Raw genomic sequence first — 55,893 nt, forward strand, 5'->3', positions numbered from 1 at the left:
GCGCCCCGCGCCCCGCCGCTCACGCGGGCACCCCCGCGCTGAGCAGCTCCACGAAGCCCACGTCCTCCCGCGCGACGCCGAAGACCTCGGCGCGGCGCAGGGTCCGCTCCGCCCAGGCGCGGTGCGGCTTCACCTCGTTCATCTTGTTCGTGTACGCGGAGCGCAGCACACCGCCCCCGTCCTGCTCGGGGCGGAGGATGTCCTGGGCGTCGCCGAACTCCTCGTGACTGACGACCGACAGGGCGTGCACGGGCAGGACGTGCGAGGGGTGGATGCAGGTCTTGCCGAGCAGGCCGTTGGCCCGGTCCAGCTCGATCTCGCGCAGCAGGCCGTCCAGGTCGTGCTCGATGAGGGCCTGGCGCAGCTCCTCGGCGCGCACCTGGAGGAAGGGGCTCTGCCGCAGCTGCGGCTTGAACATCCGCTCCTGGACGCGGAAGTACTCCCACACGGGCCCGGTCACGGTGAAGCCGGTGCCGTCGGCCCGGCCGAGGTGGTTGACGACGTCGGCGATGACGGACGCCACGATCTGCACGTCGTAGGCCGTCATGTGCGGCGGCCTGCGCAGCCCGTACGCGGAGCAGAAGTCGGTGACGCCGAGCCGCAGCGCGAGCACCCGGTCGCGGTACTTGTCGACGGTGCGGGCGATCCCCGCGAGCGTCTCCGCGCGGCTCTCCAGATACAGGAGCTGCGGCGACTCCAGGACCGGCATCGCGAAGAGCCGCCGCCCACTGGCCGCCTCGGCCGCCGCGAGGGACTCCAGGAACGGAACGCCCCGCTCCTCGGTGAACTTCGGCAGTACGAATCCGGACAGCAGCCGGATCGCGGGGCCGAGCCTGCGCACCAGGTCAGGGATCTGCTCGGGGTTCCGGACCCGGATGAAGAGCAGCGGCGGATCGGCGTCGGGGCGCCCGGCGAGTTCGATGAAGTGCCGGACGAGGTTCTCCTCGGCGGCCACGACGTCCTCGTCGCCGATCGAGTCCTCCAGGCAGACGACCATCGAGATCACGCCACGGCCGGACTGCTTGAGGATGTCGTCGGCGAGGCGCGGGCGGGTGGCCGGGCTGTAGAGCGTGGCACCGAGAGCCGCCGCGAGGAGCTGCGGCGGGGAGTCCGCGGTGAAGGCACACGGCTCCCGGTGGAAGAGGCGCTGACGCACCTCTGGGGCTATGTGCCCGAAATGACGCATGGGTTTCCTCTGAGATTCTCCTGATATCGCCTGTATCGCCCGTACCGTCGTCGCGATCCGAATGATGTGGCCGGTAATAGTACGTAGGAGCGGGTGTCCGGGGTTCCCTCCGGGCATGAAATTCAGGTAACCCGGCCAAGTCGCACACGTCGGCCCCACAGCGGCACGGGCAGGTGTCATAGGCCGGTGGAGGGGCAGGACGGGGACAAGACGGGCACGTGTCCGAAAGTTGTCGTCCGGGTGCGGGGCCCGTGCCCGGACGCCCGGGACACGGGCCGCCGACCGGTGGGAGGTGCGGCCCCCGCGTTGTCGGGGTCCGCACAAGGAAGGCAGGATGACCGCATGACGCACGCGATGTTGAAGGGGTCGAACGTCCCGCTCGAAGCCGCCACCGTCCGCGCGGTCCTGCGCTGGGCGCCGCGCCAGGACTCCCCCGACGTCGACGCCTCGGCGCTGCTGCTCGGCACCGACGGCCGGGTGCGCTACGACGAGGACTTCGTCTTCTACAACCAGCCGCGCCACCCCTCCGGGAAGGTCTGGCGGCTCGGCAAGAAGCGGGTCGCCGAGGGCCTGACGGACACCGTGCAGGCCGACCTCGCGGGCCTGGACCCGGCGGTCGGCCGCGTCCTGCTCGTGGCCTCCGCGGACGGCAAGCCGTTCAAGCAGGTCGACGCGTTGCGGATTCTGCTGTACGACGCCTCGCCGAGCGTGCCCGCGGGGGCCGAGCCGTTCGCCTACTTCGACATCACTCCCGAGACCGGTGACGAGACCGCGCTGATCTGCGGGGAGCTGTACCGCCGCGGCGAGGGCTGGAAGTTCCGGGCGCTCGGCGAGGGGTACTCCAACGGCCTGGTGGGCCTCGCCACGGACTTCGGGATCAGAGTCGACGAGTCGGAGTCGGTGACCGAGCCGACCGCCGACGCCTCGCTGCCGCAGACGCAGCACCTGGGGACGACGGGCGGCTCCGCCCCGCTGCCGCCGGCCCAGCCGCCGGCGCCCGCACCGGCGCACACCCAGCCGCCCGCGCCCTACCCCGCCGCTCCGCCGTCCGCGCCGCAGCCGATGCCGCAGCCCGCGTACGGCTACCCGCCCGAGCCGCCGCGCTATCCGGCACCGCAGCCGTCCTACGGCTACCCGCAGCCGGCGCCCACGCAGCCGCCCGTCCCCGCCTACGGCTACCCGCACCCGGTGGCACCGCCGCCCGTGCCCGACCCGAACTTCCGGCTGCCTCCGCAGGGACCGCAGTTCCTGCCGCGCTGACCGGACCGGCTGGAATGGCCGGACCGAACGGACCGAACGGACCGGCCAGACCGAACGGACCGGCCAGAATGACCGGAATGGGCGGAATGGCCTGGCCGACCGATCCGTGCGGGAGTCGGACGCGGGAGTCGGACACCCGCCCGCGTCCGGCGCCCACGCGGGGCCGCGGTTCAGCCGCCGCCCACCTTGCTCTTGTAGCCCCTGCCCCACTGCAGGCCCCAGCCGTACAGCCGGTCCAGCTCGGCCTGAAAGCCGTACACGTACCGGACCTCGCGGCGCACGATCAGTTCGTCCTTGACGTTCTCCAGCGACAGGACGGCGCAGGAGCGGGCCTGCGGGGCGCGCTCCTCCAGGTCGATCTCGATCCGGGGGCCGTTGCTCGGATAGAGCGTCACCTTCGCGTGGGTGCGGTCGAAGGCCGGTGTCTGGTCGTAGATGTAGACGAACACCAGGAGCCGTTTGATCGACTCGCGCTGGTCGAGATTGACGTAGATCGTCTCGCCGGAGCCCGAGCCGAACCGGTCGTCGCCGCTGCCCTTGACGTACGGCGGCGAGTTGAGGCTGCCGAAGAAGTGCCCGAGGGGCTGCACCACGCCCTTGCTGCCGTCGGTCAGCTCGTACAGGCAGCCCAGGTCGAGGTCGACGTTGACCATGCTCTGCGTGTGCGCCTGCACCGGTTCGGGCTGGAACAGCTTCAGCGGATGCCGCAGCAGGCTGCCGCCCCCGCGCTTCTTGCCGATGAGGTCGGACGTGCGCATCTGCCACGTCAGCGTGACGCGCAGATTGCCGGTGGCCGCTCCCTGCTTGGTGAGCGAGACCGCCGGATTGCGCTTGGTCAGTTCGATGGAGTTGGTCGCGGCGCTGCCCGACGCGAATTCCATCGCACGCCTCGGCCGCAGACCGTCCCAGAAGGACATGCCACCCCCAGAGTGAAGCCCCGTGTCAGTTGTGCGTACGCCGCGGGGCGGCCCGAGGTCAGGTCCTCAACTGCCGCCCCGCACAGAAGCGTTCCTCGCCCGAGCCGGTGCCACACGTCCGGACGGCGAAGTCGGCTCACCGTATGCCAGGGCGTGGACGCCGACGGCGGCACCCCCGGGGTGGGGGACGCCGCCGTCGTACTGCTCCAGGGCCGGTGGTGACGGCCGGCTAGACGCCGGACGAGACCTCCGCCTTCTCGTCCGAGCCCGCGCCCTCCTCGGCCGCGAGCCGCTTGTTGCGGCGCACGGACGACCAGAAGGAGAAGCCGATGAGGAGGACACCGATCGAGCCGGTGATGAACTCGTTGATCTCGTACTGGATGGTGACGAGCAGGATCGCGGCGAGCGCGCCGATGGCGTAGTGCGCGCCGTGCTCCAGGTAGACGTAGTCGTCGAGGGTGCCCTCGCGGACCAGATAGACCGTGAGGGACCGGACGTACATGGCGCCGATGCCGAGGCCGAGCGCCATCAGGACGATGTCGTTGGTGATGGCGAAGGCGCCGATGACACCGTCGAAGGAGAAGGACGCGTCCAGGACCTCCAGGTAGAGGAACATGAAGAACGCGGCCTTGCCGGAGAGCGCGATGGCCGAGACGGACTTGCCCTCCTTCTTGGCCTTCTCCTCCTCCTCGTGCTCGCGCTCCTCCTCTTCCTCCAGCTTGTCCTCGAAGAAGCCGGAGAGGCCACCCACGATGAGATAGGTGACCAGGCCCGCGAGTCCTGAGATGAGGACCGTCTCCGCCTTGTCGGCATGGGTGCCGCCGTGCTGATGCGCGTGCTTGGCGAACGTCATCGAGGAGACGAGCAGCACGATGAGCGCGATGCACACCGAGAGCATGTCGACCTTGCCGAGCTTGGCGAGGGGACGCTCCAGCCAGCCGAGCCACTTGATGTCCCGGTCCTCGAAGATGAAGTCCAGGAAGATCATCAGCAGGAACATGCCACCGAAGGCGGCGATGGACGGGTGCGCGTCGGTGACCAGCTGCTGGTACTTGTCCTTGTCGTTGAGCGCGAGCCGGACCGCTTCGATCGGGCCCATCTTGGCGCTGACAGCGACGATCACGACCGGGAAGACCAGGCGCATGCCGAAGACGGCGATGAGGATGCCGATGGTGAGGAAGATCTTCTGCCAGAAGGCATTCATCTTCTTCAGGATTCCGGCGTTGACCACCGCGTTGTCGAAGGACAGCGAGATCTCCATGATGGACAGGATCGCCACGAGTCCGAGCGCCGCCCACCCCCCGAAGAGCACCGCTGCGACCAGGCCGAGCGCAGTGACTGCGAACGACCAGCCGAAGGTTTTCAGTACCACTGGCTACCCAATCGTATGTGTACGGGTCTCCCCCGCGCCGTCCCCGGTGCTACGTCCTCCGGGGGACGCCCCCGGCCTTCCCAGTCGGCTGTCGGGCAAAACCGTCAGCCGTTTGGGGAAGCCGGGGAGAGTCCTTTAAGAAACATTGACTCCGAAGTCTAGAGCGATGCCGCGCAGGCCGGACGCGTACCCCTGCCCGACGGCGCGGAACTTCCATTCGCCGCCGTAGCGATACACCTCTCCGAAGATCATCGCGGTCTCCGTGGACGCGTCCTCGCTGAGGTCGTAGCGGGCGAGTTCCTGGCCGTCCGCCTGGTTCACCACGCGGATGAAGGCATTGCTGACCTGGCCGAACGTCTGTCCGCGGTTGTCCGCCTCATGGATGGAGACCGGGAAGACGATCTTGTCGCAGTGGGCCGGGACCTTGGTGAGGTCGAGGATCAGCGACTCGTCGTCGCCGTCACCCTCACCGGTGAGGTTGTCGCCGGTGTGCTCCACGGAGCCGTCCGGGCTCGTCAGGTTGTTGTAGAACACGAACCACTCGTCCCCGAGGACCCGGCCCGACTGGCACAGCAGGGCACTGGCGTCGAGGTCGAACGGGGCTCCGGTGGTGGAGCGAGCGTCCCAGCCGAGGCCGACCGTCACCTTCGTGAGATCGGGTGCGGCCTTGGACAGGGAGACGTTGCCCCCCTTGGCGAGCGTCACGCCCATGATGCTGGTCCTCCCCGAGGTGCTGGCGTTTGCCGCGCCGTGCCCCGGCGGTGCGCCGGGGCACGGCGGTCGTGCGGTGCCGAGCGCGTCCGGCGCCGCACTTGACGTGTGCGGCGCCGGACGGCACGGATGCTGCGGTCGTGGAGCTGAACGGCTCAGACGTTGACGCCGAAGTCCTGCGCGATGCCGCGCAGACCCGAGGCATACCCCTGGCCGACGGCGCGGAACTTCCACTCCGCGCCGTGGCGGTACAGCTCGCCGAAGACCATGGCCGTCTCCGTGGACGCGTCCTCGGAGAGGTCGTACCGGGCGAGCTCGGCCTCGCCTGCCTGGTTCACCACGCGGATGAAGGCGTTGCGGACCTGGCCGAAGGACTGCTGGCGGTTCTCGGCGTCATAGATCGAGACCGGGAAGACGATCTTCTCGATGTCCGCGGGGACCGCCGCGAGGTTGACCTTGATCTGCTCGTCGTCGCCCTCGCCCTCACCGGTGATGTTGTCGCCGGTGTGCTCCACGGAGCCGTCGGGGCTCTTCAGGTTGTTGAAGAACACGAAGTTGGCGTCACTGCTGACCTTGCCCTCCGCGTTCGTCAGGATGGCGCTGGCGTCAAGGTCGAAGTCCGTGCCGGTGGTCGTACGGACGTCCCAGCCGAGGCCGACCGTGACGGCGGTCAGGCCGGGCGCTTCCTTGCTCAGCGATACGTTGCCGCCCTTGCTGAGGCTGACTCCCACGAGTCCTCCCAAATAGTGTCCAGGGGCGGGGAGCCCCAGTCGTGCTTGCCATCGGATCAACGTGTGGATCCTAGTGACCGGTTCCCGGCACCCACAGGCTCCGCACCTGAAGAATCACCGGGTGTCGCCCCTAAGGGGCCGTCCCGGCCGTCACAGGGTCCCGAGCGCCTTCACGTACTCGTCGAGGTCACGCGCGTCGGGGAGGCCGTTGACGACGCTCCAGCGGACGACGCCGTCCTTGTCGATGATGAAGGTGCCGCGCACCGCGCAGCCCTTCTCCTCGTCGAAGACGCCGTACGCCCGGGAGGTCTCGCCGTGCGGCCAGAAGTCGGACAGGAGCGGGTACTCGAGGCCCTCCTGCTCGGCGAAGACGCGCAGCGTGTGGATGGAGTCGTTCGAGACGGCGAGCAGCTGGGTGTCGTCGTTCACGAACTTCGGCAGTTCGTCGCGCAGGGCGCACAGCTCGCCCGTGCAGACACCGGTGAACGCGAACGGGTAGAAGAGCAGCACCACGTTCTTCTGCCCGTGGAAGTCCGCCAGCCGCACCGTGCGGCCGTGGTTGTCCTTCAGCTCGAACTCCGGAGCCTTGACGCCGACCTCGATCGCCACGAGGACCCACATCCCTTCGCATAGGCCATTGGGGTGCCCAGCGTACGGGGGCTGCGGGTGGCCTCGCGGGGCGCCCCGGTCCTGTCGGCGCTCCGCGCCTCGTCCTCGATCGCCGGACGGGCTGGATACCCACCGGCGCGGCCGGATCTCAGCCCGTCCGGCGTTTGAGGACGAGCGCGCAAGCGCGACAGAACGCCAGCCCCCACGCACGTGAGGCCCCCGACGGGCAGAACCGTCAGAGGCCTCAGGGAAAGCGGCAGCGGGCCTACGGCCAGCTACCGCTTCTTGGCGGCGCCCTTGGGCGTGCTCAGCCGCGAGCCGTTCCAGTCCTTGCCCGCGTTGATGCTCTTGGTCTGGGACAGACCGGCCGTGGTGGAGGCCTCACCGATCTCGCTGGGCTCGACGTAGCCGTCGCGCCCGGTCTTCGGTGTGAGGAGGAGGATCGAGCCGCCTTCTTCCATGTACGCGATGGCATCCACCAGCGCATCAGTCAGGTCCCCGTCGTCCTCACGGAACCAGAGCACCACGGCATCAGCCACGTCGTCGTATTCCTCGTCGACGAGCTCCGTGCCGGTGGCCTGCTCGATGGCCTCGCGGAGCTCCTGGTCGACGTCGTCGTCGTAGCCGATCTCCTGGACCACCATGTCGGGCTGGAAACCCAGCCTTACGGCAAGGTTCGTCTCCGCGTGGTCCGCGGTCGCGCTCACGGATTGCCTCCTGATCGTGTTCTTGGGAATGCCTGGCAGCCTCGCGCGTACGCGGGGCATGGGTCGTAGTCCACACGGGCGGGACGGATCGCGCAAGTACCCGGCCGTCGAGACCGCCGAAACGGTGACGTTCCCAACCGTGTCACCGCAACTGTCGCCGCTTCCGGAGCGGTGTCCTGCACGGGCCGGGCGGCTCCGCCGGGCCGCTGGGCGGGATGGGCGTATCGTTGCGATTTGGTCGAGCGTACCCCAGGGACGGCCGCCGGTGTCCCTGTTACCCCGGGGTAGAGATGACGTATCCATCAGTGGGGTAGACGATGGTGAACGTCCGTACGGACCGGTACGTACCGGCACCGTACGGACCGCACACGCACCCGACAGAGTTCAGAGCAGAGTCCAGGCAGAGCACGAATCCGATCGCGTGCACCGCGCGACAACACAGCGAAGGAACAGCGTGGCTTCCGGATCCGATCGCAACCCGATCATCATTGGCGGCCTTCCCAGCCAGGTCCCGGATTTCGATCCAGAAGAGACCCAGGAATGGCTCGACTCCCTCGACGCCGCCGTCGACGAGCGCGGCCGCGAGCGGGCCCGCTATCTGATGCTCCGACTGATCGAGCGCGCCCGCGAGAAGCGCGTCGCCGTGCCCGAGATGCGCAGCACGGACTACGTCAACACCATCGCCACCAAGGACGAGCCGTTCTTCCCCGGCAACGAGGAGATCGAGCGCAAGGTCCTGAACGCGACCCGCTGGAACGCCGCGGTGATGGTCTCCCGCGCCCAGCGTCCGGGCATCGGCGTGGGCGGCCACATCGCCACCTTCGCCTCCTCGGCGTCGCTGTACGACGTGGGGTTCAACCATTTCTTCCGCGGCAAGGACGAGGGCGACGGCGGCGACCAGATCTTCTTCCAGGGCCACGCGTCGCCCGGCATCTACGCCCGCGCCTTCCTCCTGGACCGGCTCTCGGAGCGGCAGCTCGACGGCTTCCGGCAGGAGAAGTCCAAGCAGCCGTACGCCCTGTCCTCGTACCCGCACCCGCGCAGCATGCCGGACTTCTGGGAGTTCCCGACGGTCTCCATGGGCCTCGGCCCGCTCGGGGCGATCTTCCAGGCGCGGATGAACCGGTACATGGAGGCGCGCGGCATCGCCGACACCTCCAAGTCGCACGTGTGGGCGTTCCTCGGCGACGGCGAGATGGACGAGCCGGAGTCGCTCGGCCAGCTGTCCATCGCCGCCCGTGAGGGCCTGGACAACCTCACCTTCGTCGTCAACTGCAACCTCCAGCGCCTGGACGGCCCCGTCCGCGGCAACGGCAAGATCATCCAGGAGCTGGAGTCGCAGTTCCGGGGCGCCGGCTGGAACGTGATCAAGCTGGTGTGGGACCGCAGCTGGGACCCGCTGCTCGCGCAGGACCGGGACGGCGTCCTGGTCAACCGGATGAACACGACGCCCGACGGCCAGTACCAGACGTACGCCACCGAGACCGGCGCCTACATCCGCGACCACTTCTTCGGTGACGACCAGCGGCTGCGCGCGATGGTCGAGAACATGACCGACGACCAGATCCTGCACCTGGGCCGCGGCGGCCACGACCACCGGAAGATCTTCGCGGCGTTCTCGGCGGCCAAGGCGCACAAGGGCCAGCCGACGGTCATCCTGGCCAAGACGATCAAGGGCTGGACGCTGGGGCCCAACTTCGAGGGCCGCAACGCCACGCACCAGATGAAGAAGCTGACGGTCGCCGACCTCAAGGGCTTCCGGGACCGGCTGCACCTGCCGATCACGGACAAGCAGCTGGAGGACGGCGCGCCGCCGTACTACCACCCGGGGCGCGACTCCGAGGAGATCCAGTACATGCACGACCGCAGGCAGGGTCTCGGGGGCTATGTCCCGACCCGTGTCGTGCGGTCGAAGCCGCTGCCACTGCCCGAGGACAAGACGTACGCGTCCGTGAAGAAGGGTTCCGGTCAGCAGTCCATCGCCACCACCATGGCGTTTGTGCGACTGCTCAAGGACCTCATGCGGGACAAGGAGATCGGCAAGCGCTTCGTGCTGATCGCACCCGATGAGTACCGCACCTTCGGCATGGACTCGTTCTTCCCGAGTGCGAAGATTTACAACCCGCTCGGGCAGCAGTACGAGTCCGTGGACCGTGAGCTGCTGCTCGCGTACAAGGAGTCGCCGACCGGGCAGATGCTGCACGACGGCATCTCCGAGGCGGGCTGCACGGCGTCCCTGATCGCCGCGGGCTCGGCCTACGCCACCCACGGCGAGCCGCTGATCCCGGTGTACGTCTTCTACTCGATGTTCGGGTTCCAGCGCACCGGCGATCAGTTCTGGCAGATGGCCGACCAGCTCGCGCGCGGTTTCGTTCTGGGCGCGACCGCCGGGCGCACGACCCTGACCGGTGAGGGCCTCCAGCACGCCGACGGCCACTCCCAGCTGCTCGCGTCCACCAACCCGGGCTGTGTCGCCTACGACCCCGCCTTCGGCTTCGAGATCGCCCACATCGTCAAGGACGGTCTGCGGCGGATGTACGGCGGTGCCGCCGACGGCACCGGCAAGCAGGGCGAGGACGTCTTCTACTACCTCACCGTCTACAACGAGCCGATCCAGCACCCCGCCGAGCCGGACGACGTGGACGTCGAGGGCATCCTCCAGGGCATCCACCGCTTCAAGCCCGGCACGCACGGCGACATCCCGGCCCAGATCATGGCGTCCGGCGTCGCCGTGCCCTGGGCCGTGGAGGCCCAGCGGATCCTCGCGTCGGAGTGGAACGTCAGGGCGGACGTCTGGTCGGCGACCTCCTGGAACGAGCTGCGCCGCGAGGCCGTCGAGACGGAGCGGCACAACTTCCTGCACCCGGAGGAGGAGCAGCGCGTGCCGTATGTGACGCGCAAGCTCTCCGGCGCCGAGGGCCCGTTCGTGGCCGTCTCGGACTGGATGCGGAGCGTGCCCGACCAGATCGCCCGCTGGGTGCCCGGCACCTATCAGTCGCTCGGCGCGGACGGCTTCGGCTTCGCGGACACCCGGGGCGCGGCCCGCCGGTTCTTCCACATCGACGCCGAGTCGATCGTGGTCGCGGTTCTCACCGAGCTGTCCCGCGAGGGCAAGGTCGACCGTTCCGTCCTGAAGCAGGCGATCGACCGCTACCAGCTCCTGGACGTCGCGGCGGCCGACCCGGGCCCCGAGGGGGGCGACGCCTGACCGCGGTGTCACGACACCTCCGTCCGGTGCGGGCGGCGGCCCTCGCGGGGGCCGCCGCCCGCACCGCTGTTTTCCTACGATGCGCTCATGAAGCATGAGACGGCACCACCGCCCGCGCCCCGGGAGCCGGTACAGATCCGCTGGGAGCGCCGCACCCAGCGCCCGCTGCTCGCCCTGGCCGTGGCGTTCGCCGTCGCCTATGCCGTGCCCATCGTCAGGCCCGGGGCGAGCGCGACCACGACGGGTGCCTGCACCGCCGTCGAGTGGTTCGTGTGGGGCGCCTTCGCCGTCGACTACGGGGTGCGGCTCGCGCTGGCCGAGCACCGCGGGCCGTTCGTGCGCACGCACTGGCTCGACCTGTGCGCCGTGGTCCTGCCGATGATCCAGCCGCTGCGGCTGCTGCGGCTCGTCTCCACGCTGCTGCTCGTGGGGCGGCGGGCCCGGATGGCGTCGCAGATCAAGCTGACGACGTATGTGGTGGGGGCCGTGGTGGGCCTGCTGATGTTCGGCTCGCTCGCGGTGCTCTCGGTGGAGCGGGAGTCGCCCGACGGGAACATCAAGACGCTGGGCGACGCCGTGTGGTGGTCCTTCACCACCATGACGACCGTGGGTTACGGCGATCACGCCCCGACGACCGGGCTCGGCCGGATCCTCGCCGTCGGTCTGATGCTGTCGGGCATCGCCCTTCTCGGTGTGGTCACGGCGAACATCGCCGCGTGGTTCATAGCCCGCTTCGAGAAGGACGACGCCGAGGAGCGCCGCCAGACCGCCGCGATCGAGGCCCTCACGGCGGAGGTGGTGGCCCTGCGCGCGCAGGTGGACACCTTGTCGGGGGCGCTCGCGGGCGCCGCCGTGCCGCGTCGGGCGAAGGCCGCGGAGGGCGACCGGCCCGGCGGCGAGCCGCCGGTCAGCGCTCCCAGAGTTTGATCGCCCGCACCCGGTAGGGCGACTCGGGCGCCCAGGTGCCGCTGCCCGGATAGGTGTTGAACTCCGCCGTCTCCGCGCACTCGGCCGACTGGTACGTCGTGACGGGCCGGCCGGTGCGGTTGGCGAGGGACTGGGCGCCGCTTCCCGGGGGCAGCGGCACACAGCTCTCGATGTCCGTGCCCGCAAGCTCGTACAGCCGGCGCTCGCCCTTGAAGTGCGCCTTCTCCCAGAGGCAGAGCTCGCCGGGGCCGCAGCCGCCGAGCCGTGGCGGTGCGGCGGCGCCCGGTCCCGTGGCGCCCGCGTGCGTGGGCGCCGTGAGTGCCGCCGCCAGGGCCGCGATCGTCAGTGCCAGGACGGCCGCCCCCGCGGGCCAGGCGGAACGCATGGTCGTACGCATGTGCATCAACCCCCGTGTCAGGTAGACACCCGTGTCGTGCCGACACCCTTGTCGTGCCGACACCCGTGTCGTCTCGCTCACTTGTCGCCACTGTCGACCGTGCGGGACGGCGGCGAAAAGGGGTTTCCACCAGGCTCACCCTGATAGGCGAAAGCCCCCCGAGCGGCCCCGGAGGGCTCTTCCCTGAGATGCGGGCCTCTGGGCGCGGGCCGCCGGGCGCGGGGTGCCGGGCGCGGGCCGCCGGGCGCGCGGCGTCAGATGTGCGCCGCCCCCGCTCCCGCCTCCGCGTTCGCCCCGCGCTTCGTCAGCGTCGCGACCACCGCCGCGATCACGCCGACGACGCCCGCGACGGTGAAGGCCACGCCCATGCCCGACATGAAGGTGTCGTGCACGACGTCCGTGATCCTGCCGAAGACGTGTCGGTCGACCCCCGGGGCCTGCGCGAGCCGCTCCGGGACCGAGCCGGTGGCGGTGGCCTTGTCGAGGCCGGGCGGCGGCTCGCCGGGCAGGCCCGCGTCCTGCCACTTGCCCTTCAGGTCGGAGTCGACGGTGTTGGACATCACGGCGCCGAGGACCGCCGTGCCGAGGCTGCCGCCGACCTGCATGCCCGCCTGCTGGAGTCCGCCCGCGACACCGGAGAGCTCCAACGGGGCGTTGCCCACGATGACTTCGGTGGCGCCGACCATGACCGGGGCGAGGCCGAGGCCGAGCAGCGCGAACCAGACGGACATCACCAGGGTGCCGGTCCCCGTCGTCATGGCCGTCATGCCGAACATGGCGACCGCCGTGCACACCATGCCGCCCACCAGCGGGACGCGCGGCCCGAACCGGGTGATCAGCGCCCCTGCCAGCGGCGAGGAGACGATCATCATGGCCGTCAGCGGGAGCAGGTGCAGGCCGCTGTCGACGGGGCTCATGCCGCGCACGTTCTGAAGGTAGAAGGTGACGAAGAACAGGCCGCCCATGAAGGCGAAGGCCATCAGGACCATCAGGGCGGTGCCCGCGGACAGCGGGACGGAGCGAAACAGGCCGAGCGGGATCAGCGGTTCCGCGACCCTGGTCTCCCACCACGCGAACAGCGCGAAGCAGACGACGGCCGCGCCGAGGAACGCCCAGGTCCTGCCGCTGCCCCAGCCCCAGGGGTCGCCCGCCTTGATGAGCGCCCAGATCAGGGCGAACATCGCGGCCGAGAGCAGCACGATGCCGGGCATGTCGAAGGACCGGGGGGCGTTCCGCGCGCGATGGTCCTTGAGGATCAGCACGCCGAGCACCAGCGCGACGACGCCGACGGGCACGTTGATGAAGAACACCGACTGCCAGTTGACGTGTTCGACCAGGACGCCGCCGAGGATCGGGCCGCCCGCGGTCGAGGCGCCGATGACCATGCCCCAGATGCCGATGGCCATGTTCAGCTTCTCGGCCGGGAAGGTGGACCGCAGCAGGCCGAGCGCGGCCGGCATCAGGAGCGCGCCGAACAGGCCCTGGAGCACGCGGAAGGCGATGACCAGGGAGACGCTGCCGGACATGCCGATGGCGCCGGAGGCGAGGCCGAAGCCGACCACGCCGATGAGGAAGGTCTGCCGGTGGCCGAAGCGGTCACCGAGCTTGCCCGCGGTGATGAGGGCGACGGCGAGCGCGAGGAGGTAGCCGTTGGTGATCCACTGCACGTCCGCGAGGGACGCGTCGAGGTCCTTGGTGATGGCGGGGTTGGCGACCGCGACGATCGTGCCGTCCAGGGCCACCATCATCACGCCGATCGCGACGGAGAACAGGGTGAGCCACGGATGGCCGCGCAGGCCGCCCCGGACGTCTTCGCCGGGCCCCGGCTCCGGTGCCCTGTCCGTGCGGTCGACGGTGGTCTGACGAGTCATGCGCCGAGATTAGAGTCAGTCGCTGACACTTGACAGAGCGTTCCACAAGTCGGTCGCTGTCATATAGCTCACATCGACACCGATAGGGTGAGCCGGTCAAAGGCACGAGCATCCCGAGACGACCCGCGGCGGCCCGAGGCGCCCCGAGGCGACCCAGGGCAACCGACACGAAAGGAGTGCGCGGCGTGACCGTTCCGGGCTTGCGCGAACGCAAGAAGCAGCACACGCGTGACGCGCTGCTGCGCGCGGCGCTCGAACTGTTCACCACCAAGGGCTACGAGGAGACGACGGTCGACGAGATCGTCGAGGCCGTGGACGTCTCCCAGCGCACGTTCTTCCGGCACTTCGCGGGCAAGCAGGAGGCCGCCTTCGCCGTCCAGGAGATGGTGGAGACGCGCTTCATGCGGGCCTTGTGCGAACGGCCCGCCGGGGAGGCCCCGTTCGCGGCCCTGCGCGGGGCCGTGCTCGGCTCCTGGGACGCGGTGGGCGAGTCCATCGAGGCCGTCGTCCCCGTCGAACTCCACATGCGCACCTACCGCATGATCGAATCGACGCCCTCCCTGCTCGCGGTGCACCTGCGCCGCTCCATCGAGATGGAGGAGCAGATCGCGGGCGTGATCGCCGAGCGCGAGGGCGTCGACCTCGCCACCGACCCGCGCCCGCGCGTGGCCGTAGCCGCGTTCAGCGGGGTGATGCGGGTCACGGGACGGATGTGGGGCGCGGGCGAGGAGATCAGCGTCGACTCGATCCGCGCGATCACGGAGTCCTACCTCGACCACCTGGGCCCCGCCCTCGCGGAGGACTGGCGCAAGGCCTGACGGACGGAGACCGACAGCCACCGCGAGGCACCCCCGGGCGACCGCGCGCCCTCCGCACGCCCCGCCCGTACGCCGCCCACAGAGCGTGACGAGGGCGCGCAAGAAGTGTCCGCTTCACCACAATTACCCCTCAGGAAACGTGATCTGTCTCACCCCGTGCACGGGGAGCATCACGCTTCTCCTAGGGTGTCCCGCAGTGACTTCCTTCGACTCGTCCCCCCAACTCGGCGTCTGGCGCGCTCTGCTCGCGCTCACCGTGGTGTTCGTCATGCTCGCGACCACCGGATGGACCGCCGTACGCCAGCACAGAGGCGCCGCCTCACCGCTCGAAGCCACGCTCTCCGCCTGGGAGCGCGGCCGCATCGACGGGCGCGACCTGCCCGACGCCGACGCCCCCGCGGCCCGGCTCGCGCAGTTCTTCGCCTCCCTCACCGCGCACCAGAGCGCCCGCCTCGCCGCCCGCTATCCCCTCGCGGTCGGCAACATGAACGGCGCCCCCGTGGAACTGCGGTACACCGCGAACCGCATCGCCCTGCAACAGGCGCGCAGGATCGAACGCGAACGCATGCACGACGACCGGCTCTCCCCGGTGGGCAAACAGACGGCGGAGCGCCGGATGAAACGCTTCGGAGTGATGAGCCGCCCGCACCGGCAGGTCCTCGCCTTCGATCCGATGGGGTCGGGGCGCATGGCGGAGGTCTTCGGCGACCTTCCCCGGGCCGAGCGGGTCTCGGTCGTGGTGCCCGGTGTCGACACCAACGTCCTCACCTTCGAACGCACCCAGCGCAAGTACGCGGCGCCCGTCGGCATGGCCCAGGCCCTGTACGGCGCGGAGCGCAAGGCGCGGCCGGGCGCCCGTACCGCCGTGATCGCCTGGGCCGACTACACGACGCCCGTCGGCCTCGGTGTGGACGCCGCCACGTCCATGCGCGCCGACGACGGGGCGATCCGCCTCGACTCCCTGGTGCGCGCGCTGCCCGGCCGGACCCCGGTGGCGCTGTACTGCCACAGCTACGGCTCCGTGGTGTGCGGAGTCGCGGCCCACCGACTGCCGCCGCGGGTCACGGACATCGCGGTCGCGGGCAGCCCCGGTATGCGCTCGGACAGCGCGGCGGGGCTCGGCAGCCGGGCGCGGATCTGGGCCGCACGGGACAGCGACGACTGGATCCAGGATGTGCCGCACATGGAAGTCGGAGGGCTCGGCCACGGCGCCGACCCCGTCTCCGCGGGCTTCGGCGCGCGGGTGGTGTCCGCCGACCGGGCGCGGGGCCACACCGGTTACTTCGAGCCGGGCACGGACAGCCTCAGCAACTTCGCCGAGATCGGCGTGGGCGGCTACGACGGCGTGCGCTGTGCCGGTGGAGATCCGGGCTGCCGCGAAGGTATTTCCGGTACGGCAGCGGCCTGACGCGCGTAGAAATCGACGAAACAGCGGCCCGCCGCAGGAGAGACGGAGAAGCTCGTGCCGCATACGATGAGCCGCATGGGTGATGTACTGGCCGGATTTCACGCCGCCTGGGAGTTCGATTCAGACTCCGTGCTCATCCGCTTCGAACGGGGGATCCGTACGCCGAAGCTGTTCCACGCTCTCGGCGAGCGCCGCATCCCCCACGAGGCGATCGCGGGAGTGACGCTCACGCCCGGCAAGCGCGGGACGACCGTTCTGCACGCCGTGCCGAGGGAGGGCGCCGACCCGCTGATGGAGGCGGCGGCGGGACAGCTCAAGGACGGCTCCGATCCGTACCGCCTGGTGCTTCCCGCGGAGCGCGAGACGCTCGCCGAGTACTACGCGGACGAACTGCGCGCGGCGCTCCCCGGCAACGGCCAGGGGCCCGCGGAGCGCCATCTGGTGGCCCCGCCCGAGGCGCCGCTCCAGTTCAAGGCGTACGACGGGAAGGCGTCCTTCGACGGCAAGTCGGTGGCCTTCCGCTGGTTCTGGACGGGGGCCTCGTCGGCGAAGTGGAAGGCCGGCGACCAGAGTTTCCCGCTCAGCGACCTGAGCGGGGTCGAGTGGCGCTCCCCCGAGGTCTTCGAGGGCCATCTGCGGCTACTGCGCCGCGAGTCGCCGATGGACCGGCCCGCGCAGGCCGACCAGGACCCGGCGGCCGTGGTCTTCGGCCTCGGCTACGGCCCGGTGCACGAGTCGCTGCCGTTCGCCGCGTCCGTCCTGGCCGCGGTGCGCGCCTGCGGCCCCGCCCCCGCCGTGATCCCGGCCGCCGCCCCGGCCGTGCGGCGCGATCCCGCCGACATCGCCGACCGCATCCGGCACCTCGGCGAACTGCACCAGGCGGGCCTGCTCACCGACGACGAGTTCACGACGAAGAAGGCGGAGCTGCTCGCCGAGCTGTGACCTCGGCCGCGGGACCGGAGTAGTAGTCGATCTTGTGGTCGAGGACGGCGAGCGTCTCCTGGAGCTCGGCGATCCGGGCCCGTACGTCCTGCCGGGTCCGCTCCAGGAGTTCGCACCGCAGGGCGAAGGTGTGATCGCCCGCGCGCACCATCTCCGCGTAGCGCACCATGTCGGCGACCGGCATGCCGGTGCGGCGCAGCTTGCCGACCAGGTCCAGCCAGTCGAGATCGCCGTTGCGGTAGCGGCGCTGGCCCGTGTGCGAGCGGTCGACGTGCGGCATCAGGCCGATCCGCTCGTACCAGCGCAGGGTGTGCGCGGTGAGCCCGGTCAGCGCGACCACCTCACTGATCGTGTAGTGGTCCCGTCCGTCGGGGCGCGGGTGGGCGGGCGCGGGCGTGGCGCAGATGTGCGTGTCCCGGTCGGGGGCGGGTGCGGTTGTGGTCTCCATCACCGTCATGGCCCCACGCTAAATCCCTGGAGTGCACTCCAAGCAAGGAAAAATATGCGGGACGGCACCCGGGCCCGCTGACTAGCGTGCGCCCCATGAGTCTCGTACGCCGTGCCGTGTCCCAGGACGCCGAGGAAGTCATCCGGCTCCGCCAAGTAATGATCGACTCCGTGCGCACCCTCGACGGTACGCCGCCTTCGGCGTCCGTCACCGACTGGCAGGAGGCCTCCCTGCCCACGCTGCGCCGCCGGCTCGCCGACCCCGAGGGCGACTTCGCGGTGTTCGCCGTCGACCACCCCGAGCGGCCCGGCGGGCTCGCGGCGATAGCCGTGGGCACCCTGGAGTACCGCATCGGCCGCTCCGGCAACCCGCACGGCGTCGCCGGGTACGTCTTCAGCGTCGCCACGGACCCCGGGACGCGCCGCCGCGGCTTCTCCCGCGCCTGCGTGGCGGAGCTGATCGCCTGGTTCCGGGAGCGGGGCGCGGGCCAGGTGGACCTCACGACGTCGGCCGACGCCGAGGGCCTGTACGCCTCGCTCGGCTTCGTCCGCAAGCCCGACCCCTCGATGCAGCTCAAGCTGTAGGGCGCTTAGGCTCGTGCCCATGCAGAGCCTGGCGTTGATCGAGAACTGGCCGGTACCCACCGCTGCCGCCGCCGTAGTCCGCGCGGACGGCACCGTCGCCGGGACGCGCGGCCCCACCGGGCACCGCTTCGCGCTCGCCTCGGTGACCAAGCTGCTGGCGGCGTACGCGGCCCTCGTCGCCTACGAGGAGGGGGCGGTGGAGCTCGACGAGCCCGCGGGGCCCCCGGGCGCCACCGTGCGGCACCTGCTCGCGCACACCGGCGGCTACGCCTTCGACGAGCACCAGGTGAGCGCGGAGCCGGGGACGCGGCGGCTGTACTCCAACGCCGGTTTCGAGGTGCTCGGCGACCACATCGCGAAGGCGACCGACATCCCCTTCGCCGACTATCTGCGCCAGGCCGTGCTCGAACCGCTCGGGATGGCCTCGACGTTCCTCGCGGACGCCGGGTCGCCCGCGAAGGACGGGGTGTCGACCGTGGACGACCTCGCGCGGTTCGCCGCAGAGGTGCAGCAGCCGCGGCTCCTCGACGCGCGGACCGTGGCGGAGGCGATGTCGGTGGCGTATCCCGGGCTCAAGGGAGTCCTGCCGGGGTACGGGCACCAGAACCCCAACGACTGGGGCCTCGGGTTCGAGATCCGGGACGGCAAGTCGCCGCACTGGACGGGGAGTTCCTCCTCCCCGCGCACGTTCGGGCACTTCGGGCAGGCGGGCACGTTCCTGTGGGTCGACCCCGACGCGGGCGCCGCGTGCGTGGCCCTGACGGACCGGGCCTTCGGGCCGTGGGCGATCGAGGCGTGGCCGGCCTTCACGGACGCGGTGCTGGCCGAGCTCTGACCCTTTCGGGGCGGGGCCGGGCCGGGCCGGGCCGAGGTACGGGAAGGCGGGTTGCCCGGCAGCGGGGGTCCGCCCTGTGCCCGCCCGGTCCGCCCCCTGGGCGGACCAGCCGCCCACAGGGCGGGACGGCTAGGCCATCTCCCACAGGAGCAGTTCCGCCCGGTCCTCGTACGAGACCGCGTCCAGGGGCTGCTCCCCGGTGACGCGGGCCGAGTCGCCCCGGGTCAGGTCGTGCTCGCCGAGGGACACCGCGCCGCGGATCACATGCACGTACACGGCCGGGGCCTGCGGGATCGCCGTGCGTTCGCCCGGGGCCAGGCGGCGTACGTGCAGCAGGGCACCGGCCGCCGGGACGGCGTAGGGGGTGGAGTCGGCGATGCCGCGGACGATGTCGTACGCCGGGTCGCCGCCGGGTTCGAGCGGGGCCAGCCACATCTGGAGGAAGGCCAACGGCTCGGGGCCCGCGTTGCGTTCGACGTGCCGGACCCCGGAGCCCGCGCTGAGGTGCTGGACGTCGCCGGGGCGCACGACGGACTCGTGGCCCGCCGAGTCGCGGTGGGTCAGCTCGCCGGAGACGACCCAGGTGACGATCTCGGTGTGGCTGTGCGGGTGTTCGTCGAAGCCCGCGCCCGCCGCGAGGTGCTCCTCGTTGCAGGCGAGCAGCGCGCCGAAGCGCAGGTTGTCGGGCTCGTAGTAGGGCCCGAAGGAAAAGGCGTGGAAGGAGTCGATCCCCGCCATGGGGTCGCCTCCCGGGTACCGCTCACCGGAGCGCCTGACATCAATCACGCCATCCACGGTAGACCCGGCCCCGCACACCGCCGTCCCGATAAGGCAGTCTTGTCCCCGTGCCCGAACCCTCAGCGAACGAAGCCCACCTGGCCGTCGGCGCCGACTCCCCGCGCGGCGGCCGCGCCCACGCGCACGCCGCCACGCTCCGCCGTCTGGAGAAGTCGTCCGGCAGCCTGGCCGCGCAGGCGATCGCGCGCATGGACGAGACGCTGTCCTGGTACCGGGCCATGCCACCGGAGAACCGCTCGTGGATCGGCCTGGTCGCCCAGGCCGGTATCGCCGCCTTCACCGAGTGGTTCCGGCACCCCGACGCCCCGCAGGCCATCTCCACGGACGTCTTCGGCACCGCGCCGCGCGAGCTGACCCGGGCCATCACCCTGCGGCAGACCGTCGAGATGGTGCGCACCACCATCGAGGTCATGGAGTCGGCCATCGACGAGGTGGCCGCGCCCGGCGACGAGTCGGTGCTCCGCGAGGCACTGCTCGTCTACGCCCGCGAGATCGCCTTCGCCACCGCCCAGGTGTACGCGCAGGCCGCGGAGGCACGCGGTGCCTGGGACGCGCGCCTGGAGTCGCTCGTGGTGAACGCCGTGCTCTCCGGGGAGGCCGATGAGGGCGCCGTCTCCCGTGCCGCGGCCCTTGGCTGGAACTCGCCGGACCATGTCTGCGTGGTCCTCGGCACCGCGCCGGACGGCGACAGCGAACTCACCGTCGAGGCCATCCGCCGGGCCGCCCGGCACGCCAAGCTCCAGGTCCTCACGGGGGTGCTCGGCACCCGGCTCGTCGTCATCGCGGGCGGCGACGACAACCCCCTTGCCGTGGCGAAAGCCCTGATCGGACCGTATGCGACCGGTCCGGTGGTGGCCGGGCCCATCGTGCCCGACCTGCTGGCGGCCACCCGTTCCGCGCAAGCCGCAGCCGCGGGTCTGAAGGCGTGCGGCGCCTGGCAGGACGCACCGCGTCCGGTGCTCGCGGACGATCTTCTTCCGGAGCGTGCCATCGCGGGCGACCCGGCGGCCCGCGAACAACTGGTGGAGGAGATCTACAGACCGCTGGAGGAGGCCGGGTCCGCGCTCCTGGAGACCCTCAGTGTCTACCTCGAACAGGCGAGCAGCCTGGAGGGTGCCGCCCGGATGCTGTTTGTTCATCCCAACACCGTGCGCTACCGGCTTCGACGTGTGACTGACGTCACCGGATGGTCACCTTCGGATGTGCGGTCCGCCTTCACCCTGCGGATCGCGCTGATCCTGGGACGTCTCGCCGACAGTGATCACCAAGCCTGACAATTTGTCGGGGACCTACAATTCCCCCAGCTGTTCTTCGTCCCTGTCCCCACGGGCGGTTCGTACTGTCCACAAGAGAGAGTGTGAGAGTGCTCGTACTCGTCGCTCCCGGCCAAGGCGCTCAGACGCCCGGCTTCCTGACTCCCTGGCTCGACCTCCCCGGCGCAGCCGACCGGCTCGCCGCCTGGTCGGACGCCATCGGGCTCGACCTCGCCCACTACGGCACCCAGGCCGACGCGGACGCGATCCGCGACACCTCGGTGGCGCAGCCGCTCCTGGTCGCGGCCGGACTGCTGTCCTCCGCGGCACTCGGTGACATCCGGCCGGGCGCCGTGGCGGGGCACAGCGTCGGCGAGATCACGGCGGCCGCGTACGCGGGAGTCCTCTCCGAGGACACCGCCATGGGCTTCGTCCGCAAGCGCGGTCTGGCCATGGCGGACGCCGCTGCCGTCACCGAGACCGGCATGGCGGCGCTGCTCGGCGGCGACCCCGAGGTCACCCTGGCGCACCTGGAGAAGCTCGGCCTGACCCCGGCGAACGTGAACGGCGCGGGTCAGATCGTGGCCGCGGGCACCGCCGAGCAGCTCGCCGCGCTCGCCGAGGACAAGCCCGAGGGCGTGCGCAAGGTCGTGCCCCTGAAGGTCGCGGGCGCGTTCCACACGCACCACATGGCTCCCGCGGTCGCGGCCCTGGAAGAGGCCGCCGAGGGCCTCGACGTCGCCGACCCGCGGCTGACGTACCTCTCCAACAGGGACGGCAAGGCCGTCACGAAGGGCTCCGACGTCGTGGCCCGCCTGGTCGGCCAGGTCGCCAACCCGGTCCGCTGGGACCTGTGCATGGACACGTTCCAGGAGCTCGGCGTGACGGCGCTCGTCGAGGTGTGCCCCGGCGGCACCCTCACCGGCCTCGCCAAGCGCGCCCTCAAGGGCGTCAGGACCCTGGCCGTGAAGACGCCCGACGACCTCGACGCCGCCCGCGCGCTCATCGCCGAGACGGCCGCCGCGGAAGCCGCCGGCACCGCCGACGCGGCGGATGTCTGAGAAGGAGCTGGAGAGCATGGCGAAGATCAAGCCGAGCCAGGGCGCCGCGTACGCGCGCATCCTGGGAGTCGGTGGCTACCGCCCGACGCGCGTGGTGCCCAACGAGGTCATCCTGGAGAAGATCGACTCGTCCGACGAGTGGATCCGCTCCCGCTCCGGCATCGCGACCCGCCACTGGGCCTCCCCCGAGGAGACCGTGGCCGCGATGTCCGTCGAGGCCGGCGGCAAGGCGATCGCCGACGCGGGCATCACGCCCGAGCAGATCGGCGCCGTGATCGTCTCCACCGTCTCGCACTTCAAGCAGACCCCGGCCGTGGCGACCGAGATCGCGGACAAGCTCGGCGCGGGCAAGCCCGCCGCGTTCGACATCTCCGCGGGCTGCGCGGGCTTCGGTTACGGCCTCACCCTCGCCAAGGGCATGGTCACCGACGGCTCCGCCGAGTACGCCCTGGTGATCGGCGTGGAGCGGCTCAGCGACCTGACCGACCTGGAGGACCGCGCGACGGCCTTCCTGTTCGGTGACGGCGCGGGCGCCGTCGTCGTCGGCCCCGCCAAGGAGCCGGCCATCGGCCCGACGGTCTGGGGCTCGGAGGGCGACAAGTCCGAGACCATCAAGCAGACCGAGTCCTGGGAGGCGTACCGCGAGGGCGGCGTCGCCCCGGCGAAGTTCCCCGCCATCACGCAGGAGGGCCAGGCGGTGTTCCGCTGGGCCGTCTTCGAGATGGCGAAGGTCGCCCAGCAGGCCCTGGACGCCGCCGGAATCACCGCGGACGACCTGGACGTCTTCATCCCGCACCAGGCCAACATGCGGATCATCGACTCGATGGTGAAGACTCTGAAACTGCCGGAGCACGTCACGGTCGCCCGTGACGTGGAGACCACCGGCAACACCTCGGCCGCCTCGATCCCGCTCGCGATGGAGCGGCTCCTGGCGACCGGTGAGGCGAAGAGCGGCGACACCGCGCTCGTCATCGGCTTCGGGGCGGGTCTCGTGTACGCCGCCACGGTCGTTACCCTCCCCTAGGCACCCGTGCGGATCTTCGGATTCGCGCGGATGCCGCCACACCCTCTGGATACACAAGAAGGAGCGCCCACATGGCCGCCACTGAGAAGGAGATCGTCGACGGTCTCGCGGAGATCGTCAACGAGATCGCCGGCATCCCGGTCGAGGACGTCCAGCTGGACAAGTCCTTCACCGACGACCTGGACGTCGACTCGCTGTCCATGGTCGAGGTCGTCGTCGCCGCCGAAGAGCGCTTCGACGTGAAGATCCCGGACGACGACGTCAAGAACCTCAAGACGGTCGGCGACGCGACCAAGTACATCCTGGAGCACCAGGCCTGATTCCGGCTCGGGCCCGCCGAGCCGGGCTCGCGTCGACCGGGCTCATGCCAGCCGCCACCCGGCGGTGGCGCCGCCGCATCCGCATTCTGAACCAACCGTGGAGAGAGAAATCCAGTGAACTCGACCAATAACACCGTGGTCGTCACCGGTATCGGCGCAACCACACCGCTGGGTGGCGACGCGGCCTCTACCTGGGAGGGCCTGCTCGCCGGGCGCTCCGGGGTCAGTCTTCTCGAGCAGGACTGGGCCGCCGACCTGCCGGTCCGGATCGCCGGGCAGATCGCCGTCGAGCCGAGCGAGATCATTCCGCGCCCGCAGGCCCGCAAGCTCGACCGCTCGGCGCAGTTCGCGCTGATCGCGGCCGAGGAGGCCTGGAAGGACGCGGGCTTCACCGGCAAGGCCGGCGAGGACGGCAACGCCGTCGAGCCCGACCGGCTCGGCGCGGTCATCGCCTCCGGCATCGGCGGTGTGACCACTCTGCTCGACCAGTACGACGTGCTGAAGGAGAAGGGCGTCCGGCGCGTCTCGCCGCACACCGTCCCCATGCTGATGCCCAACTCGCCCGCGGCGAACGTCGGCATCGCCCTCGGCGCCCGCGCCGGGGTGCACACTCCCGTCTCGGCGTGCGCGTCGGGCGCGGAGGCCATCGGCTACGCCGTCGAGATGATCCGCACCGGCCGCGCCGACATCGTGGTCGCGGGCGGCACCGAGGCGGCCGTGCACCCGCTGCCCATCGCCGCGTTCGGCAACATGATGGCGATGTCCAAGAACAACGACGACCCGCAGGGCGCGTCCCGCCCCTGGGACGTCGACCGCAACGGCTTCGTGCTCGGCGAGGGCGCGGGCGTGATCGTCCTGGAGTCCGAGGAGCACGCCAAGGCCCGTGGCGCCCGCATCTACGCGGAGGCCGTCGGCCAGGGCATCTCGGCGGACGCGCACCACATCACGCAGCCCGAGCCGTCCGGCAACGGCATCGCTCAGGCGCTGCTGAACCTGGTGCACAACACCGGTCTGAAGCCCGCCGAGATCGCGCACATCAACGCGCACGCCACCTCGACGCCGCAGGGTGACATCGGTGAGATCAAGGCGCTGCGCCAGGCGTTCGGCGACGACGTCGACCACATGGCGGTCGCCTCGACGAAGTCGATGACCGGTCACCTCCTCGGCGGCGCCGGCGGCATCGAGACCGTCGCCACGGTCCTCGCCCTGTACCACCGCACGGCTCCGCCGACGATCAACATCGAGAACCTCGACCCCGAGGTGGACGCGGACATCATCCGCAGCGAGCCGCGCGCGCTGCCCGAGGGCACCATCGCGGCGCTGAACGACTCGTTCGGCTTCGGCGGCCACAACGTGGTCCTCGCCTTCCGAACGGTCTGAGCCGTACCTGTTCCACATGCTCCGCCCCGTACGTACGTGAAGAGGCCCACCCGGCAGGTCCGGGTGGGCCTCTTCACATCCGCCACAGGTCAGACCACCTGGTGCAGCCAGCGCACCGGAGCTCCCTCGCCCGCGTACCGGAAGGGCTCCAGCTCGTCGTCCCAGGGCTTGCCGAGGAGCCGTGCGATCTCCGCCGCCAGGTCGCTCTCCCCGCTCTGGGAACGGGCGAGGGCGGCGCGCAGCCGGTCCTCCGGGATCAGGATGTCGCCGTGGATGCCGGTGACGGCGTGGAAGATGCCGAGCCGGGGAGTGGCGCTGTAGCGCTCGCCCTCGGCTGCCGCGCTCGGCTCCGCCGTGCACTCGAAGCGCAGCAGATCCCAGCCGCGCAGCGCGGAGGCGAGCTTGGAGGCGGTGCCTGCCGAGCCCTTCCAGGAGAACTCGGATCTCCATGTGCCGGGCGCCGCGGGCTGCCGAATCCAGTCGAGGCTGACGCGTGCGCCGAGCACGCCCGCGACGGCCCACTCGACGTGCGGGCACAGCGCGCGCGGTGCGGAGTGCACGTACAGGACTCCACGTGTCGTCACCGGGACCTCCAGTGTGGGACGAGGTGCGCCTTCCCCGGCGGCCTCGCGCCCGTGCCGAGCGATATTCCCCAAAAGCGAGGAAAGTCAAAAAAGGGGACAGATGTGACGTGATGTAATTTAGCGGAACCGGGAAAACCAGGTGCCACTGGGTGGCGAGGCTACCGTGCGGCGAGGCAAGGAGTGTGACGTACCGTCCGTCCGCATGCCGGGAAACTCCCAGGTTTCACTCGCTGGGAGGCCCGCAAACCCCCGGTTGGGTGTCCCCGGGGCAGTTTTGGGACATAAGGGCATGCGACGGGACGCAACCCGGAGGGCACGTGTGACGTCACGTTGGACGACAGGGGCGACCCAGAGGCCGACCCGGAGGCCGACCCAGAGGCCGGCCCAGAAGCGACACTGAGGGGACGACGATGCGGAATCCACAGCACCGCAAACGGGCCGCCGTCGCCCTCGCGACGGCGGCCCTCACCGGCGTCGCCACGCTCACCGCGTGCGACGCGTCCGGCGACGGCTCCCCGGCGCCGGGCGGAGGCTCGGCCCAGGACCGGGCGGCCCCGAAGCCGGCCCGGGTGTGGGACACCTCACCCCGCTCCGTCGCCGCGGTCGGTGACTCCATCACCCGCGGCTTCGACGCCTGCTCGGTGCTCTCCGACTGCCCGGAGGTGTCCTGGGCGACCGGCAGCGACGACGGGGTGCGCAGCCTCGCGCAGCGGCTGCTCGGCAAGCAGCGCGCGTCGACGCACAGTTGGAACTACGCCAAGACCGGCGCGCGGATGGCGGACCTGCCGGACCAGATGACCCGGGCGGCGGCCGAGGGCCCCGAACTGGTGACGGTGATGGCGGGCGCCAACGACGCCTGCCGCTCCTCGGCCGACGACATGACCTCCGTCGCGGACTTCCGCGCCGACTTCCGGGAATCCCTGCGCACCCTGCGGCGCACCCAGCCCAAGGCGCAGGTGTACGTGTCCAGCGTGCCGGACCTCAAGCGGCTGTGGTCCGAGGGGCGCACCAACCAGCTCGGCAAGCAGGTGTGGAAGCTCGGCATCTGCGCGTCGATGCTGGCCGACGCGGACTCCATGGACCGCTCGGCGACTCTGCGGCGGCAGTCGGTGCAGGACCGGGTCGTGGCGTACAACAAGGTACTCAAGGACGTCTGCGCCAAGGACCTGCGCTGCCGTTACGACGGCGGGGCCGTGTTCGACTTCCGCTTCGACGGCGACCAGTTGAGCCACTGGGACTGGTTCCACCCGAGCAAGAACGGGCAGTCGCACCTCGCGGACATCGCCTACAAGGCCGTGACCGCCGCCCGGCCGCGGAGCCAGTAGCTTCTCCGCGGCGGGTCGGCGGTCACAGCCGGGTGGTTCAGCGGAACGACGGGGCGTGCTCGCGGGCCCAGTCGGCGTAGGTGCGGGCCGGGCGGCCGGTGACGCGGGGCACCGTGTCGAGCACCGTGCGGCCCTCCGGCGGGGTGTTCTTGTAGACGTCGAGCAGCCAGGCGATCAGGCCCTCGTCGTGCCCCTCGGCCCGCATCCCGGCGGCGGCCTGCTCCTCCGTCAGCTCGACGAGGGCGATGTCGCTGCCGCGCGCCTCGGCGAGGGTGGCCACCTTCTCCACGACCGTGAGGGCCTGCGGGCCCGTCACGACGTACTCCTGCCCGGCGTGGCCGTCCTCGACGAGCGCGACGGCGATCACCGCGCCGATGTCGCTCTCGTGCACCAGGGCGCTGAGCCGGTCGGTGAACGGTGCCCGCACCGTGCTGTCGGCGCGCACGGACTCCGCCCACTCCAGGCTGTTCCCCATGAACTCGACCGGCTTGACGACGGTCCAGTCCAGCTCGCACGCGCGCACCGCGTCCTCCAGCGGGGAGGCGCCGCCGCCGTGCAGGACGGTGACCCGGCGCACCCCCGCCTCGCGGGCCAGGGCGAGTATCTCCGGCCCCGTCTCCAGCGGTTCGTAGGCACCGGAGAAGGTGATCAGGTGCAGGCCCGTCGCGCCCTCCAGGGCGGCCTTGAGGCTCGCGGGCTCACGGAGGTCACCCTGGACCGCCTCGACGCCCTCGGGGAACGATGCCTTGGACGCGTCACGGGTCAGCGCGCGGACCCGCTGCCCGCGCTCCAGGAGCTCGCGGACGACCTCACGGCCGACGGTGCCGGTGGCACCGGCGACGAGGTGGATGTTCTGGGTGTCCGTGTTCTCGGCGGCCGTGCTCTGGACGTGCGTGTTCTGGGCGTGCGATGTCTTGTTCGTCATGCCCCGAAGGTAGGAGGACTCGCGGTCAGTTCCGGTCCGCGAGTGGCGGGAGGGCGGCCACCACTTCCACCTCGATCAGCGCCTCGGGCCGGAAGAGGCGCGGCACGGCGACGGTGGTGCTGGTGGGCGGGGTGCCGGTGAGATAGGTGCGGCGGACGGCGGCGTAGCCGGGCAGGTCGTCCATGTCCGTGAGGAACGTCCGGATGTTGATGATGTCGGCGAGCGTCGCGCCGTGGGCGTCGAGCAGGGCGGTGAGGGTGGCGAAGACGTCGTGGGTCTGCGCGGCGATCCCCTCGCCGTCGCCGATCTGGCCCGAGAGGTACAACAGGGCGCCGCCGTCGGCCAGTTCGACGCGGGCGACCTGGGAGTAGGGGCCGAGGGGCCGGGGCGCGGCGGCGGGGTTGCCGATCGTGACGTTCATGGGCGGGACTCCTGTTCCGTACGGGGGCTACGAGCGGTGGGCGCGGATGTGGGGGACGGCGCGGGCGATGTCCTCGTGGGCCACGGACGGGTCCGCCGCCGCGCGGAAGTGGGCGAGGACGGCCTCCATGGCGGGCAGCCGGGCCGTGTCCGTGGCCAGGGCCACGTCCTTCACGGCGAGGTCGTTGCCGAAGTGCACGTCGGTGGCGAAGGCACGGGCGACGGCGCCCGCGAGCGGGCCGCGGGCGAGGGCGCCGCGGGCCACCTCCTCGTCGAGGCCGAGCGCGTCGGCCAGGGCCATCGCCTCCGCGACCAGGGCGACGCCGCCGAGCACGGCGGTGTTCACGACGACCTTGAGCGCGGCGCCGGAGCCGAGGGGGCCGGTGCGGGTCACCGTGCCGAGGTGGGTGAGGACCGGTTCGGCCCCGGTGGCGTCGCCGCCCGCGAGGATGCCGAGTTCCCCCGCGGCCGCCTTGTCCGTGCTGCCCATGACGGGCGCGTCGACGAGCGTGACGCCCGCGGGCACCCGCTCCCCCAGCTCCCGTACGGCGTCGGGCCCGACGGTCGACATCTCCACCCAGTGCACGCCGTCCCGCAGCACGGGCACGAGGGCGTCGGCTACGGCGCGCAGGGCGTCGGGGCCCGCGAGCATCGTCAGGACGACCTCCGCGTCGCGCACGGCGTCGGCGGGCCCGGACGCGGCGCGCGCGCCCTCCGCCACCAGGGGGCCCGCCTTCGCGGCGGTGCGGTTCCACACGGTGAGGGGATATCCGGCGGCGAGCAGCCGCCGCGCCATCGGGGCACCCATGTGCCCGAGCCCGAGGAACGCGACACGGGGCAGCGGCGACGCGTCGCCGTGCCGGTCGTCGCGCCTGACGCCGTCCTTGGCGTTGTCGTGGTTCATGCCGACGACGTTAGGACCGGGCGGAGAATGCGACAAGCGCATGCTTAGCATGGCCCGCATGCCTGATACGCATGAGTCCGAACTCTCCACGATATGGCTGCGCGCGTTCCTGGAGGTGGCCCGGCACGGTTCCTTCACCGTGGCCGCGCGCCGCCTCGGCTGGACCCAGTCCGCGGTGTCCCGTCAGATCGCCTCGCTGGAGGCGGCCCTCGGCGGTGCGCCGCTGTTCGACCGGCTGCCGCGCGGGGTGCGCCTCACCGCGCACGGCACGGCCGCGCTCCCGCACGTCGCGGCGGCGCTCGACCGCCTGGCCCTGCTGCGGCGGGAGCTGCGGGACCTGAACCGGGTGGCGGGCGGGCGGCTGCGGTTCGGGGCGTTCGCGACGGCGGACGCGGCGCTGGTGCCACGGGCGATCGCCCTGTTCCGGGCCCGCCACCCCGGGGTCTCCCTGGCCCGTGAGGAGGGCCTCACCGGCCCGCTCCTCGGGCGCCTGGCCGCGGGCGAGCTCGACCTGGCCGTGGTGTCCACGACGGGCGGGCCGCTCCCGGAGGGGACCGTCGAGCTGCATCACCTCCTCGACGAGCCGCTGTACGTGGCGGTGCCCGCGGGGCACGCGCTCGCGGGCGAGCCCCGCGTCGGCCTGGCCCGGCTCGCCGACGAGGACTGGGTGTCCGGCAGTCCCGAGCCGGCGGGCACCCTGCTCGACGCGGCGCGACCGCACGGCTTCTCGCCACGCGTCGCCCATGTGGTGGGCGAGTGGACCGCCAAGCTGGGCTATGTCGCGGCGGGCCTCGGCGTGGCCCTGGTCCCGGCCCTGGCGGCGCAGGGGGTGCGGCCGGACGTCGCCCTGATCCCCGTACGGGACGAGGACGCCCCCACCCGGGCGGTGTACGCGGCGACGCCACGGGACCGTACGGCGCCGCCCGCGGTGGCCCCCTTCCTGCGGGCGCTGCGGGAGGCGGGCGCGGACGCGGTGTGACGCCCGGCGTCCACAGGCCCGGACCGGATCTCGTCCCCGGGAACCATGGCGCCACAGGCGCCTGTCCCGGGATACTTCGGCCACCTCACCTGCAACGGAAGGACTCACGTGGCTCTGTCCCCCACCCCTGGGATATCAGGCCGACGGCTCGGCGTCTGCGGCGTGTTCGGCGCCGTGCTGCTCGCGGGGGCCGTGGTCCCGCCCGCCGCGGCCGACGGCACCGCTCGGGCCGGCGCCCCCACCGTCGAGGAGCAGCGCCTGGACCGCGCCGCGCCGCAGGAGATCCTGCGGCGCAGCGGATTCGACCGCGTGGCGCCCGGCTTCACGCGGGACCTGGACCGGGTGCGCTCCTACGCGCAGGCCCGGCGTCTGGTCGCGCACGAGGGGCAGTCGCTGTGGCGGCGGGCCGTGGACCGGGCGCAGGGGCGCTCCCCGGTGACCGGCGACCTCAGCAGGGACGACGACCGGCCGCTGTACTGGGCGCGGCTCGGGATGACGCGGGCGCTGCGCGGCTGGGAGCCGCGCGGGTTCGACCTCGACGACACCCGGCGGCAGCGGCTGCTCGCCGACCTGGAGACGACGTCCCGCGGCCAGGACACCATCGACTTCCCGAAGGGCCCGAACGGCACGCACCCGAAGGGCAAGGGGAAGCACAAGGGGATCAAGCGGGTCCTGGTGACCGGGTTCGACCCGTTCACGCTCGACCGCGACACCCGCATCAGCAACCCCTCGGGCGCCACCGCGCTCGCCCTCGACGGCACCGTCGTACGGACCGCCGAGGGACTCGTACGCATCGAGACGGCCGTCTTCCCGGTGCGCTGGACGGACTTCGAGCAGGGCACGGTGGAGCGGGTCCTTCGGCGGCAGCTGCCGCGCGTCGACCTGTTCACGACCGTGAGCCAGGGCCGGGTCGGCAAGTTCGACATCGAGCGGACCAACGGGGCCTGGCGGGGCGGGTTCGGGGACAACGAGAACCTGTCGCGCACGGAGACCGTCCCGGTGTCCGACCCCGCCTCGCAGCCGCAGTGGACGACGACGACCCTCCCGTACAAGGACATCGTCGCCGCGGACACCGGCCGCTTCCCCGTGTACGACAACACGGCCGTCACCGAGATCCCCGCGGGCGGCACCACGCCGGTGCAGCGCCCGGACGGCCCGACGCCGGGCTCGACGGCCCGCGCGGGCGGCGGCGGGGACTATCTGTCCAACGAGATCGCCTACCGGGCGACGCTGCTGCGCGACCGGCTCGGGCTGCACGACCGCCTCCCGGGCGGCCATGTGCACACGCCGGTGCTCCAGTTCGGCGCCGGGAACACCGACCCGGCGACGGGGAAGGTCACCGACGCGGAGTTCGAGCGCAACCGCGTGGACATCGTCGGGCAGGTGCGGCGGATCGTGGTGACGGCCGTGGAGGCTAGCGGACGGTAGGCGCGCCGCCGCCCGCGGTACCGCCCGTGACCCGCACGTCGCCGTCCGCGCTGTCGTCGGAGCCGTCGGAGTCGTCAGGGTCGTCGGGGTCGCCGGTGTCCTCGCCCATGAGGTCCCGCGCCATCAGCGTCGCCCCGGCGACCGCGCCCGGCATGAGGAACACGGCGACGAACGGCACCAGGAAGAAGACCGCGAGGGGAGCGCCGAAGCCCCACGCCAGCGTCTTGCGGGCGCGCAGCAGGGCCAGGCGGTCGCGCAGCCGTACGCCACGGCGTGCCAGCGCGACCGCCGTCAGCTCCTCGACGAGGAAGAAGCCGGTGACGAAGAACCCGATGACGGGGATCACGGTCTGGCCGACAACGGGCAGGAAGCCGAGGCCGAACAGGAGCACGCCCCACAGCGCGGCCCGCACCACGATGCGCAGGCTGTCGCGTACGGAGATCAGCAGCTCGCGCCAGAGCGGCAGGCCCGACTCGGGGGCGAACCCGGCGACGGAGATGTCGACCTGCTCGGAGAGGGACTCGTAGAAGGGCTCGCCGATCAGCAGCGTCACCGCCGTGAAGGTGACGACGGACAGAAGCAGCGCCAGGGCGAAGAGCAGCGCGGTCAGGAAGCCGCGGAACAGGCCCGGCCACGGGTCGGACCAGTCGTCGGCGAACGGCGTCGCCCACGACACCAGGTCCGTGCCCCACAGCGCGAGCGCGACGAGCGCGCCCGCGTACAGGACGAGAGTGATCAGCCCTGGCAGCAGCCCCCATCCGAACTGCTTGCCGTGCTGGGCGACCCAGCGCTGTCCCTTCACCAGATAGCCGAAACCCCGGCCCAGTTCACGCATGCGGCACACACTATCCCTCTTGTTGTCGCCGGTTTCAGCCTGTAGACCTCCCGTACCGATCTTCTCGTCTCTTCTCGTCACTGCTCTCCCGGGTCGGTGTCCGACCCCTGTTCCGGAGGTACGTATGGGCATATCCCGGCCATCAAGACCGTCAAGACCGGTGCTCCTCACCGCGTCGGCCGCCGCGGGCACCCTGCTGTTCACCGTGCTCACGCCGGGTGGCGCGAGTGCCGACCCGGCGCCGCGGGCGGTGGTCCGCGACCAGTCCCCGCTCGGCGACGCCGACCGGGCCGCCCGCGCTCCGGAGAGCGCCGCGGCCCGCGCCCTCGACGACGCGCCGGTGGCCGCCCGCACCGGCGCCGAGCGCGGCTATCCACGCGAGCGCCGCCTCGCCTCGGTGCCGGAGAACCCGGCCGACAAGTCCATCAAGCTGGGCCTGACCCCGTACCACGCCATCGCCCCGGAGCTGAACAGGATCCAGGGCATCGGCGACCGCGTGAGCGTCGAGATCACCGGGCGCTCGGCGGGCGGCCACGATCTGTATCTGGTGACGGTCACCGCGCCCGAGTCGGCGCGCGAGGCCGCCCGGCAGAAGCGGATGCGCGAACGCATCGAGAACGAGCCCGCCGCGGCCGCCGCGGACAAGACACTCAAGTCCGCCTACAAAGCTCCGGTGTTCATCAACAACAACATCCACGGCAACGAGTGGGAGGGCACCGACGCGGCCCTGAAGCTCATCGAGAAGCTGGCACGGGCCAAGGACGCGAGGACCCGTGACCTGCTCGCCCACCACCGCCTGTACGTCAACGTCACCATGAACCCCGACGGCCGCGTCGCGGGCACCCGCGAGAACGCGAACGGCTTCGACCTGAACCGGGACTTCATCACCGGGACCCAGCCCGAGACGCGCGCGGTGCGGCGCATCGCCATCGACAAGCAGCCCGCCGTGATGATCGACCTGCACGGTTACGTGAACGGCACGCTCATCGAGCCGACGACGCCGCCGCACGGCGAGAACTACGAGTACGACCTGTTCCTGAAGAACACCTACGCCAACGCCCTCGGCATGGAGAAGGCCGTCAACGGCCTCGGCTACACCGAGGCGAAGGACGGCGTCCTTCCGGCCGTCATCCCCTTCCGCGACCAGCAGGAGGGCTGGGACGACTGGCCGCCCATCTTCACCCCGCAGTACATGCCGTTCCACGGCGCGGTCGCCGCGCACACCATCGAGTTCCCGATGCAGGTCAACAACGAGGAGTACGACTCCGAGCCGGTCGCCGAGCTGCGCCGCCGCTCCGCGGTCAACACGGACATCGCGGGCGCGGCCATGACGGCGACGCTCGACTACGCCCGTAAGCACCGGCGGTCGCTGATCGCCGACCAGATCGAGGTGTTCCGGCGCGGCGCGGCGGGGGCCCCTTCGGTGGAGATCTCCGAGGAGACGGTGCCGGGTGTCCCGGGCATCGGCCCGGAGGACGTCTACACGACGAAGTTCCCGCGTGCGTACGTCGTCCCAGCCGCGGGCCGCGACCAGCGCTCGGCCACGGCGGCGGCCCGGCTCGTGGACCATCTCCTCGCCAACGACGTACGGGTGCGGCGGGCCACGAAGGACTTCCGGCTCGGCGGCAAGCGGTACGGGAAGGGCTCCTACCTCGTCGACATGCGCCAGCCCAAGCGGGGCATCGCGAACGTGATGCTCGCGGACGGCCGCGACATCAGCGACAAGGTGTCCACGATGTACGACATCTCGGGCTGGAGCCTCGGGCGGCTGTGGGGCGCGACGGTCCGGCCCGTGCCTAAGGGGAGCCCGGCCGCGGTGCCGTCACGGGCGGTCGCGGCGGCGGCCGGGGTCGGATATGTGGCGCCGCGCGGTGACCTGCGGCTGCGGCTCGACGACGCGCGCGAGGTGGCCGCCCTCAACTCCCTTCTGCGGGAGGGGGTTTCGGTGCGCCGGCTGAAGGACGGCAGTGTTCTCGTGCCGGGGTCGGCGCGGCGGGCCGCGCGGGCGGCGGCGCGGAAGTACGACGTGGCGTTCTCCGCGACCACGGCGCGCGGCGGGGAGAAGGTGCGGCGCACGCGGGTCGCCGCGGCGGTGACGCCCGGGGAGCTGTTCGCGCTCCGTGAGATGAACTTCGACGTGGTGCCGGTGTCGACCGCCGTCCTCAACGACGGCTTCGACTGGCGCCGCGCCGACGTGCTCTTCGTCTCGTCCGGCCTCGACCGCGCGGACCTGAAGCCCGCGGCGCGCGAACGGCTCGACGCGTTCCTCGCCGGGGGCGGCGGGGTCGTCGGGCGGGGCGCCGGGGGTGCCGCACTCAACTCGGCCGCGAAGCTGCTGTCCGTCACGGCCGTCGAGGGCAACGGGGACGCCAACGGGGTGGTCCGGGTCCGCAACGCCGGTGGCGCCGTGGCCGGTTCCGGTACCGGGTACGGCTTCGTCTACGCCCCGATGTGGTTCACCGGGCTCGGGAGTGGGGTCCGGGTGGAACAGGCCTACGCGGGCGGCAAGCCGCTGGTGTCCGGGCACTGGCGCGCCGACTCTTCCGGGGCCGGAGGGCCCGCGGACGCCGCCGGGGAGGCTTCCGTCGTGAGCGGGGTCTCCGCGGGCGGGGCCCGGGTGGTCCTCTTCGGCACGGAGCCGTTGTTCCGGGGGCATCCGAAGGGGGTGTTCGCTCAGGTGGGGCGGGCGTTGTTCGCTGTGCGGTAGGTCTTGGCGGGGGGCCTTGACGGGGTCCCCCGCCTCGTCCTTCAGCGGGCTCGGGCAGCGTCAGATCGAGAGTCGCCACGTTCCGTCCGGGGCCTGGAGGTGGCTGCCCTCGGCCGAGAGTTCCGCGCGCAGTGTGTGCAGAGCAAACCTGTTCTTCTCCTCCCACGTGCGGCGGACCCGTTCCAGGTCGTCCCAGAGTCTGCGGGGGCCGCCCTGATGGATCAGCGGGCGGGGGCCGTCCTCCGCTCGGGCCCATGCCCCGTCCGCGGCGAGAAGCCACACGACGCGCGGCCCGTCGTCCGGGAAGGTGGCCGCGCGGGTCTCGACTCCGGGCGTGTCCAGCTCATACAGCCACCGGAGCGGCCACTCCTGCCAGAGGTCGGGGATCGGACCGTGCGGGGACCGTACGTCCTCGCCCTCTCGCGTCCGGGCGGAAACGAACACGTCGTCCAGCTTTCCCGGGTAGTCAGCTTCCTGCCGAGTCTCCATGAACGTGGCCGGGTCGGGCTGGACGGCCCCTCGCGCGATGCCGTCGCTCCCCATGTCCGCCGTGATCAGTAGCGCGGTGTGCGCGATGGTCGTCACGAGCCGCCCGCCGGGGCGGAGCGCGCGGAGCCAGGACGCGGGGACGGGCCGCACGGAAACCGTCGCCATGATGCGGTCGTACTCCGTATCGGGGAGTTCCCCGGTCGCGTCGATGGCTTGCATGCGGGGGGTTCGCCCGAACTCGGCGAGACGCGTACCGGCGGCCTCGATCAGGTACGGGTCCACGTCCACGCTCGTCACGTTCTCGTCCCCGAACCGGCGCGCGAACAGAGCGGCGGAGTACCCGGAGCCCGTCCCCACGTCGAGCACCCGGTGGCCGGTCTTGACGTCGAGCCGGTGGGCCATGGAGACAATGAGCCCTGGCAGGGTGCTGGACGACGTGGGGTCGCCGCTGCCGTGCGCGCCCGGGGCCGCGTGGTCCGCGTGTGCGGTACCCACGCGGGTCACCAGCGTCTCGTCGGCGTAGGCGGCACGCAACAGCTCGGCGGAGCCCTCGGGCGGGCTCACCAACTCCCATTCCTGCGTCGGGCTGTCCGGGATGCGCCGCCACCAGCGCGGGACCAGCCGGTGCCGGGGGGTGCTGCTCACTGCGTCATGCCATGCGGGCGCGTCGGCGGTCACTCGGTCGGCGAGCGCGCGGGCGGCGCCGGTCCATGCGGGCACTTCGGTCATGCGCTCTCTCCTTGCAGTGCGTCGGCCATGGCTTCAACGAGCGGCACCGCTGCTTTGACCGCGAGCCAATGCCATTGGCCGCTGGGGTTCACCTCGAAGAACACCCAACGTCCAGCGGGCGTGACGGCGAAGTCCAGCGCGCCGAAGTACAGACCGAGTTCATCCATGAGCCGGCGGACCCCCTTCTCGATCTCCGAGGGGATGCCCACCACCTCGTACGTGTGGGACCGGTAGTCGGTACGCCAGTCGAGTCGAGCGGCTTCGCTGTCGGCGTGGATGGCGACGGGGAACATGCGGTCCCCGATCACGGTCAAGCGCACTTCGTACGCCTTGTCCACGTGCTCCTGGAACAGGTGGGCAGTGCCACTCACTCCGTCGTCCACCTGGTCTCCGGAGACGAGTGCCACGGGGAGGAACCGGCGTTTCCCTCCGGGGCCGAGCACGCCCCCGCCGAGCCCCTTGTAGACAACCGTGTCGTCCCCCATGAACGTCCGGGCGTGCTCGGGGTCCGACGTGATCACGGATCGGGGTACGGCAAGGCCGCAGCGGGCGGCAACGGCGAGTTGAACCGGCTTGTAGTTCGCGGCGGCGTCCCGCGAGGGATGGTTGATCCAGCGGACGGGCAGCGAGCCGAGTACGCCGAGCAGTCCTGAACGTGCTTCGGAGACCGCGAGCGCGCGAGCGTGTCCGGGCCAGTCGGCGGGGGTCCGGAACTCGCCTGGGCGGCGCCACCACACCGACTTGACGGATTCCAGGCGGACCGTGCGGGAGCCGGCGAGGGACCCCGTCCAGCCGTCCCGGGTGAGGGAGACGGCCAGACGGGAAGCGGTGGGAAAGTCGGCGGTGTCGTACCTGACGACTGTCTCACCGCGCTTCACCAACTCCTCGACCACCGCATCGGCCGTGAGATCGTCCCGGCCGGTGAGGATGAGGATGGTCCTCATCTCAGTACAGGTCGGTTCCGCTGTCGGAACCAGGCTTCTGCCCGTCGCCATTGCTGGTCTCGGTCTGCGTCTCGGGCATCTCCGCCGTGATCGCGTGCCAAGGGTTGCCCTCGGCGGAGACGCTGAGCTGGAGCCGTTCGCTGTACGTGATCACGGGCGTCTCACCGTCCGACGGAGGGGGTGACACCAAGTGTCGAACTCCGAACGGGACGGGCATGGCGGTTGCGATACTCATGCTGTGTTCCTCCTGGGCAGTCGGTGCGGTTCATCAGCGGTGTGTGTGCACTATCGAGCGTCAGCGGGCCTACCGAGCCGGTACAGCGGGATCCGCATCCCGTAGGAGTAGGCGCGTACGGCTGCCTTGACGCACCCCGCCTGGCGCGGGAACGCCAGTTGATCGAGCTGTTCGAGCGGAACCCACCTGAGGTCGGACAACTCCGCACGAGCGGACTCGGGCAGCGTCACGGCGGCTGCTTCGCTCGTGGTGAGCGTGCTGCCCTCCACCACGATGTCGTAGCCCTCGGCACGCTTGCCGTCCTCGTCGGCGGGCACTTGGTCGATCACGAGCGCGTGCGCGATGTGGCACCGCACTCCGGTCTCCTCGAACAGTTCGCGGACCGCAGCGGCGGCGATGGTCTCGCCCGCATGCGCGCGCCCTCCCGGGAGCTGCCACCCACTCTCACTGTCCGCGTGCTTGGACGTCGGTTTGACCATGAGCACGTCTCCCTGCGCGTTGCGCACCAGAACTACTGCTCCGATGCGGCGGCGGGGTGATGGGGCAGCGACAACATGGTTGCTCGACATGCGAATTGGCCTCTCCAGGATTGCTGATTCCCGCCACCGATGAGGGGTCGGTCATCTTGTTCGAACCGCCCGGAAACGGGGAGATCAGCGGTGTGTGATGCGGGCACGTCCACAGGGACGACCCACACGCAGTAGGTCCCCGAGTGGTCGACCGCAGAGAGCGCGAACGGCCGTCCGGCGCGGAGTCGGTCACGCGCGGCTCGTCTTCTCTCCTTGTCCGCGCACCACGCCCGCAACTCCGTCGGTACGTCGGGAGCCCATTCCGGAAGGTCGAGCTTCACCAGGGCATCCGGCGCGTCCGCGAGCCACGGCGCACACGGCTCCGGGTCGAGTGCGTCCGCGATGCGGTGGGCTTGCGTGCCCACCCACCGCATCGTGATTCCGAGATACGGGGTCGCGAGCGTGCCGAGCACGACCCGGACCTGCTGCCCACCGGCCAGGCCTGTACCGACCGCTTCGGCGCGGTACTCGATGACATCGCCACTGGACACATCCGCTCCTCTCCGTAGTGCTATGACTACCGGGGGGAATCAGCGTGGACCACACCTGGGAACCGTTCAACCTGTCAGAAGAGAACGAAAGGCTGGCGAACGACCTTTGAATCGCAAGGAGTTGAACCCCGACGCTTCGCCGCAGGCGGCGTACGGTGCGCGGATGCGCGGTCTGCGCGAGGCGCGCGGCTGGACCCAAGACGAGCTGGCAGACCGCATGGGCTATTCCAGCGTGCATATCTCGGCGGTCGAAACTGGTCGGAAGCCTCCAACTCTCCGTTTCTCGCGTAGCGCGGACCGGTCGCTCGGCCTTGAGGGATCCGCGGACGCGTTCGAGCGGGAGTACCGCCAGGTCCGCCAGGGCGGCCTGTTGGAGGGGTTCCCGGAGTACGTCAAGTACGAGGCTCGGGCCGTCGAGCTTCGGCTGTACAACATCGGGATCATTCCTGGCCTGTTGCAGACACCGGAGTACGCGCGGGTCCTGGCAGACAGTGCCGTACGGCGGGGTGCCATCACGCCCGAACAGGCGGATGATCGCGTGGCGTTCCTGGCGCAGCGACAGGTGGCCCTGAAGCGCCCCCGCCCTCCCATGCTGTTCGTGGCCATGGACGAAAGCTGTATCCGCCGTACCGTCGGTGGACCGGCCGTCATGGACGCCCAACTAGCCCACCTGGCCGTGTTCGCCGAGTCGCCGAACACGCTGCTACAGGTGGTGCCGTACGACATCGGCGAGCGTCGCACTTTTGACCTGCCGGTTAACCTCTTGACGCTGCCGGACCGGTCCGTCGTCTGCTACGCGGAGTCCCAGGCGCAGGGCAATCTGGACCGCGAGAGCGCGTCCGTTGAGCCCATGTTGACGGCCTACCATCAGCTACAGGCCGAATCGCTGTCCCAGGCGGCATCTGTGGCCATGATCGAGCAGGTACGAAAGGGCAAACCGTGACGACCGAATCCCCGCTCTGGTTCAAGTCCTCCTACAGCAACAACGGCGGCGACTGCGTCGAGGTCGCCGCCAACCTTGTCGTCACGAGCGGTGTCGTCCCCGTCCGTGACTCCAAGCGCCCGACCGGCCCGACCCTGAACTTCCCGATAGCCACTTACTCTTCCTTCGTGTCAGGCGTCAAAGCAGGCTGGTTCGACAACGCCTGACGTCTTGCCGTCTCCAGCCCCCGCCCCCTGCGCCGAGCCAGGGGCCGACCGCCGTGCAGAGGGCGGGGCGGGAGGCAAGGGCCTCAGGCGACCTTCAGGTCCACCTTGATGTTGCCGCGGGTCGCGTTGGAGTAGGGGCAGACCTCGTGGGCCTTCCCCACGAGGGACTGCGCCGTCGCGGTGTCCACGTTCGGGATGGACGCGGTGATCTCGACCTCGAGGCCGAACCCGCCGGCCTCGGTGGAGCCGATGCCGACCTTCGCGGTCACCGTCGACCCGGAGATGTCGGCCTTCTCGCGGCGGGCGACCACGCCGAGCGCCCCCTGGAAGCAGGCGCTGTACCCGGCGGCGAAGAGCTGCTCGGGGTTGGTGCCCGCCCCGCTGCCGCCCATCTCCTTCGGCGGGTTGACGACGACGTCGAGCTTGCCGTCGTCACTGGCGACGCGGCCGTCACGGCCGTTCTCCGCGGTGGCCACGGCGGTGTACTTGACGTCGATCTTCTGGATGGTCATGACTGCCGATTCCTCCTGGGATGTGCCGCGCCGCGCGCCCGCCGACCCGGCAGTTGTGGAATTACTTTATCGGATGGTGAAAGAGACTGGAGATCGCGGAACCCTCGGGGCCCCGGGAAACCTCACACGTCGAGGGACACGATCATCTTTCCCGTGTTCTCGCCCCGCAGCATGCCGAGGAACGCCTCGACCCCGCTCTCGACACCGTGCTTGAAGGTCTCGTCGTACTTGAGCTCCCCGGACCGCACCCACGCGCCGACCTCGCGCACGAACTGCGGCTGGAGGTGCTCGTGGTCCCGGACGAGCATGCCCTGGAGCCGCAGCGCCTTGCCGATGATCATGAACATGTTGCGCGGCCCGGGGGTGGGCTCCGTGTCGTTGTAGCCCGCGATCATGCCGCAGACGGTGACGCGGCCGTGCCGGTTCAGGCAGCTGAGGGCGGCCTCCAGGTGCTCACCGCCGACGTTGTCGAAGTAGACGTCGATGCCGTCGGGGGCGGCCTCCTTGAGCTGCTCGACGACCGGGCGCTCGTCGCGGTAGTTGAACGCCGCGTCGAAGCCGTACTCCTCGGTCAGGAGCTTGACCTTCTCGTCCGAGCCCGCCGAGCCGATGACGCGCGACGCGCCCTTGAGCCGGGCGATCTGGCCGACCTCGGAGCCGACGGCCCCGGCCGCGCCGGAGACGAAGACCGCGTCGCCCTCCTTGAAGGAGGCGACTTCGAGGAGGCCCGCGTACGCCGTCAGGCCCGTCATGCCGAGCACACCGAGGTACGCCGACAGCGGGGCCGCGTCCGGGTCCACCTTCGTGACCTGCTTCGCAGGCAACGTGGCGTACTCGCGCCAGCCCGCGAAGTGCAGGACGTGGTCGCCCGCCGCGAAGCCGTCCGCGTTCGACGCCACGACGACGCCTACCGCCCCGCCCTCCATCGGCTGGTCCAGCTGGAACGGCGGGATGTACGACTTCACGTCGTTCATGCGGCCCCGCATATAGGGGTCGACCGAGAAGTGCAGGTTCCGGACGAGCAGGTCCCCCTCGGCCGGGGCCTCCACCGGGGCCTCGCGGAGAGCGAAGTCCTCAGGGACCGGCCAGCCGTGCGGGCGGCGCACGAGGTGCCAGGCGCGACCGGCGGCCGGGAGCTGCTCGGGGGTGACGGACATGGGGGCGTCCTCCTCAGATTTCCCTGATGCTTCAGATGCTTCAGATGGCTCAGATGCTTCAGATGCTTCACGTTCTGAAATAAGCATGTGCTTTGATATTTCATGTTGTCAAGTATTTGGGTACGCTGGAGCGCATGGTCACCCAGAAGCCGGGCACCGACGACTCCCGGGCCGCCGCCTCCCGAACCGATCCGCTGACGCTCGAAGTCGTCGAGCTCATCGGCTCCGTCGTCGCGCGGTACTACGAGGAGTACGAGGTCGCCGCGGGCAAGCACGCGCTGACCGGCGCGCAGGCTCGGGTGCTCGGGCTCCTTTCCCTGGAGCCGATGCCCATGCGCCGCATCGCGCAGAAACTGAAGTGCGAGCCGTCGAACGTCACCGGCATCGTGGACCGCCTGGAGGCGCGCGGGCTCGTCGAGCGGCGCCCCGACCCGGCCGACCGACGCGTGAAGCTGGCGGCGCCCACTGAGGAGGGGCTCGACACCGCGCGCAGCTTGCGCGAGTCGCTGGACTTCGCGCGGGAGCCGCTGGGGGAGCTGTCGCGCGAGGAGCGGGTTTCACTGCGTGGGCTTTTGCAGAGGATGCTCGGCCAGGGGGGCGCCCCGTAGGGGGCGCGGGGAACTGCGCGGCCAACCCGACACAAGCCGCAGACGCATCTGCGTAGTCACTCGGCAGACGCGTCCGCGGCTTTTCCTGGGCTGAGCGCGCCGTTCCCCGCGCCCCTGACGGGGCGCCCCCTGAGGGGCGCGGGGAACTGCGCGGCCAACCCGACACAAGCCGCAGACGCGTGCGTCGAGCAACAGTGCAGACGCGTCTGCGGCTTCTTCGTGGCTGAGCGCGCAGTTCCCCGCGCCCCTGGCGGGGCGCCCTAGGTGCACCACCACAGGAAGCGGTCGCAGGTTTCGGACGGGGTCGGGGTCGGGGTGGGGTCGTTCGGGGGCTTCGTGGTGGAGGGGTGCGGGGACGGGTCCTGCGGGGGGCTCGTGGGGCGGTCGGACGTGGGGTCGGGTGCGGGGGCGTCGGAGGTTCCGCTTCCGGCGGATGCCGAGGGGGCCCCGCCGCCCTCCGGGCCCTGGCCGCCCTCCGTGTCCCCGGCACCCCGGCCCACGGGAGCACCGCTCCGGTCCTTGGCCTTGGTCTTGGTCTTGGTCTTGGTCTTGGACCTCTTGCTCCCGCCGGGACCGGCAATCGCGTCGGAGTCCGACGGCGACGGCGACCCCGACGAGGACACCGGCTCCGCCGTCGCCCCGGCGCCCGTGGTGGCACCGGCGCTCCCGGCCACGCCGTCCGGCGCCCCCTCGCGATCCTCCGCGGACGCGGCCCCCGGCCCCCGCGCCGCGGACTCCGTACCGAGTTCGGCGAGGCTCAGCCCGCCCGCGGCGAGCGCGACGCCCGCGGCGGTGAGGAGCAGCGTGCGCCGCCTGCGGCGGTGCTGGGCCGTGCGGCGGGTCCGCTCCCCGCGCCGCCCCCTGGCCGTGGTGCGCCCGGCGCCCGGCGCCCGCTCGTCGTCCGCCTCGTCGAGGGGGCCGGTCCCCTCCCGGGCGGCGACCGCCTCCGCGTACTGGCGACAGGCTTCGGCCGGGGTGCCGCACCCCGGGCAGGCGAGAGCGCCGTTGAGGTGCCTGTGGCACGCGTGGCAGTAGTCCATGAGGCATGGAGGCTAAGCGCCACGCCGATACGGAGGAAGCCGCAGCTGTGAATGTTGTGTGCGGAAGGAACGTCCACGGCGGGCGCGCCGCGCAGGTCAGGCCCGGCCCAGTCCACCCCGCAGCCTGCGCGCCCGCAGCACCAGCTCCAGCTCGAAGCGGCGGTCCGGGTCGTCGACCTCGTCGCCCCACAGCTCCCGTATCTGCCGCAAGCGGTAGCGCACCGTCTGCGGATGCACGCCGAGCCGCGCGGCCACCTCGGGGGCGCCGCCGCGCGTTTCCAGCCAGGCGAGCAGGGTCTCGGCGAGGCGGCGGCCGTGTGCGGGGCCGCAGTGGTCGAGGGGGGCCAGGCAGCGGCGGGACAGGTCCTCGATGAGTTCCTCGGGCTGGAGCAGGACGAGGGCCTCGGTGTGCTCGGTGCAGTACAGGACCTCACCGGAGGGCAGCAGTCCGCGCTCCATCAGGCCGACCGCCGCCTCGGCCCAGCGCAGCGACTTGGCGGCGTCGGCGAGCGGCACGGGCGGGCCGATGGCGCCGGACCAGCCGGTCATGGCGCGGCGGAGGAGTTCGGGGCGCCCCGCGGCCTCCGGTTCCGGTACGACCATGCGGGGCTGCTCGGCCTCCATGTCGAGCAGGACGCCCTCACCCACGGCGGGCGCGACGGCCTCGCGGGCGGGGCGCAGGAGCACGCCGACGGCGACGCGTTCGGGCAGTTGCCAGCCGACGCGGGCGGCGCGCTCGTCCAGGCCGTTCTCGGCGCCGAGCGCGGAGGCCGCCGAGGTGTCGGGGCGGCGCTCGGAGAGGAGCAGCTCCATGAGTTTGCGCTGGAGCCGCAGGCGTTCACCGGCCTGCCGGGCCGCGGCCTCGGCGTAGCCGCGTACCGACTGGTCGACCAGGCCGTCGAGATACTCGAAGCCGGACTCGGCCAGCTCGTACATGGCCGGCGGCGGGATCTCGGTCTGCTGGCCGATCTCGGCGAGGCGGCGCCAGGCGAGCCGGACGCCGAGGCGGTAGATGGCCTGGAGGGAGTCGAGGCTGCGGCCGTTCAGGCCCTCGCCGCGGCCGAACTCCTGGAAGACCTCCGGGTGGTAGCGCGGCCTGCCCTCGCGGGTCGCGAGCTGCTGGACGAAGCCCTCCAGGGCGCGGCGGATCCCGATGAGCGCCATGGGCTCGCCGGAGTCGTCGAGGACGACGGGCAGGCCCGGGTACTCGGCGCGGATCTCCCGCAGGATGTCGTGGGCGAGCGCGGGCACCTCCTCCAGGGCGAGCGCGGCGAACCGGCGCACCTGGAGCGGCGGCACGTCCCGCCAGGCGGAGCGCGCGGGGGCGGCGGCCCGGTCGGGGTCCTGGGCCGAGCCCGTGCCGGGGGCCTGGACCGAGCCCGCGTCGGCGTCGGGGGCCTGGGCAGGGTCCCGGCCGGAGCCCGGTTCCTCGGACATGCCTGCCGAGGCGTCCGCGGGGACGCTTCCGGAGATCGCGGCCACGTCGCTCACTGCTCCTGCTGGTCCCGCGCGGGCGTCTCGTAGTGCACGAGTGGCCGGTTGGGCTGGTCGGGCGTGGCGTTGAGGAGCGCGACGATGCCGAGCGCGGCGCCCACGGCGAGCAGCGCGGCGACCGCGACGGTCAGCGCGGCGGCGAACAATCGGTGCATACGAGGATCAGCCTCTCTGCTGGAGGTCGTCCCCACACCCTGCCCGCAGGTGCCCAGTGTCGACAACGCATTGACACTGCGTCAAGGGTCCGCCTAGCGTTCGCGACCCATACGGGTCAGTAACCCCGTCGTAACAGCGCCGCACTCTTTCGGACAATCCGGCGGCAACCGCACCACAGCAACCATCCAACTGCTGAGTAATTCAGCACAGTTGACCGATCGTCCCCTGTTCGCCCTCATGGCAGGAGCGCCGGATGACGCGCCGCACAGCCTCGCCCTTGTCCCTGGTCCTGCTCGGCCTGGGCGCCTTCTTGCTGGTCCTGGCCCCGCTTTTGGCCTGGTACGTGGAGCCGCGCGCCAAGCGCACCCCCATCGACGTCGACCAGATCACCGTGTTCCGGGGCACAGGCAGCTATTTCGACACCGAGAAGATCAAAACCGTCCACGACCAGCGTCTGACCATCACGCGGCAGGTGCGCGGCGACGTCGCGGACAGCAACAAGAAGCGCGCGGTGTGGGACGTGTCGACCTCCGTGGACCCGGACAAATCGCTCCCCGCGGCGGACCCGCACGACTCGCTCCAGTGGACCCTGGAACGCTGGGTCACCGACCGGAGGACGAACAAACCGGTGCACTGCTGCGGCGAGGAGCCTCACTTCGAGGGCGAGGCGTACCTGAAGTTCCCCTTCGACGTCGAGAAGCGCACCTACCTGTGGTGGGACAACACGCTCGGCGCCACCGTGCCGCTGACCTACCGCGGCCCGAAGAAGATCCAGGGCTACGAGGGCTACCGGTTCACCGGCACCGTGAAGGCCACGAAGACCGGGACCCGGCAGGTGCCGGGGCGCCTCGTCGGCCTGCGCCAGGGCCAGGTGCTCGCCGAGGAGTGGTACGCCAACCACGGCATCGAGCTGGTCGCCGACAAGCGCACGGGCCGGATCATCTACGCCGCGATCGGCCCCCGCAAGACGCTGCGGGCCCCCGGCGGCAAGAAGGACCGCACGGTCCTGCTCGACAGCCGGAGGATCGGCTTCACCAAGAAGACCCAGCAGGAGCAGGTGGACCTCGCGGACGACGACAGCTCACGGCTGAAGCTGGTGGGTACGACGCTGCCCCTGGTGTCCGTCCTCGCCGGCGGGGCACTCGCGCTCGCGGGCGGCGTCCTCGTCGCCCGCGGCCGCGGGGCGGGCAAGGACGGGCCCCGCGGGGGCGGCCGGGGGCCGGATCCGATGGGTCCACATTCCGATACGTCCCCGTCCGCCCTGCAACACAGCACGATGTGATGAGACGTCAGGTCTAAGAAGGGCCGAAATTGTCACCCCGGTGAGTAGCCGCGCCCTTCGGTGACACGAAAACTATCCACACCATCAACGCAGTGTCCCCGCACAGTCCCCGCACCACCGGGCCTCACCCCGGGCTGTTCGATCCTCCCTGGTCACCCCCACAGTTCCGCACCCCGAGACGAGTTGGAGCACCGATGCCCCAGCACGTGCCGTCGTCGCTGCGCCCGGCCGCACCGCGGCCCGCGCGGCCCCTTCCGGCGCTCCCCCCACAGCCGCGCCGGATCGCCTTCCTCGCCCGCCGCGACCTGGGCAACCCGGCCGCAGGCGGCTCCGAACTCCTTGTCGACCGACTGGCCGAAGGCCTGACGGGCCACGGCCACCAGGTCACCCTGCTGTGCGGCGGCCCGGCCGCCTACCGCGACTACCGCGTGGTGTCCGCGGGCGGCGACCTCGGCCACTACCTGCGCGCCCGTTCGGCCTTCACCCGCCAGATCGGCGACTGCGACCTGCTGGTCGAGGTCTGCAACGGCATGCCCTACCTCGCGCCGCTGTGGCACCGCGGCCCCACGGTCTGCCTCGTCAACCACGTCCACACCGAGCTGTGGTCGATGCGCTTGAAGGGCCCGCTGGCCCCGGCCGCGCGCCTCGGCAGGCGCCTGGAGCACTGGGCGCTCGCCGGTGCGCAGCGCGGCAACCTCCTTGTCGCCGTGTCGCCGTCGACCGCGACGGCGCTGCGGGACCTCGGCGTCGACCGCGACCGCATCCGGGTCGTGCACAACGGCGTCGAGGAGCCGGGCCCGCTGCACGAGCGCGCGGACGAGCCGCTGTTCCTCGCCATGGGCCGGCTCGTCGAGTACAAGCGCGTCGATCTGCTGCTGCGGCTCTGGGAGCGGGTCCGCCCGGTCACCGGGGGGCGGCTCGTGATCGTCGGTGACGGGCCCGAGCGGGCTCGCCTGGAACGGCTCGCGGGCCCCGGTGTGCAGTTCACCGGCCATGTGACGGAGGCCGAGAAGCACCGGCTGCTGTGCGCGTCGTGGCTGCTCCTGCACCCCTCGGCCGTCGAGGGCTGGGGCCTTGTCGTCACCGAGGCCGCGGCCCGCGGGACGCCCGCCATCGGCTTCGACGTACCCGGTGTGCGCGACTCGATAGAGGACGGTGTGACCGGACTGCTCGCGGGCGGCGAGAGCGCGTTCGCCGCGGCCTGGTGCACGCTGGCGCTCAGCGCCGAACGGCGCCGGTCCTTCGGCAAGGCCGCGGCGGAACGTGCCGCCTCCTTCCGCTGGGCGAACACCGTGCGCCAGTTCCGCGCGGTGGCCGCGGAGGCCGTCGCCGCCCACGAGCCGTCGGTGAAGCCGCCGGTCGAGCCCGCGAAGGGGTCCGCGTGAAGGACCCGTCGCTGCGCCGCTCCGCGACCCTGTTCCGGGCCTTCCTGCGGGAGCAGCAGGAGCCCGAGCGGTGCTACGCGCTGCTCGCCCGGGACGCCGCCGACCAGGTCGAGCGGCATCTGCCCGTCAGGGACCGGGTGGTCGTCGACGTGGGCGGCGGCGGAGGCTACTTCACCGAGGAGTTCCGCAGGCGCGGCGCGCAGGCCTACCTCTTCGAACCCGACCCGCGGGAGCTGGGCGTGAAGCCGCCGGAGGGCGCCGTGGTCGCCGACGGCTATCTGCTGCCCCTCGCGTCCGGCGTCGCCGACGTCACGTTCTCCTCGAACGTCCTGGAGCACGTCGACGACCCCCAGACCTTCCTCAGCGAGATGGTGCGCGTCACCCGCCCCGGCGGCCTGATCTATGTGGCGTTCACCAACTGGTACTCCCCCTGGGGCGGCCACGAGTGGGCGCCCTGGCACTACTTCGGCGCCGAGCGGGCCCGCGCCCGCTACGAGCGCCGTACCGGAAGAACCGCCAAGCACACGCTCGGCGAGAACCTCTTCGTCCACCACGTCGGACCCACGCTCAGACAGGTGCGGGCCCGCGACGACGTGCGCGTCGTCTCGGCCCGCTCCCGCTACTGGCCGTTCTGGGCCGAGACGGTGGCGAAGGTGCCGGGTGTGCGCGAAGTCGCGACCTGGAACCTCCTCCTCATCCTCAGGCGGTGTCCATGACAAGGACGGTCCAGGCCCCTCCGCCGGCGGCACTCAAGCCGACGGCGGCCGATCCCGAGCCGGAAGGGGGGCCGCGCTCACGGCGCTGGCTCCTCGGGTTCTGGGCCGTGGTCCTCGTATGCTTCCTCGCCGTCAAACCGGGGCGGATGACCTTCGACACCAAGCTCGGTGTCGCCGTCGACCCCTGGCAGTTCCTCTCCGACCTGGGCCAGCTCTGGCACGACCGGGGCGGCTTCGGCGGCATCCAGGACCAGTACATCGGCTACGCCTTCCCGATGCTGCCGTTCTACGGCCTCGCGGACGCCGTGCGCCTCCCGGTGTGGCTGGCCGAGCGGCTGTGGATGTCGCTGATCGTCGCGGTCGCCTTCTGGGGCGCGCTGCGGCTCGCGGAGCGGCTGCGGATCGGCAGCCACGGCTCGCGGCTGCTCGGCGCGGTGGTCTACGCGCTGTGGCCGACGTTCACCGTGGTGGTCGGCTCCACGTCCGCCGCGGCGCTGCCCGGCGCGTTCCTGCCGTGGGTGCTGCTCCCGCTCACCAACGACCGCGTGACCGCGCGGATCGCGGCGTTCCGCTCGGCCCTGTTCATTCCGTTCATGGGCGGTGTGAACGCGGCCTCGACGCTGGCGTCGCTGCTTCCGGTGGCCCTGTTCCTGCTGTCGCGGCCGAACGGGCCCCGCAAGCGCAAGCTGATCACCTGGTGGGTGCCGGGCGTCGTCCTGGCCACCGCCTGGTGGGTGGTGCCGCTGCTGCTGCTCGGCCTCTACGGCGAGAACTTCCTGCCGTACGTGGAGAACGCGGCCACCACGACCGGCACCATGTCGGCCACCGAGACGCTGCGCGGCGCCGGCAACTGGGTCGCGTACCTGCACTTCGGCGAGGCCTGGCTGCCCGCCGGGTGGACCGTGGCGACGGCGGTCGTCACCATCGTCTGCTCGGCGTTCGCGGCGGGCATCGGCCTCGCCGGCCTCGCCCGGCGTGATCTGCCGGAGCGGCGCTGGCTGGTGCTCACGGCGCTGTCCGTGGTGCTGCTGACCCTCGCCGGGTACGGCGGCGCCTTCGGCGGCCCGTTCCACGGCACCGTGCAGGACTGGCTGGACGGCGCCCTCGTACCGTTCCGCAACATCTACAAGTTCCAGACCGGGCTCGCGCTCGCCCTCGCCTTCGGGCTCGCGCACCTGGCGGGCGTCGCGGCGCGCACGCGCGGCGCCGGGCCGGTGCGGGGGCGGCGGTACGCGCCCCTGGTCGCGGCCGTCCTGGTGCTCCCGGGGCTCGCCTGGCCGTATCTGAACGGCTCGATCCTCCAGCCCGGTTCGTTCAAGAAGCTGCCGGACCACTGGGACGCCACCGCCGACTGGCTGGACAAGTACTCCCCCGACTCGCGCGCCCTGGTCGTGCCCGCGACCGCGCACGGCATCTACACCTGGGGCTCCCCCATCGACCAGCCCCTGGACGTGCTCGCCGAGTCCCGCTGGGCGCAGCGCGACTACGTGCCGTTCGGCACCAAGGGCAACCGGCGCGCCATGGACGCCGTCGAGCAGGCCCTGATGACCGGCGGCCAGGTGCCCGGCCTCCAGGACTATCTGACCCGGGCCGGCCTCTACTACGTCGTCGTCCGCAACGACCTCGACCCCGACCAGGTCGGCTACGTCCCCACCGCGACCGTCAAGCGCACCCTGGAGCAGTCCGGGTTCAGGAGGGTCACCGGGTTCGGGCCGACCATGACCGGCGGCAGGATCGCCGACGACACCCCCGTCCAGGTCGAGGGCCTGTACCCGCGCCAGCGCGCGGTGGAGGTCTACGCGCCGGGCAAGGGCGCCGAACGTCCGGGCCAGGCCGCCCTGAAGCCGGTGTCCAACACGGCCGTGGTCAGCGGCGGGCCCGAGGCGCTGCTCCCGCTGTCCGCCGACCCCGAGATGCGGGACCGGCCCGCCGTGCTCACCGGCGACAACCACCCGGGGCTCGGCTCGCCGCCGGGGCTCCAGGCGGTCGGTGACGGCCTGCGGCGTGCCGACACGCGCTTCGGCCTGGTCAACACCAACACGTCGTACCCGTACACCAAGAACGAGAAGAACGCCCCCGACGCGGCCCAGGACCCCGGCGCGAAGCCGCGCCAGATCCTGCCCATCAAGGGCGTGCGGCACCAGACGACGGCCGAGCTGCGCGGCGCGAAGTCGGTGACCGCCTCCTCCTACGGCAACTGGCTGTTCCACCTGCCGCAGTACGACCCCGTGAACGCCTTCGACGGCAACCCCGACACGGCCTGGGCCGAGGGCGGCACCGGCAGCGGCGACGACGAGTGGATCAAGGCGGAGTTCCGGAAGCGGACCGCGATCCCGTCGTCGGTCAAGGTGACGCCGCTGCCCCAGGGCGGGGTGCGGTCCGCGCCGACGAAGGTGCGCGTGGAGACCGAACAGGGCAGCGCCGTCTCGTATCTGCGGGGCGACGGCTCCACCCAGCGCGTCAAGGCCAAGGCGGGCGACTCGGACTGGCTGAAGCTGACGATCCTGGAGACGGAGGCCGCGAAGGACGGCCTCACGGGCGCCGGGTTCGCGGAGATCGGCGTTCCCAAGGTGCAGGTCACCAGGTTGCTGCGGATGCCCGCCGACGTCGCGGGCACCGAGGGTGCCGACGCCGACGCCACGACGTACTCCATGCACCGCTCCGCCGACCAGAGCGGCCTGTCGCCGGTGACCGCGGAGAACGGGCTGCACCGCCGCTTCACCACGACGTCCGACGGCAGCCACAAGGTGCGGGCGAGCGGCGTCGCGGTGCCCGGCAACGCCCTCGACGAACTGCTCTACAAGGTGGCGCCCGAGCAGCGCCGGCAGATCGTGGCGAGCGCCGACTCCACGTCCGACCTGGGCGGGCTCTCGGCGCGCAACCTCACCGACGGCGACCTGACGACCGCGTGGATCGCCGGTGACCGTCCGGTCGTCCATCTGCGGTGGCCCGGCAAGGTGCCCGTCGGCCACGTCGTGCTGCCGCCCGCGGGCGGCCTGTCCACCCGGCCCACGCAGATCGAGATCAGCTCGCCCGACGGCGCGGCGACGGCCGGGGTCGACGAGAACGGCAACGCCCGCTTCGAGCCGATCACCACCGACCGCCTCGACATCACGATCACGGACACGGCGCCGCTCACCCTGCACAACCCGATCGCCGACAAGAAGCTGCAACTCCCCGTGGGCCTCACCGAGGCCTACGTCCCGGCGCTCGACCGGTTCCGCACCAAGCAGCCCAAGTTGGACCGGCCCTTCGAACTCGCCTGCGGCGAGGGCCCCGCGGTGTCCGTCGACGGCAAGCTGTACGCGACGAGCGCCGAGGGCACCGTGCGGGACCTGGTGGAGCGGCGGCCCGTCGACCTCACCCTGTGCGACGACAACGAGCCGCTGACCTCGCTCGACCTCACCGCCGGGCAGCACACCGTGGAGGCGGGCGACGGCGGCCCGCTCGCCGTCACCGACGTCAGCCTCACCCACGGCACCCCGGGCAGCATCGACTCCGCGACCCGGGAGCTGAGGACCAAGGACTGGCTGGGCGACCGGCGCGAGCTGACCGTCGGCTCGGGCGCCGCCTCGTACCTGACGACGTACGAGAACGTCAACGACGGCTGGAAGGCCACCCTCAACGGCAAGGAGCTGCGCTCCGTGCGGCTCGACGGCTGGCAGCAGGGCTGGCTGGTCCCGGCCGGCGGGGGCGGCACCGTGAAGCTGACCTACGAGCCGTCCACGGCGTACGAGGCCGGCGTCATCGGCGGCGGTGCGGGCGTCCTCGCCCTGGTCGCCCTGGTGTTCGTGCGCCGCCGCGACCCGAACCCGGACGGGCCCGACCTGGCGCCGCCCGCGCCCGGACTCGTGCTCGGCACGGTGGCGCTGACCCTCGTCGGTGTGGTCGTCGCGGGCTGGTTCGCGCTCCTGGTGCCCGCGCTCGCCCTGCTCGCCTGGAAGCGGCACGCGCTGCTCGTGCCGCTCGCGTTCCTCGCGATGGCCGCGGCGGGTGTCGCCGCGGCGACGGGCGCGGGCGAGACCGCGACCACGGACGAGGGCGCCTTCGGGCACACGGCGCAGGCCCTGGCATTCGTCGCGCTGTTCGCCGCCCTGGTGGGCGGGCGGGAGCCGGTGGCCGGGGCCGGGGCGGACGGGTCAGGTGGGCCCGGCGGGGCGCCCCTCGCCGGAGCCGGTGGTGCCGGAGCCGGTGACGGCGCGGGAGCCGGAGCGCCGGAGGCGTCGTTGAACGCTCCCCCGTACGCGACGAGTCCCGACCCCCTCCACAAGGACCCGCCCGAGCAGGGAACCGACCCGCGGCCGGGCGCCCGCCCCGGAGCGGGCACCGGCCCGGCCGGGCCGCGGGACCCCGGCCAGGAACAGCCACCCGACGAGGGCACCCGCCGGATACGGGGCAGGCGTACGGGGCAGGAACCCCGCCCGGGAGAGGACAGCGCACCATGACCGCCCTGGAGAACCCGGCACGGCGTGCGGACGGACCCGGCCGCCCGCCGCGCCGGGTGCCGTTCCCCGTCGTCGACGAGGTCTCCCGGCACTGCCGGCAGGAGCAGGAGCCGGAGACCGTCCACATCGAGGTGCACCTGCCGGGCACCCCCGACCCCGAACGCCTGCGGACGGCCTTCGGCGAGGCCCTGCGACGCCATCCGCGGATCCTCGTACGGGAGGCACGCGGCCCCTGGTACCGGCGGCGCTACGAGTGGGAACTCACCGACGGGCCCGACGTGGAGGTGGTGGCCTTCCCCGCGCCCGAGCGGGACGCGCTGAAGCGGGCCAGGGAGCGCTCGCTGCGCGACGCGCCGCCGCTCACCGCGTCCCCGCCGATCCGCCTGGAGGTCGTCGCCGACCCGGAGGGCGAGCACGGCGCCACCGTCCTGTTCCTGACCATCAACCACACCGCCCTCGACGGCCCCGCCTGTCTGCGGGTCCTCGCCACCGCCGCGGAGCTGTACGGGGGCCGTGACAACGCCCCGGCGGCGCCCCCGACCCGTGCCCCCGTGCCCGCCGACGCGTCCCGCGCGCCCGAACAGCGGGCGGGCGGCGCGGGATCGCCGTGGGCGGCGCCCGCCCGGGTGGCGCACGGCACCCCCGAGACCGCGCCCGGCAACGGGATGCTGGTCGTCGAGCTGCCGGTGCCCCGCCGCCCGAAGGGCGCCCCGTACACCGTCAACGACCAGCTCATGGTCGCGACCGCCCTGATGATCGCGCACTGGAACCGGGAGCACGGCGCGAAGCCGAAGCCGCTGCGCATCACCATGCCCGTGGACGACCGCCCGCGGGACATGTCGATGCCCATCGGCAACGGCACCCGGCTCGTCGAAGTGCCTTTCGCAGCGCCCGAGTTGCTGCCGAGGGGTTCGGGTGGCGGCGCGGGCGGGCCCGAGGAGCTGCGGCCCGAGGAGATCCTGGAGCTGCTGCGCCGCACCTCCGACCGGACCCGTGCCCTCAAGGCCCTCTCCCGTCCGCAGCTCGGCCACGGCGCCGCGCTGCTCACGGCGCCCGTCGTCCCGGTGGCGCTGCGGGCGGCCCTCACCCGCGGGCTGCGCAGGGCCGCCGCGCCCTGGACCTCCACGACGCTGCTCAGCAACATCGGCCGGGTGCCCTACGCCCTCGACTTCGGGGACGCCGGGGCCGCGACCGCGGTGTGGTTCTCCGCGCCCGCGCGGATGCCGCGCGGCCTGACCGTGACGACCGCGTCCACCGCGGGCCGCCTGCACCTGGCCCTGCGCTGGTCGCGGACGCTGCTCGGCCACGGCGACGGGGCCCGCCTGCGCGACCTCTTCGAGCACTATCTGCACGCCACGCAGGACCTCCACCCGACCACGGAGGGCGGCGGCTCATGACGGCTGTCACCGGCACCACACCCCACACCGAGGAACCCACACCCCCCACCCACGAACCCGCGCGCCCGCCCCACCTGCGGGACTTCTACGAGAACCCGGCCGTGCCCGTCGCGTCCGGCGACGCCCGCAGTCTGCGCCAGGCCCGGATGCTCGCCGACGCGCTCGGCCCGGCCACGCGCGGCGCCCGCGTCGTCCTCGACATCGGCTGCGGCGACGGCAGCGCGGCCCGGGTGGCGGCGCCCCTGCTCGCCGGGCACCGTGTCGTCGGCGTCGACTGGTCCCAGGACGCGCTGCGCCGCGCGGGTGGCCATCTGCCGTACGTCGTACGCGGCGAACTCGGCGACGGGGGGCTGCCGTTCGCCACCGGCTCGGCGGACGCGGTCCTGTTCAGCGAGGTCATCGAGCACCTCGTCGACCCCGACAGCGCGCTCGACGAGCTGCGCCGGGTGCTGCGGCCGGGCGGACACCTGATGCTGTCCACGCCCAACCTCGCCGCCTGGTACAACCGCGGGCTCCTGCTCGCGGGCGTGCAGCCGGTGTTCTCCGAGGTCAGCCTGCGCGGTATCCACGGCCGCCCCGGCCGTGAGGTGGTCGGGCACCTACGGCTCTACACCGCCCGCGCGCTGCGGGAGTTCGTCGCCGCGTCCGGCTTCGACGTCGTCAAGGTCGCGGGCGCGCCCTTCCACGGCGTGCCACGACCGCTGCGCGCCCTGGACCGGCTGGCCTGCGCCGTGCCGGGCGCCGCCTCCATCCTGCTGCTGCACGCGCGGAAGGCGTAGCCGTGTGGTGGGGGGTGGCCGCGGCGCTGTTCGCGAACCTGCTCTACAGCACCGGGTTCGTCCTGGAGAAGCGGGCCCTGACCGCGATGCCGTCGGTCAGCGTCAGACAGCCCGCCCGGCTGCTGCGCCAGGTGGTGTCGAGCCCGCTGTGGATCGGTGGTTCCCTCGCCCTCGCGGCGGGCTTCGGCGCGCAGCTCGTCGTCTACCGGACGCTGCCGATCGCGGCGGCCCAGGGCATCTTCGTCTCCGGGCTCGTGCTGCTCCTGCTCCTGTCGGCGGTGCTGCTCGGCGAGCGGACGTCGGGCCGTGAGCGGTACGCGGTCGGCGCGATCCTCGTCGCCCTGCTGATGGTCGTGCTCTCCCTGAAGGAGGGCACCGACACGGTCGGCAAGGACGCGCCCGCGCCGCTCGTCCTCACCGTGTGCCTGCCGTCGCTCGCGCTCGGCCTGTGGCTGTACGCGTCCGCGGAGCGCCGTACGCGCAGCAGGCACCGGCAGCCCACGACCGGCGTGGAGTACGGCGTGGCCGTCGGGCTCCTGTACGGGGTCAGCTCGCTGGCGATCAAAGGGGTGTCCAGCCACCTCACCTCCGACGGGATCGGCGGCGCCCTCGTCGACCTGCTGCGCTCCCCCTACCCCTATCTGCTGCTGTGCACCGGTGTGTTCGGCCTGATCATGTCGCAGGCGGCGCTCCAGCGGTGCCGGGCGTCGCTGATCGTGCCGGTGTGCACGACGGTGACGTCGCTGTTCACCGCGGTCCTCGGGACGCTCGCGTTCGGTGAGGCGCTGCCCGGCGACCCGGTGCGGCTCGCGCTGCGGGTCTCGGGGACGGCGCTCGCGGTGGCGGTGCTCCTGGTGATGCCGAAGCACGACCCGCCGCCGCCCGCACCCGCCACCACCGAACCGGCCCGCGCCCCCAAGGAGTTGACGCCCTGATGAACCCGGACGACCCGCTGCTGAGGATCCTCGCCTGCCCACTGGACAAGGGCCCCCTGGTCCTGCTCGAACCCGAGGACCCCGTCCTCGACGGCGCCTCCCCCGAACAGGCCCTCTACAACCCGCGGCTGCACCGCCGCTACCCGATCGTCGACGGCATACCGCAGCTGCTGCCCTCCTCCGGTGAGCAGATCCCGGAGGACGAGCACGAGCGCCTCCTGAAGCGGATCACGCCGTGACGGGCCGCCCCCGCAGGACCCTTGCCGCCCGTGTCGCGCCCCGGCTGCCGACCCGGGCCGTGGCCGCCGCGGCCAGCCTCGTCTACCCGCGCTTCGAACCCGAACTGGCCCGCCTCGACGACCTCTGCCCGCCGGGCAGCGGCACCGCCGTGGACGTCGGCGGCTGGTACGGGCCCTGGTCGCGCCGTCTCGCCGGCAGGGCGCGCCGGGTCGTGGCCGTCGAGCCGGTCCCGCACCTGGCGGACCTGCTCGCGGCGGTCACGCCCGC

General features: G+C 71.8%; 55 protein-coding genes (1 of these 55 cut by a window edge). 29 read left to right on the forward strand and 26 right to left on the reverse strand.

Going from position 1 to position 55,893, the window contains the following annotated elements; translation table 11 throughout:
• Positions 1–19: 19 nt before the first annotated feature.
• Positions 20–1,186 (reverse strand): HpcH/HpaI aldolase/citrate lyase family protein, encoded by a 1,167-nt coding sequence (locus GPA10_RS05405; protein ID WP_058845853.1) that lies wholly within the window; start codon positions 1,184–1,186, stop codon positions 20–22.
• A gap of 342 nt (positions 1,187–1,528) precedes the next feature.
• On the opposite strand from GPA10_RS05405, the gene GPA10_RS05410 reads away from it, so the two are divergent.
• Entirely contained in the window at positions 1,529–2,446 is a 918-nt protein-coding gene (locus GPA10_RS05410) for a TerD family protein (RefSeq protein ID WP_157164472.1), read from the forward strand.
• A 170-nt stretch (positions 2,447–2,616) separates the two neighbouring features.
• Here GPA10_RS05410 and GPA10_RS05415 read toward each other — a convergent pair whose 3' ends face one another.
• The 6 genes from GPA10_RS05415 to GPA10_RS05440 all read right to left on the reverse strand — a co-directional run bounded on the left by GPA10_RS05415 (position 2,617) and on the right by GPA10_RS05440 (position 7,493).
• Positions 2,617–3,363 carry a TerD family protein gene (locus GPA10_RS05415; RefSeq protein WP_058845855.1) on the reverse strand — a complete coding sequence of 249 codons (747 nt, stop codon included), beginning with the start codon at positions 3,361–3,363 and terminating at the stop codon, positions 2,617–2,619.
• Between the two features lie 229 nt (positions 3,364–3,592).
• Positions 3,593–4,735, reverse strand: coding sequence for a DUF475 domain-containing protein (locus GPA10_RS05420; protein ID WP_343040356.1), 1,143 nt, complete (start codon positions 4,733–4,735; stop codon positions 3,593–3,595).
• 135 nt (positions 4,736–4,870) lie between these two features.
• A complete protein-coding gene (locus GPA10_RS05425) occupies positions 4,871–5,446 on the reverse strand; it encodes a TerD family protein (RefSeq protein ID WP_058845857.1) in 576 nt (191 codons plus the stop codon).
• A gap of 155 nt (positions 5,447–5,601) precedes the next feature.
• A complete protein-coding gene (locus GPA10_RS05430; RefSeq protein WP_016642563.1) occupies positions 5,602–6,177 on the reverse strand; it encodes a TerD family protein in 576 nt (191 codons plus the stop codon).
• Between the two features lie 150 nt (positions 6,178–6,327).
• The gene (locus GPA10_RS05435) at positions 6,328–6,786 is read right to left on the reverse strand and encodes a peroxiredoxin (protein WP_343040357.1); all 459 of its coding nucleotides are present in this window, start codon (positions 6,784–6,786) and stop codon (positions 6,328–6,330) included.
• 275 nt (positions 6,787–7,061) lie between these two features.
• A complete protein-coding gene (locus GPA10_RS05440; protein WP_058845858.1) occupies positions 7,062–7,493 on the reverse strand; it encodes a DUF3052 domain-containing protein in 432 nt (143 codons plus the stop codon).
• Positions 7,494–7,947: 454 nt separating this feature from the next.
• Here GPA10_RS05440 and aceE point away from each other — a divergent pair, with 454 nt between their 5' ends.
• The gene (aceE, locus tag GPA10_RS05445) at positions 7,948–10,701 is read left to right on the forward strand and encodes a pyruvate dehydrogenase (acetyl-transferring), homodimeric type (RefSeq protein WP_058845859.1); all 2,754 of its coding nucleotides are present in this window, start codon (positions 7,948–7,950) and stop codon (positions 10,699–10,701) included.
• Positions 10,702–10,788: 87 nt separating this feature from the next.
• Entirely contained in the window at positions 10,789–11,628 is an 840-nt protein-coding gene (locus GPA10_RS05450; RefSeq protein ID WP_246258780.1) for a potassium channel family protein, read from the forward strand.
• Here the strand turns inward: GPA10_RS05450 and GPA10_RS05455 are convergent.
• Both GPA10_RS05455 and GPA10_RS05460 read right to left on the reverse strand, forming a co-directional pair.
• Positions 11,609–12,025 (reverse strand): peptidase inhibitor family I36 protein, encoded by a 417-nt coding sequence (locus GPA10_RS05455; RefSeq protein ID WP_058845923.1) that lies wholly within the window; start codon positions 12,023–12,025, stop codon positions 11,609–11,611. The two genes, GPA10_RS05450 and GPA10_RS05455, sit on opposite strands and share 20 nt — an antisense overlap.
• 254 nt (positions 12,026–12,279) lie before the next feature.
• Positions 12,280–13,896, reverse strand: a complete 1,617-nt coding sequence (locus GPA10_RS05460; protein ID WP_157164476.1) for an MFS transporter — start codon at positions 13,894–13,896, stop codon at positions 12,280–12,282.
• Positions 13,897–14,081: 185 nt separating this feature from the next.
• Between GPA10_RS05460 and GPA10_RS05465 the strand changes: the two genes are divergently transcribed.
• The 3 genes from GPA10_RS05465 (at position 14,082) to GPA10_RS05475 (ending at position 17,064) form a co-directional block, all read left to right on the forward strand.
• On the forward strand, positions 14,082–14,714 hold the full coding sequence (locus GPA10_RS05465; RefSeq protein WP_058845862.1) for a TetR/AcrR family transcriptional regulator: 633 nt from the start codon (positions 14,082–14,084) through the stop codon (positions 14,712–14,714).
• A 196-nt stretch (positions 14,715–14,910) separates the two neighbouring features.
• Complete coding sequence (locus GPA10_RS05470) at positions 14,911–16,122, forward strand: alpha/beta hydrolase (protein ID WP_343040362.1); 1,212 nt, start codon at positions 14,911–14,913, stop codon at positions 16,120–16,122.
• Between the two features lie 66 nt (positions 16,123–16,188).
• A complete protein-coding gene (locus tag GPA10_RS05475; RefSeq protein WP_157164633.1) occupies positions 16,189–17,064 on the forward strand; it encodes a DUF4429 domain-containing protein in 876 nt (291 codons plus the stop codon).
• On the opposite strand, the gene GPA10_RS05480 is transcribed toward GPA10_RS05475, so the two are convergent.
• On the reverse strand, positions 17,027–17,521 hold the full coding sequence (locus GPA10_RS05480) for a MerR family transcriptional regulator (RefSeq protein WP_157164477.1): 495 nt from the start codon (positions 17,519–17,521) through the stop codon (positions 17,027–17,029). The two genes, GPA10_RS05475 and GPA10_RS05480, sit on opposite strands and share 38 nt — an antisense overlap.
• Positions 17,522–17,607: 86 nt before the next feature.
• Here GPA10_RS05480 and GPA10_RS05485 point away from each other — a divergent pair, with 86 nt between their 5' ends.
• On the forward strand, positions 17,608–18,096 hold the full coding sequence (locus GPA10_RS05485) for a GNAT family N-acetyltransferase (protein WP_157164478.1): 489 nt from the start codon (positions 17,608–17,610) through the stop codon (positions 18,094–18,096).
• 19 nt (positions 18,097–18,115) lie between these two features.
• On the forward strand, positions 18,116–18,931 hold the full coding sequence (locus GPA10_RS05490; protein WP_157164479.1) for a serine hydrolase domain-containing protein: 816 nt from the start codon (positions 18,116–18,118) through the stop codon (positions 18,929–18,931).
• A gap of 129 nt (positions 18,932–19,060) precedes the next feature.
• Here GPA10_RS05490 and GPA10_RS05495 read toward each other — a convergent pair whose 3' ends face one another.
• Entirely contained in the window at positions 19,061–19,717 is a 657-nt protein-coding gene (locus tag GPA10_RS05495; RefSeq protein WP_079085944.1) for a pirin family protein, read from the reverse strand.
• A gap of 59 nt (positions 19,718–19,776) precedes the next feature.
• Here GPA10_RS05495 and GPA10_RS05500 point away from each other — a divergent pair, with 59 nt between their 5' ends.
• From GPA10_RS05500 to fabF, 5 genes are all read left to right on the forward strand, one after another.
• A complete protein-coding gene (locus tag GPA10_RS05500; protein ID WP_425505670.1) occupies positions 19,777–21,003 on the forward strand; it encodes a PucR family transcriptional regulator in 1,227 nt (408 codons plus the stop codon).
• Between the two features lie 89 nt (positions 21,004–21,092).
• Positions 21,093–22,043, forward strand: a complete 951-nt coding sequence (locus GPA10_RS05505; protein ID WP_343040364.1) for an ACP S-malonyltransferase — start codon at positions 21,093–21,095, stop codon at positions 22,041–22,043.
• Positions 22,044–22,059: 16 nt separating this feature from the next.
• Positions 22,060–23,067 carry a ketoacyl-ACP synthase III gene (locus GPA10_RS05510; protein ID WP_058845870.1) on the forward strand — a complete coding sequence of 336 codons (1,008 nt, stop codon included), beginning with the start codon at positions 22,060–22,062 and terminating at the stop codon, positions 23,065–23,067.
• Between the two features lie 71 nt (positions 23,068–23,138).
• Positions 23,139–23,387 carry an acyl carrier protein gene (locus GPA10_RS05515; RefSeq protein ID WP_030358543.1) on the forward strand — a complete coding sequence of 83 codons (249 nt, stop codon included), beginning with the start codon at positions 23,139–23,141 and terminating at the stop codon, positions 23,385–23,387.
• Between the two features lie 114 nt (positions 23,388–23,501).
• Complete coding sequence (fabF, locus tag GPA10_RS05520) at positions 23,502–24,767, forward strand: beta-ketoacyl-ACP synthase II (protein ID WP_343040367.1); 1,266 nt, start codon at positions 23,502–23,504, stop codon at positions 24,765–24,767.
• An 89-nt stretch (positions 24,768–24,856) separates the two neighbouring features.
• Here the strand turns inward: fabF and GPA10_RS05525 are convergent, their stop codons facing one another.
• Positions 24,857–25,351 carry a DUF3145 domain-containing protein gene (locus GPA10_RS05525; protein WP_058845872.1) on the reverse strand — a complete coding sequence of 165 codons (495 nt, stop codon included), beginning with the start codon at positions 25,349–25,351 and terminating at the stop codon, positions 24,857–24,859.
• A 410-nt stretch (positions 25,352–25,761) separates the two neighbouring features.
• On the opposite strand from GPA10_RS05525, the gene GPA10_RS05530 reads away from it, so the two are divergent.
• Positions 25,762–26,676, forward strand: coding sequence for an SGNH/GDSL hydrolase family protein (locus GPA10_RS05530; RefSeq protein WP_157164480.1), 915 nt, complete (start codon positions 25,762–25,764; stop codon positions 26,674–26,676).
• A gap of 37 nt (positions 26,677–26,713) precedes the next feature.
• On the opposite strand, the gene GPA10_RS05535 is transcribed toward GPA10_RS05530, so the two are convergent.
• The 3 genes from GPA10_RS05535 to GPA10_RS05545 are packed head-to-tail and all read right to left on the reverse strand — an operon-like array spanning position 26,714 to position 28,862.
• Entirely contained in the window at positions 26,714–27,601 is an 888-nt protein-coding gene (locus GPA10_RS05535; RefSeq protein ID WP_157164481.1) for an SDR family oxidoreductase, read from the reverse strand.
• Between the two features lie 25 nt (positions 27,602–27,626).
• Entirely contained in the window at positions 27,627–28,022 is a 396-nt protein-coding gene (locus tag GPA10_RS05540; protein ID WP_157164482.1) for a RidA family protein, read from the reverse strand.
• A gap of 27 nt (positions 28,023–28,049) precedes the next feature.
• Entirely contained in the window at positions 28,050–28,862 is an 813-nt protein-coding gene (locus GPA10_RS05545) for an NAD(P)-dependent oxidoreductase (protein WP_157164637.1), read from the reverse strand.
• 112 nt (positions 28,863–28,974) lie between these two features.
• Here GPA10_RS05545 and GPA10_RS05550 point away from each other — a divergent pair, with 112 nt between their 5' ends.
• Positions 28,975–29,904, forward strand: coding sequence for a LysR family transcriptional regulator (locus GPA10_RS05550; protein WP_425505671.1), 930 nt, complete (start codon positions 28,975–28,977; stop codon positions 29,902–29,904).
• Positions 29,905–30,018: 114 nt separating this feature from the next.
• The gene (locus GPA10_RS05555; protein WP_157164638.1) at positions 30,019–31,332 is read left to right on the forward strand and encodes a pyroglutamyl-peptidase I; all 1,314 of its coding nucleotides are present in this window, start codon (positions 30,019–30,021) and stop codon (positions 31,330–31,332) included.
• Here GPA10_RS05555 and GPA10_RS05560 read toward each other — a convergent pair.
• Positions 31,319–32,167 carry an EI24 domain-containing protein gene (locus GPA10_RS05560; protein WP_157164484.1) on the reverse strand — a complete coding sequence of 283 codons (849 nt, stop codon included), beginning with the start codon at positions 32,165–32,167 and terminating at the stop codon, positions 31,319–31,321. The two genes, GPA10_RS05555 and GPA10_RS05560, sit on opposite strands and share 14 nt — an antisense overlap.
• A 124-nt stretch (positions 32,168–32,291) precedes the next feature.
• On the opposite strand from GPA10_RS05560, the gene GPA10_RS05565 reads away from it, so the two are divergent.
• Positions 32,292–34,874: a M14 family zinc carboxypeptidase gene (locus GPA10_RS05565; RefSeq protein ID WP_157164485.1), complete on the forward strand. Its 2,583-nt coding sequence runs from the start codon at positions 32,292–32,294 to the stop codon at positions 34,872–34,874.
• A gap of 60 nt (positions 34,875–34,934) precedes the next feature.
• Here GPA10_RS05565 and GPA10_RS05570 read toward each other — a convergent pair whose 3' ends face one another.
• From GPA10_RS05570 to GPA10_RS05590, 5 genes are read right to left on the reverse strand one after another with little or no spacing between them, the layout of a single operon-like run.
• A complete protein-coding gene (locus GPA10_RS05570) occupies positions 34,935–36,092 on the reverse strand; it encodes a methyltransferase domain-containing protein (protein WP_157164486.1) in 1,158 nt (385 codons plus the stop codon).
• Complete coding sequence (tgmB, locus tag GPA10_RS05575; RefSeq protein WP_157164487.1) at positions 36,089–37,036, reverse strand: ATP-grasp ribosomal peptide maturase; 948 nt, start codon at positions 37,034–37,036, stop codon at positions 36,089–36,091. Before tgmB ends, GPA10_RS05570 begins: the two co-directional genes overlap by 4 nt.
• Before the next feature lies 1 nt (position 37,037).
• Positions 37,038–37,271: a hypothetical protein gene (locus GPA10_RS05580; protein ID WP_157164488.1), complete on the reverse strand. Its 234-nt coding sequence runs from the start codon at positions 37,269–37,271 to the stop codon at positions 37,038–37,040.
• Between the two features lie 50 nt (positions 37,272–37,321).
• The gene (locus tag GPA10_RS05585) at positions 37,322–37,750 is read right to left on the reverse strand and encodes an NUDIX domain-containing protein (protein ID WP_246258783.1); all 429 of its coding nucleotides are present in this window, start codon (positions 37,748–37,750) and stop codon (positions 37,322–37,324) included.
• Between the two features lie 32 nt (positions 37,751–37,782).
• Entirely contained in the window at positions 37,783–38,331 is a 549-nt protein-coding gene (locus GPA10_RS05590) for a hypothetical protein (protein ID WP_157164490.1), read from the reverse strand.
• 106 nt (positions 38,332–38,437) lie between these two features.
• Here GPA10_RS05590 and GPA10_RS05595 point away from each other — a divergent pair, with 106 nt between their 5' ends.
• Positions 38,438–39,274, forward strand: a complete 837-nt coding sequence (locus GPA10_RS05595; RefSeq protein ID WP_157164491.1) for a helix-turn-helix domain-containing protein — start codon at positions 38,438–38,440, stop codon at positions 39,272–39,274.
• Complete coding sequence (locus tag GPA10_RS05600) at positions 39,271–39,480, forward strand: DUF397 domain-containing protein (protein WP_343040370.1); 210 nt, start codon at positions 39,271–39,273, stop codon at positions 39,478–39,480. Before GPA10_RS05595 ends, GPA10_RS05600 begins: the two co-directional genes overlap by 4 nt.
• Before the next feature lie 83 nt (positions 39,481–39,563).
• On the opposite strand, the gene GPA10_RS05605 is transcribed toward GPA10_RS05600, so the two are convergent.
• Together GPA10_RS05605 and GPA10_RS05610 are read right to left on the reverse strand one after the other, a co-directional pair.
• Positions 39,564–39,992 carry an organic hydroperoxide resistance protein gene (locus GPA10_RS05605; RefSeq protein ID WP_157164492.1) on the reverse strand — a complete coding sequence of 143 codons (429 nt, stop codon included), beginning with the start codon at positions 39,990–39,992 and terminating at the stop codon, positions 39,564–39,566.
• 122 nt (positions 39,993–40,114) lie between these two features.
• Entirely contained in the window at positions 40,115–41,149 is a 1,035-nt protein-coding gene (locus GPA10_RS05610) for an NADP-dependent oxidoreductase (protein WP_157164493.1), read from the reverse strand.
• A gap of 134 nt (positions 41,150–41,283) precedes the next feature.
• On the opposite strand from GPA10_RS05610, the gene GPA10_RS05615 reads away from it, so the two are divergent.
• The gene (locus tag GPA10_RS05615; protein WP_058845882.1) at positions 41,284–41,757 is read left to right on the forward strand and encodes a MarR family winged helix-turn-helix transcriptional regulator; all 474 of its coding nucleotides are present in this window, start codon (positions 41,284–41,286) and stop codon (positions 41,755–41,757) included.
• A gap of 260 nt (positions 41,758–42,017) precedes the next feature.
• On the opposite strand, the gene GPA10_RS05620 is transcribed toward GPA10_RS05615, so the two are convergent.
• The 3 genes from GPA10_RS05620 to GPA10_RS41615 form a co-directional block, all read right to left on the reverse strand.
• Complete coding sequence (locus GPA10_RS05620; RefSeq protein ID WP_157164494.1) at positions 42,018–42,797, reverse strand: SCO2400 family protein; 780 nt, start codon at positions 42,795–42,797, stop codon at positions 42,018–42,020.
• A gap of 96 nt (positions 42,798–42,893) precedes the next feature.
• Entirely contained in the window at positions 42,894–44,288 is a 1,395-nt protein-coding gene (locus GPA10_RS05625) for a PucR-like N-terminal domain-containing protein (RefSeq protein ID WP_343040371.1), read from the reverse strand.
• On the reverse strand, positions 44,285–44,446 hold the full coding sequence (locus GPA10_RS41615; RefSeq protein WP_198351510.1) for a hypothetical protein: 162 nt from the start codon (positions 44,444–44,446) through the stop codon (positions 44,285–44,287). The genes GPA10_RS05625 and GPA10_RS41615 overlap by 4 nt, the downstream gene beginning before the upstream one ends.
• A gap of 254 nt (positions 44,447–44,700) precedes the next feature.
• On the opposite strand from GPA10_RS41615, the gene pgfA reads away from it, so the two are divergent.
• The 9 genes from pgfA to GPA10_RS05670 all read left to right on the forward strand — a co-directional run.
• Positions 44,701–45,729, forward strand: a complete 1,029-nt coding sequence (gene pgfA / locus GPA10_RS05630) for a cell envelope lipid trafficking protein PgfA (protein ID WP_157164495.1) — start codon at positions 44,701–44,703, stop codon at positions 45,727–45,729.
• A gap of 194 nt (positions 45,730–45,923) precedes the next feature.
• The gene (locus GPA10_RS05635; RefSeq protein WP_157164496.1) at positions 45,924–47,114 is read left to right on the forward strand and encodes a glycosyltransferase family 4 protein; all 1,191 of its coding nucleotides are present in this window, start codon (positions 45,924–45,926) and stop codon (positions 47,112–47,114) included.
• Positions 47,111–47,830 (forward strand): class I SAM-dependent methyltransferase, encoded by a 720-nt coding sequence (locus tag GPA10_RS05640; protein WP_343040372.1) that lies wholly within the window; start codon positions 47,111–47,113, stop codon positions 47,828–47,830. The genes GPA10_RS05635 and GPA10_RS05640 overlap by 4 nt, the downstream gene beginning before the upstream one ends.
• The gene (locus tag GPA10_RS05645; protein ID WP_157164497.1) at positions 47,827–52,275 is read left to right on the forward strand and encodes an alpha-(1->3)-arabinofuranosyltransferase; all 4,449 of its coding nucleotides are present in this window, start codon (positions 47,827–47,829) and stop codon (positions 52,273–52,275) included. The genes GPA10_RS05640 and GPA10_RS05645 overlap by 4 nt, the downstream gene beginning before the upstream one ends.
• Positions 52,272–53,672, forward strand: coding sequence for a condensation protein (locus GPA10_RS05650; protein WP_157164498.1), 1,401 nt, complete (start codon positions 52,272–52,274; stop codon positions 53,670–53,672). Before GPA10_RS05645 ends, GPA10_RS05650 begins: the two co-directional genes overlap by 4 nt.
• Complete coding sequence (locus tag GPA10_RS05655; protein WP_246258785.1) at positions 53,669–54,451, forward strand: class I SAM-dependent methyltransferase; 783 nt, start codon at positions 53,669–53,671, stop codon at positions 54,449–54,451. Before GPA10_RS05650 ends, GPA10_RS05655 begins: the two co-directional genes overlap by 4 nt.
• Positions 54,452–54,465: 14 nt before the next feature.
• Complete coding sequence (locus GPA10_RS05660; RefSeq protein WP_343040436.1) at positions 54,466–55,386, forward strand: hypothetical protein; 921 nt, start codon at positions 54,466–54,468, stop codon at positions 55,384–55,386.
• Positions 55,386–55,625: a Trm112 family protein gene (locus GPA10_RS05665; protein ID WP_058845887.1), complete on the forward strand. Its 240-nt coding sequence runs from the start codon at positions 55,386–55,388 to the stop codon at positions 55,623–55,625. Before GPA10_RS05660 ends, GPA10_RS05665 begins: the two co-directional genes overlap by 1 nt.
• A protein-coding gene (locus GPA10_RS05670; RefSeq protein ID WP_343040374.1) for an FkbM family methyltransferase crosses the window boundary here: on the forward strand, positions 55,622–55,893 show its 5' end (the start). It continues 553 nt past the right edge of the window; 272 of the gene's 825 nt are visible here — the first part of the coding sequence; it begins with the start codon at positions 55,622–55,624; its stop codon lies off the right edge, out of view. The genes GPA10_RS05665 and GPA10_RS05670 overlap by 4 nt, the downstream gene beginning before the upstream one ends.

This window comes from Streptomyces typhae, from assembly GCF_009755605.1.
GTDB lineage: Bacteria > Actinomycetota > Actinomycetes > Streptomycetales > Streptomycetaceae > Streptomyces > Streptomyces typhae.

What these genes read in the sequence shown, in the direction of transcription:
- GPA10_RS05480 (WP_157164477.1), bottom strand. Translation starts at nt 17,521, where the DNA reads ATGACGGTGATGGAGACCACAACCGCACCCGCCCCCGACCGGGACACG.
- GPA10_RS05665 (WP_058845887.1), top strand. Translation starts at nt 55,386, where the DNA reads ATGAACCCGGACGACCCGCTGCTGAGGATCCTCGCCTGCCCACTGGAC.
- GPA10_RS05585 (WP_246258783.1), bottom strand. Translation starts at nt 37,750, where the DNA reads ATGGTCAAACCGACGTCCAAGCACGCGGACAGTGAGAGTGGGTGGCAG.
- GPA10_RS05620 (WP_157164494.1), bottom strand. Translation starts at nt 42,797, where the DNA reads ATGGACTACTGCCACGCGTGCCACAGGCACCTCAACGGCGCTCTCGCC.
- GPA10_RS05455 (WP_058845923.1), bottom strand. Translation starts at nt 12,025, where the DNA reads ATGCGTACGACCATGCGTTCCGCCTGGCCCGCGGGGGCGGCCGTCCTG.
- GPA10_RS05550 (WP_425505671.1), top strand. Translation starts at nt 28,975, where the DNA reads ATGGCCCGCATGCCTGATACGCATGAGTCCGAACTCTCCACGATATGG.
- GPA10_RS05485 (WP_157164478.1), top strand. Translation starts at nt 17,608, where the DNA reads ATGAGTCTCGTACGCCGTGCCGTGTCCCAGGACGCCGAGGAAGTCATC.
- GPA10_RS05410 (WP_157164472.1), top strand. Translation starts at nt 1,529, where the DNA reads ATGACGCACGCGATGTTGAAGGGGTCGAACGTCCCGCTCGAAGCCGCC.
- GPA10_RS05650 (WP_157164498.1), top strand. Translation starts at nt 52,272, where the DNA reads ATGACCGCCCTGGAGAACCCGGCACGGCGTGCGGACGGACCCGGCCGC.
- GPA10_RS05450 (WP_246258780.1), top strand. Translation starts at nt 10,789, where the DNA reads ATGAAGCATGAGACGGCACCACCGCCCGCGCCCCGGGAGCCGGTACAG.
- GPA10_RS05615 (WP_058845882.1), top strand. Translation starts at nt 41,284, where the DNA reads ATGGTCACCCAGAAGCCGGGCACCGACGACTCCCGGGCCGCCGCCTCC.
- GPA10_RS05540 (WP_157164482.1), bottom strand. Translation starts at nt 28,022, where the DNA reads ATGAACGTCACGATCGGCAACCCCGCCGCCGCGCCCCGGCCCCTCGGC.
- GPA10_RS05510 (WP_058845870.1), top strand. Translation starts at nt 22,060, where the DNA reads ATGGCGAAGATCAAGCCGAGCCAGGGCGCCGCGTACGCGCGCATCCTG.
- GPA10_RS05515 (WP_030358543.1), top strand. Translation starts at nt 23,139, where the DNA reads ATGGCCGCCACTGAGAAGGAGATCGTCGACGGTCTCGCGGAGATCGTC.
- GPA10_RS05610 (WP_157164493.1), bottom strand. Translation starts at nt 41,149, where the DNA reads ATGTCCGTCACCCCCGAGCAGCTCCCGGCCGCCGGTCGCGCCTGGCAC.
- GPA10_RS05405 (WP_058845853.1), bottom strand. Translation starts at nt 1,186, where the DNA reads ATGCGTCATTTCGGGCACATAGCCCCAGAGGTGCGTCAGCGCCTCTTC.
- tgmB (WP_157164487.1), bottom strand. Translation starts at nt 37,036, where the DNA reads ATGAGGACCATCCTCATCCTCACCGGCCGGGACGATCTCACGGCCGAT.
- GPA10_RS05530 (WP_157164480.1), top strand. Translation starts at nt 25,762, where the DNA reads ATGCGGAATCCACAGCACCGCAAACGGGCCGCCGTCGCCCTCGCGACG.
- GPA10_RS05475 (WP_157164633.1), top strand. Translation starts at nt 16,189, where the DNA reads ATGAGCCGCATGGGTGATGTACTGGCCGGATTTCACGCCGCCTGGGAG.
- GPA10_RS05460 (WP_157164476.1), bottom strand. Translation starts at nt 13,896, where the DNA reads ATGACTCGTCAGACCACCGTCGACCGCACGGACAGGGCACCGGAGCCG.
- GPA10_RS41615 (WP_198351510.1), bottom strand. Translation starts at nt 44,446, where the DNA reads ATGCACCGATTGTTCGCCGCCGCGCTGACCGTCGCGGTCGCCGCGCTG.
- GPA10_RS05605 (WP_157164492.1), bottom strand. Translation starts at nt 39,992, where the DNA reads ATGACCATCCAGAAGATCGACGTCAAGTACACCGCCGTGGCCACCGCG.
- GPA10_RS05635 (WP_157164496.1), top strand. Translation starts at nt 45,924, where the DNA reads ATGCCCCAGCACGTGCCGTCGTCGCTGCGCCCGGCCGCACCGCGGCCC.
- GPA10_RS05535 (WP_157164481.1), bottom strand. Translation starts at nt 27,601, where the DNA reads ATGACGAACAAGACATCGCACGCCCAGAACACGCACGTCCAGAGCACG.
- GPA10_RS05645 (WP_157164497.1), top strand. Translation starts at nt 47,827, where the DNA reads ATGACAAGGACGGTCCAGGCCCCTCCGCCGGCGGCACTCAAGCCGACG.
- GPA10_RS05415 (WP_058845855.1), bottom strand. Translation starts at nt 3,363, where the DNA reads ATGTCCTTCTGGGACGGTCTGCGGCCGAGGCGTGCGATGGAATTCGCG.
- GPA10_RS05565 (WP_157164485.1), top strand. Translation starts at nt 32,292, where the DNA reads ATGGGCATATCCCGGCCATCAAGACCGTCAAGACCGGTGCTCCTCACC.
- pgfA (WP_157164495.1), top strand. Translation starts at nt 44,701, where the DNA reads ATGACGCGCCGCACAGCCTCGCCCTTGTCCCTGGTCCTGCTCGGCCTG.
- GPA10_RS05655 (WP_246258785.1), top strand. Translation starts at nt 53,669, where the DNA reads ATGACGGCTGTCACCGGCACCACACCCCACACCGAGGAACCCACACCC.
- GPA10_RS05580 (WP_157164488.1), bottom strand. Translation starts at nt 37,271, where the DNA reads ATGAGTATCGCAACCGCCATGCCCGTCCCGTTCGGAGTTCGACACTTG.
- GPA10_RS05490 (WP_157164479.1), top strand. Translation starts at nt 18,116, where the DNA reads ATGCAGAGCCTGGCGTTGATCGAGAACTGGCCGGTACCCACCGCTGCC.
- GPA10_RS05560 (WP_157164484.1), bottom strand. Translation starts at nt 32,167, where the DNA reads ATGCGTGAACTGGGCCGGGGTTTCGGCTATCTGGTGAAGGGACAGCGC.
- GPA10_RS05425 (WP_058845857.1), bottom strand. Translation starts at nt 5,446, where the DNA reads ATGGGCGTGACGCTCGCCAAGGGGGGCAACGTCTCCCTGTCCAAGGCC.
- GPA10_RS05570 (WP_157164486.1), bottom strand. Translation starts at nt 36,092, where the DNA reads ATGACCGAAGTGCCCGCATGGACCGGCGCCGCCCGCGCGCTCGCCGAC.